The organism is Tsukamurella sputi, assembly GCF_007858445.1.
Taxonomy (GTDB): Bacteria; Actinomycetota; Actinomycetes; order Mycobacteriales; family Mycobacteriaceae; genus Tsukamurella; species Tsukamurella sputi.
This window is the reverse complement of record NZ_VIGV01000003.1, coordinates 627,844-673,667: the sequence shown is the minus strand read 5'-3', so window position 1 is coordinate 673,667 and position 45,824 is coordinate 627,844. Positions and strand designations below refer to the sequence as shown.

Sequence of the window (45,824 nt, the reverse complement as noted above, 5' to 3'; positions counted from 1 at the left end):
CTCGGAAACGATGTTCACGAGCAACCATCAGGTGGGGCCAGATCAAACCGTCGCAACACCACCGGCGAGTCGCAAACGGGGCCAGGTCTAGCCGTCGAGCCGGGGCCTCTTCAAGCTGTCATAGCCACAGGAGGACGAAACCCATGCCTGACCTACTCGAACCCGGCGGCACCACCATCCCCGAAGGGCTCCAACCCGACCCGCGACTCTACCCCGGGCCGTCGGGCCTGTGGTTCCTCTCCATCCGCAACGGCCGCGCGCACCTCACCACGCGGCCCGCCTGGTTCTCCGTCTCCATGCCGATCCTCGGCCCGCACGCCTACGCCTTCGACACCGCCCGCGCCCTGGAGGAACTACGCCATGCCCGAACCTGAAACCACACCCAGCCGCGACACCGTCCGCCGCTCCCTGATGGTGCTCCTCGGCGACCGCTACGCCCGCGCCGGCGAAGTCACGAAGGCCGCCCAGTGCTACGCCATCGCGTTCGACGGCGTCTGGCCCAACGTCGACAACGACGGCCTACTCGACCCGTCCGCGTGGCTCGACGCGCCGAAGCCCCGTGTGCCGTCGGCGCCGCCGCTCCGCGTCTCCGGGAAGCTCACCCTGCAAGGCGACGGCCACGCGACCCAGCACCCGAACGCGATCCTGACCGCACCCAACCCGTTCCTGGACGACCCCGGCTGGGACGGCCGCCCGGTCCGCACCGACCGGCGGAGCATCCCCGTCGAGTTCACGATCCCCCGACGCCACGCCCCGCTCGCGTTCTGGCTACTGCTCGCCACCGACATCGCCACCGCCCCGCCACCCCAGCGACCGCGCGTCGGAACCGGCTGGCGCATCGGGCTGCTCGCCGTGGCCCTCCGCGCCCTCGGCTACCCCACCGCGCGGCCCGACCCGTGGGACATCGGGGCGTGCGGCCGCGCGCAGCAACCCGACCGGCCGACCCTCCAGCTCTACGACGAGAACTGGAACTACGCGATCACCCTCGCGCCCAAGTTCGCGTTCCCCGACACCGTCGCCCGCGACTACCCGCCGCCGGCCGAACCCTGCCAGTGCATCGCCGCGACCGAACCGTGGTGGGACCACCTCCGGGCGCAGTGGAAGGCCGTGTGGGACCAGATCGACCGCGCCCACGCCAACCGGCCCCCGCGTACCGACTTCATGCCGCACTACCCGTGCGAACGCCGGGACGCCCCGCGGCGCTAGCGCTCGACGTGCCGCGGGTGCAGCACGTGCATCCGGTGCCCGCACCCCCGCGGCACTCGAAGCTCCGGCACGGCGGATCGTGCAGGTTGTCCCAGCCCACCAGCACCCGGTAAGGCCCGAACCGCGCCCCGCACGCCTCGCACCGCTCCGGCACCACCTCCACACTCACCATGCCCGGCACGGTACGACGCAGCACCGACAGAACCCCGAAAACGCGCGATACGCTTGAAACCATGACCACCCCTAAGCCCGTCACCGACTTCGGCGCCGTCGAAACGCTCCCCATCGACTCCGTCACCCCGGCACCCGACAACCCGCGCGGCGGCGCCGGTGCCTTCAACGTCGTCCGACAGAACGGCGGCCTCGGCCTGTTCGCGGACCTCCTCGCGGCCGTCACCCTCTCCACGAACGGACGGATGGTCGGCGCCAACCTCGACGCCGTCATCAACGCCGAAGCCACCATCGCGCGGCCCGGGTTCCCCTACTCGTGCTTCATCGAGCAAGTCGGCGCCGGCCGCGAGGAGTGGTTCGGCCCGTTCGAAGACGACATCACCCACGCGTTCCAGTACGGCACCCGCGCCGACGGCGCCACCGCGCTCCTCATGCCACTGCTCCGGTACATGAAGGAGAGCAAGTCGAAGACCGGGATGCGGGCCGCGTACAACCACGAGCGGGCCGTGCAGCTCCAACGCATCTTCCCCGAGTCCGCGAAGGTCTCCGTCCGCGCCACCCACTCCAACGGGAAGGGCGCCCCCCGCGTCTTCCACACGATGCAGCCCGGCGCGATCCGCAACCCGCTCATGATCCACGACCAGCAACTGTTCGGGGCCGTCCGAACCCGCATGGGCGACCTCCTGGAGCAATGGAACACCGAGCAGGAGAAAGGCAACCGCGCGAAGATCCAGCGGCGGATCGCCGCGATGGAGAAGAAGACAGCACGAGCATGATCGGCGACAGCAAACCCGAAGACGACGCCGAACGCGCCCGCCTCCGCGAACAGGAACTCGAGATGGAAGCCCTGTCGCTGTTCATCGCCGGGGCGCCGCCGGAGTCGATCGCGAAGCGGCAAGGATGCACGCGGGCCGTCGCGCTGTCCCGCCTCCAGCGGGGCGTGCAAGTCCGGCAGGGCGAGCGGGACCAGCTCGCGAAGTACAGCCAGACCGTGATCGCCGACCGCCTGGAGATGCTGTACCGGGCATACGTGAAGCCCGCGATGGAGGGCGACCTCGCGGCGGCGAAGTACGTGCTGCAGGTCCACCACGAGGTGGTGGCGCTGACCGGTGCCGCCGAGCCGAACCGCTCCGTCGTCGAGGTGCAGCAGGCCGGAGACCTCGACCAGGAAATTGCGTCGCTCGTCGCGGTAATGGAGCAGAACGCGCGGGAGGACGCCCTCCGCGCGCTGCCCGCAGCGGCTACCGTCGACGACGAAGGCCCGGAGACCGAGTAGCAGTCGGTCTCCGGGCCTTCGCTGTGCGGGGATTCAGTTCTGGGGCAGCATCCCCGCGGCCTGGTGCGCCAGCACCCGCGCCAGCATCGACGCCCGCTGCGCCGGATCACCCTCGCCGTCGCTGACGCGGGTGACCTGCGTCCGCTCCCCGCGGTACTCCACCACCAGCCGCACCGTCACCGCGTCCGGCCCCTTCGGAGGCCGGCCACCGCCACGCGGCCCGCCCTGGGTCACCCCGGCGTCGTCCCGCCGCTGCTTCCACGCCCGGCCCTCGGTGGCCGTCCAGTACGGCCGACCTTTCCGCACCGCGGTCGGGAGCGGAACGTCGACCGGCTCCAGCTCCTCACCCGCGGCGACCTTCCGCCGGGACTTCACCAGCAGCCGCGACACCCAGCCACGCTTCGCGCCGATGAGGGCGGCCATGTCCCCAGTGTCCAGCAGCTCCTCGGTCATCGTCGGGCTCGTTCCCGCGCCCGGTTCGCCTCACCCTCGGTGACGGTCTGGCCGCACGCCGCACAGTTCATCGTGCCATCAGCGCCGTCTCGGATCATCCACGCCTCGTGCTGGTGGTAGATCGTCGCGGTGCTGCCGTGGACCGCGGCGAGCGCGTTCCGCATCCGGTCCGCAGTCTTGACGATCCCCGCGTACGCTTCCGCCGCGATGAACCGAGGGTTGCCGCCCTCGCTCCACTTCTCATCGGTCAGGGTCACGATCTGGCCGTCGACCTCCACGGTCACCGTCACACGCTTCACCTGCTCCGTCATCGGTCGTCTCCTTCCGCGGCGGTGAGCACCAGCTCGGCGACGGCGCGCGCGGGCTCGTACAGCGCCAGCGCGACCGACTCCGGGTCTTGGCCGCGGAACGCATCCCGCACCATCGCGTACTCGTTCAGGGCCTCCGCGAGTTCCACGGTCACGGCGACCGACTCCTCGTAGTCGTACGGGCCTCCGGCCATCATTCGACTCCCTTCGACCAGTACCGGATCGGGGTCGCCACCGCGTACTCGTACCGCACCTCATCGTGCGGCTTCCCCGGTTCCATCACTCGTCTCCGTCCCGCTCGATGAAGTAGTCCATGTACGTCTCGAAATGCGTTGCTCATGTCAGCGGTTCCCGGGGCAGGAGTCGGCGTTGTTCGGGCACCACGGCTTCGACGGCACCGAGCCACCGTCACCGCGGTGCTGCGCCGCCTGCCCCTCCGCCTTCGCGCGCTGCGCCTGCTGCCGCGCATACTCCGCGCCCTTCGCGTTGCTGTTGGCCGACACCTGCCGGTCGTACTCCGCCTTCGCCTGCTCGTACGCCTTCACCGCCTTCTCGTGCTCCGCCTTCTCTGCCGGCGTCGCGCCCGCGGGCAGATCCTTCGGCTTGGTCGGATTCTCCGCCGTCACCGCGGGGATCGACACGGGCACGTCGAAGCTCGGCGAGCCCTTCCCATCGCTCGGGTTCGGGCCAGCGGCCGGCGAGCCGGTGCCGACCGAGACGCCGCTGTTGCTGTCGGCGCCGACGCCCGGGTCCGCGTTCGCGACCGGCGTCCCGAAGATCAGCCCGGCCAACAGCGCGGTCGCGGCGAACGCACCCGCGACGGTACGACGGTTCTCGTGCTTGTTCATGTTCCCTCCTGAGGGATTGGGCCACCTCGATCGGGTGGCGTAGTGCCCGCCCCCACCACGACGTGGGAGCGCCCGCTGAACGGGATACGGGCTACTTGGTGACGACCGTCAGCTCGTCGATGCGGAAGCGGCGGAGCCCGTCCGGGAGCCGCTTCGCGGCGTCCGGGTGGTCGGCGTCAGCCGCGAGGACGTAGACGACCGGGAGCACGTGGTCGGCCCCAACGGGGCCGCGGCCGGTGGGGAGACGCTTCGCGATGCGGTAGACCTTGCGGCCGTTGCCGATGCGGACGAGAGTCCCGTGCTTCAGATTCGCGCTCATCGGTTCGCCGCCTCGTACTGGGCGACCCACGCGGCCGCGGTAGCGCGGTCGGCGTCGCTGTACTCCACGTCGAAGTCCTCCGCCCCACGCGACCCGGCGAGCACCTGGAGCGCGTGCTCGTACTCCTCCAGCGACGGAACGACCAACTGCAGCAGCGCGGCCCGCGAGAACTCGCCGAGCTCGGCAGTCGGCGCGGGGTACGCCATGATCTGCTCGACCGGCACGCTGGTGCAGACCAGCAGCGCCGCGACGTACCGGTAGTGCGCGGCTCCGCGCTTCGACGAGTACCGGGCGGCGTCGCGGAACTCGGCGGCGACGGACTTGCGGGTGGGGATCGGGGTGGTCATCGGAGTCTCCTTCGGGGTAGGTATTCGGTTAACCGCAGGGCACGTTTTCATGCTCAGACGTTGGCAGCCTCCTCGTACTGGGCGAAGTGGATGACGTCGCGGTTGCCCTCGTCGTCGCAGACGTGGGGCTCGATGGTGACGGTGCGGGTGAGGGCGGTCATTTCGTGCTCCTGGGGTAGGTGGCGGTGCGCTGTTACGGGGTACGTTAACCAAAAACTATCGGGGTGTCCAACGTTAACCGAAATGTCACCCCTATCATTGCCAGATGAGTACCACCGCCCACCAGTGGCTGCACCTCCCACCAGCGGAAAAGCAGCTCATCATCCAAGGACTCCGAGAGAACATCCTGAAGTCCGGGCACCCCGCGCCCAACGCACTCGCCACACCCGCAGCGTTCGCCGCCGCCCACAACCGCCGATTCCAGGTCCACGCCCACACCCAGGCGATCGACGAAGCCCTCACCTGGATGCACCACACCCCCGGCGCCCGCCTCATGATCTGGACACCACCCCGCGCCGGTAAATCCTGGCTCGCCGCACGCTACTTCCCCGCCTGGTGGCTCACCCAACACCCCCTCGACGCCGTCGCGCTCATCTCCTACAGCGCCAGCCTCGCCACCCGCCACGGAGCCGCCGCCCGCGACATCATCCGAGAATTCGGCCCCCACTACGGGCTCCGCCTCACCCAAGCCAACCGCGACGCCTGGGCCACCACCGCCGGCGGCAGCCTCGACGCCGTCGGCGTAGGCGGCGCCCTCACCGGTAAGGACATGCACCTCGGCATCATCGACGATCCGTTCAAGGACCGCGCCGAAGCCGACTCACCCGTGATCCGCGACAACGTGTGGGACTGGTACTCATCCGTGTTCGCGACCCGCCGCGTACGCCGCACCCGCATGCTCATCATCAACACCCGCTGGCACCAGGACGACCTCTGCGGCCGAATCCTGAAGGAACAGGGCCGCGTCGAGGACGACGGCCTCTGGCGCGTCCTCCACCTCCCCGCGCTCGCCGTGCCGGAGAACCGCGAACGCGGCTTCTACCCCGACCCGCTCGGCCGCGAACCAGGACAGCCGCTCACCCACCCGGACTACGACGACGACGACATCGACGGGCTCCTCGCCCACTGGGCGCAGGCCCGCTCCGACTCCGTCGCCCGCGACTGGAACGCCATGTACCAGGGCTCGCCGCACGACGCCGAGGGTGCGCTCCTCAACGACGGCGACCTCCGTGACGCCACCGTCGACGTGCACGCCGAGCCGCTACGCATCGCCGTCGCCGTCGACCCGTCCGGCGGCGGCCGAGACGAAGCGGGCATCGTGGCCGGAGTCCTCGGCGTCGACAAGAAGGTCACCATCACCCACGACCGCACCGCGCGGATGCCCGCCAACGCATGGGCCGAGAAGGCGTGCCTGCTCGCCGTTGAGGTCGACGCCGACCGAATCATCGTCGAGAAGAACTACGGCGGCGACATCGCCCTCGACCTCGTGCGCCTCACCTGGGAGAAGCTGCAGAACGACGGACGGGTGCCCGACGGCCGCCTCTGCCCGATGGTGATCCCCGTGGACGCCCGCCGGAACAAGGTGTTGCGCGCCGAGCCCGTGGCGGCGGCGATCAAGGCCGGCCGCGTGAAGCTCCTGCGCGGCGACGGCCTGAAGAAGGTGCGGATCGAGTTCACGCAGTGGGAGCCGGGGTCGACATGGTCTCCGGGCGCTCTCGACGCGGCAGTTCACCTCGTGACCAACCTCGCGCAGACGCCGCCGCGCTCGGTCAAGCGCTCGGGCCGGACCCGCAACGACGTCCGCGGCCAGGCACGACAGATCGTGCGCGGCTGAATCTCGCCGCAGGGCTTTCAAGTGGGCGAGGAGTGAGCTAGGTTTGCGTCACGTTTCCGTTAACGGATACCTACCCCATTCCTTGAAGGGACAGCTCATGACATCCAGGATCAAGATCGCGGCGGTCGTCACCGGCGTCGCCGCGGCACTGCTGGCCGGCGGCGGGTACGCCCAGGCCGAGCCGCAGGGCACGCTCACGGTCGCCGACCGCGCGTACCTCGCGGACCTCGCGGCCGAGCAGACCGGCACGATCGGCGGCACCCCGCGGGCGAAGGTCGAGCTCGGCGTCGCGACGTGCGGCGCGCTCCGCACCAACCCCGTCCAGCGGGTCGTCGACACCGGCATCCGCTCCGGGTTCTCCGACTGGGACACCGGCGTCCTCGTCTCCGCGGCGTCGCGGAACTACTGCCCCGACACCTGGGGTCGCGTCCTGGCCTGGGCGGAGGCCGTCTAATGGCACGCCCCGAAACCCACTCCGACCTGCGCGAAGACCTCCTCCAGGAGCACGTCGCGTCGTTCTACAGCGTCGACATGACCGACCCCGATCAGCTCCGCGCCCTCGCCAAGGCGATCACCGCGGTGCGGCGCGCGAAGGGTGACGCCGAGGCCGACAACCTCGGCGGGGTGAGGCTCTGGCGTCCCGCCCACGAGAGCGTCGTGCAGTCACGGCTCCGCGCCGCCCAGGCCGATTGGGACCGCCGCGAGCTCGGGTGGCGCAACGCCATCGAGGGCATCGCCTACGTGAAGGCCCAATGGGAGCGAACCGCGATCGACAGCTGGGCGAAGGCCGAGGAGCGCGTCGCCGTCGATTGGCCTCCGCTGGAGGAGGAGAAGGTCGATGCGTGACGACCAGCGCGCCGTCGCGCTCCCCTGCCCCGCCTGCGCCGCCCGGCCCGGTGAGAAGTGCACCGAGCCCACCAACACCGGCCGCCGCCGCGTCGAATGGCTCCACTACTCCCGCACCGACCAGCTCGAAGGAGCCCCGGCATGACCCCCACCCAGTTTATGAACGTCTTCGGTCTCCTCGCCGCGATCTGGTGCGCGGGAGTCATCGGCTGGGCCGCCGTCGGTACCAACTCGAACCGGAAGGGCCGCTGACCATGTTCAACGCCACCTTCGACGGCGCCGACCTCCTCGTGTTCCTCGCCCTGTTCGCGTTCATCTACGTCGCCCAGCAGGCCGGGTGGACCCGGTGAACATCGACCGCGACGCCCTGGAGGGCGTACCCGTTACGCCGAGCGGCCCGCTGTCCCTTGACCAGCTCGCCGCGCTCATCGACCTCGCCGAGCACACCGGCGAGCACATCACGCTCGACGCCGACACCCTCGCCTCCGGCCGCAAGCACCTGCCCGAGAACGTCAGTGACCTGTTCTACTGCATGGACCAGGTCAGTCCCGCCACCGTCGGGCACCTCGTGCAGTGCTGGGGCGCGCTGCACGCGATCCTCCACCACCTCCGCGAATCGGCCAGCGAACTCACCGCGGTCGCGTCGATCCGTCTCGTCATCGGGCACCACGGCGGCGCCGGCGGCATCGAACCGAACGGCTGGCAGACCGAACTCATCGCCCTCATCGAGCGCGGCGACACCCTGCAGCGCGCCAGCCTCACCGCCGCTTACCCCGGCCTCGTGCAGGCCGTGTCCGTGCAGGAGGCGGAGGGCATGAACGCCCTGTACGCGCTCCTGGCGCGGGCGCTCCTGGAGAACATGGGCTGACCCGCCCTGGGAACAGCCGAGGCCCCGACCGCCAAATGGTGGTCGGGGCCTCGTTGTCGGGATCGCCCGAGACAGCACCTACCCCTAGGGACTGCGTTCACGAGCATACGCGAAAACGCGCACTACGATGATGCGCAGACATACCCCATTCCTTCGTGAACGGAGCTCCACGGTGACCCTGGCAGTGTTCCTCCTCGCTCTCGGGGCGACCGCGAGCCTCACGCGGCTGGTGACCGACGACCAGCTCACGCTCTCACTGCGGGTGTGGCTGATCGGGAAGCTCGGCCCCGAGCACCCCGTCGCGTACGCGGTCGGCTGTCCCTTCTGCTTCTCGATGTGGGCGGCCGGCGCCGTCTACACGCTCGCCTGGTTCTACGGGCACACCTCCGCGTACTGGATCGTCGCCGGTGCGCTCACCGCCCGCTGGATCGTCGGCCACGTCGCCTCGTTCCTCGACGCCAAGGAGGGCTGACCCATGCGCCGTCGACCCGAGTCCACCACCGTCGCCCCGCCCAAGCAGCCCCGCATGGTCGCGGTCAACGACCGCCGAGGCCGAACCGTCGCGCTCCGCACCGTCGGCGACAACGAGCGCGGTGCACTCACCGCAGCGGCCGACGTCCTCGCCGGGCCTGCCCTCGTCCCGTCCCAGGTCCGGCGCGTCAACGTGCAGCCCTGGCAGAACGAAGTCTGGGACGTCCTCTACGAGCAGGTCGGTGAGCTCCGGTTCCTCATCGACCGCGTCGCCCGCGCCGGGTCGCTCGCCACGTTCTTCATCGCGCACGCCGGCCGCCCCGGCGAGCAGCCCACCCGCGTCGAGGTCGACCCCGAGAAGCGCGACCCGGCCGCCGAGACCCTCGTTGACCTCTCCGACCGCCTGTTCGGCGACGGCCCCGGTACCGCGCAGGCCATCAACCGCGCGCTGAAACACCTCCAGGGCAACGGTGAGTCGATCCTCCGCGTCTCCGACGATGACGCCACCGACGGGTACCAGCTCCACGCGCACGCCGTGCAGGAGCTGACCGGCATGCCCGGGGCATGGAAGATCAACGACGGCCAGCAGACGTACGACCTCGGTCCGTCGGACCTCCTCATCCGGTCGTGGACGCCGCACCCGCAGCGGGAGTACCTGCCGTTCTCGCCGGTCCGATCGGTCATGCCGATCGCGTACGAGCTGATCGCGCTCACGAAGGCCGTCGCCGCGTCCACCGACTCGCAGCTCGCGGGTGCCGGCGTCGTGCTCGTCCCCGAGGACGCGCAGGTGGTCGGCGGCGGCGCGGTCACGATCGACGAGGACGGTTCGGCCGTCATCAGCCCCGGCGCCGGTGGTCTCGCCGAGGAAATCGTCGAGGCCGCGCTCACCGCGATCAAGGACCGGGACAGCGTGGCCGCGGTCGCGCCCGTCGTGGCGACGACCACGAAGGACATGGGGAAGCTGGAGCACATCACGTTCTCCACGCCGCTCGACGAGCGGATGGGCGAGCTGCGTGAGGAGGCGATCAGGCGGCTCGCGCTCGGGATGGATTCCCCGCCCGAGGTTCTGCTCGGGCAGGGCGACACGAACCACTGGTCGGCGTGGCAGGTGTCCGAGGAGGAGATTCGCCTCGTCGTCGCGCCGCTCCTGGCGACGGTGGCGCACGCTCTCACCGTCGGCTGGCTCCAGCCTTCCATCCAGCAGCTGTCGCGCCGCCTCGGTGGCCTGGACCCCGCGGACTTCGTCGTCTGGTTCGACACGACACCGCTGGAGCTCCGGCCGGACCGGTCCGCGGACGCGAAGGAGCTGCACGCGCTCGGTGTGCTCTCCGACGAGGCGCTGCGCCGCGAGTGCGGCTTCACCGAGGACGACAAGCCGGACGACGACGCGCGGGTGGCGGCGCTGGCGAAGGAGCTCCTGGCGCTTCGCCCCGACCTCGTGAACGAGCTGTTCGAGCTCATGGGACTGCCGGACCCTGGCCTGCCGAGCGCGCCGGGCTCCGGCGGGCCGGTCATGCCGCCCGACGGTGCACCGCCGGAGGCGCCCGCGGACCCCGAGCACGAGACGCTGGCGGCGCTCGCCGACGGCGCCGACCCCCGCACCCTGCCGGACACCCAGGGATTGGACCCGCGCCCATGACCGCCACCACCGTCGACCCGGCACTCCTCGCCTGCGAGGTTGCCGTGCTCCGTGCCCTCGAACTCGCGGTGAAGCGCGCCGGCCTCCGGCTCCGCGCGAACGGCCACCCGTGCGCCGGGCCATCGCACACCTGGCACATCTCCGAGGCGCCTGTCCCATCGTCGCGGGTCGAGAAGGCCCTCGCCGGTGCGTGGGCGCACCTGCGCACGACCCTCGCCGACGACGCCGACGTGGAACGGCTGATCCTCGCCTGCGACGAGTACACACGCGCGCTCCTCGCCGATCGTGTCGCCCACGACCGCGATGCGCTGGCCGCGTACCTGCAGGTGGCCCGTGAAGCGGGCTGACCGCCCGCAGCGCGCCGCCGCGGCCCGGTACGTCGCCTACACCCGCAAGGTCCGCGCCGAGGCCGAGCTGGAACTGCTGATCGCCCGCGGCATGGACGCCTGGGCCGACGTCCTCCAGCTCTCGATCGTCAGTCGCATCACCGACGGCGGCCCGCTGGAGCGTGCCGACGCCCTCAACCATGTCGACGAGGCCGCCCGCGCATGGCAGGTGTTCCTCCAGCACGGCCTCCTCCCCCGCATCGCCGCCCTGTTCCGGCAGGCGTTCACGGAGCAGCGCACCCAGCTCCGGGCGCTCACTGCGGCCGGCGCCCCGGACGACGACTTCGACCGGGCGTTCCGCGCCGAGCTCGACGCCCTCAACTCCGGCGACGGTGACCTATTCCGCGGCCCCGACGCCCAGGCGTACGAGGCGGAGGCCGAGGCCCTGTTCGGGGAGGAGTTCAACTCCGAACGCAAGAGCGCCGACCACTCCGCGTACCGGTACGAGCAGGAGCACATCGCCACCGTCCACGACCGGCTCGTGATCTGGCCCGACGGGGCGTGGGAGGAGATGCGCCCCGAAATCGAGGAGGCGCTGGCCGAGGGCGAGAGCATCAACCAGGTCCGCGACCGCATCGCGCACGTCATCGGCACCGACAGCGAGACCCGCCGTATCCGCGCGGACATCGCCGACGTCGACCGCGAACTCATGCGGACGGACCTCACCGGGAACGAGCGCGCGGAGCTGCAGGCCCGGCGCCGAGACCTCTGGCAGCAGCACGACGAGAGCACCGACGACTGGGAGTACAACGCGCGCCGCGTGGCCCGCACGGAGGTGCAGGGCGCGGTCGAGGGCGGCCACGACGCCGCCGCGTACGCCGCCCAGGCGGAGACCGGCGTGGAGCTATGGAAACGGTGGCTCGCCACCCCGGACGACCGCACCCGCATGAGCCACCGTGTCGCCGACGGGCAGATCGTCAAGCTCGACGAGAAGTTCACCGTCGGGAAGGCCCACCTCGACCACCCCGCGGACCCGGACGGGTTGGTCGCCGGAGAGATCATCAACTGCCGCTGCACCTGCCTGTACTTCCCGTGGGGCGAGGTGCAGGAGGAGATCGCCGGGGAGGAGGGCAGCCTCGGGGAGGTGCGCCCGCGCGGCGTGCGCCTCGGCCCCGACGACCCGACCGACGTGCAGACCGCGATCGAGGCGGAGAAGCAGGCCCAACGCGAGTGGGACGCCGAGAACAGCGGGATGACCGCCGCCGGCCGCCGCGGCTTCAACCCGGGCCAGCCGCGGAACGAGAACGGCGAGTGGAGCCTCGACCTCGGCGGGCGCAGCCCCAAGGTGCATCGTCCGCGCCGAGGCGGCACACACCCAGAAGGGCGCCGGCGGCGAACGCGGGTGGAGAACTACGACGCGCTGCGCGGCGACTTCCACGCCCCATCCGGGCCGGACGAAGTCGCGCCGATCAGCGCCGACACCCTCGCGTACATCGAGGACGGGCACGCTCACGGTGTCAACCTCCCCGGACAGAGCGAGTTCCCGAAGGGGTGGCGCGGTGACGTTCTCCGAGACAAGATCGAGCAGGTCATCGACAACCCGCAGTCGATGGGGCCAGATCGGCGATCGAATCGCGCCCACCTGTACGGCATGGTCGACGGAATACGAGTGAAAGTCGTCCTGGAGGACACCGGCAAGGGGTGGACGCCCTGGTCCGTCTGGACGTCGTACCCCGACGGGAAGAGTATTATCTAGCCCATGAAGACCCGCGAAGATCAGCAGAAGGCGGCCGACGTGGTTGCCGCGCTGGTCCCGCTCGTCGAGCACCTGTGGTCGGAGTCCGACGCCGAGGCGATCGACAGCTACCGGCGCGGCGGCGAACTGGGGATCGTTCTGGAGAACATCCTGCTCGACGCCCACGAGAACGACATTCCGCTCCCCGCGGACCAGGTTCGAGCCGCCGGCGAATGCCTCGCGGTGCAGGGCATGGTTCCGCCGCGGACCGACGTGGCCGCGCTGCAGCGGATCGTCGAGTCGCGGCTGACGTCTGCCGCGTAGTTCCAGCGATACCCTGGTAGCCAGACGCGCTGCTGGCTATGGACCGGGCTCCCTCCCCTTGTTGTGAGGTGCCTGGTGACCGCTCCCGCGCTTGACGCTCCCCTGTACGACCTGCCCGCCCTGGTGGCGCCGCAGAGCTGGTCGGGGCTGCTGCTCCCCACGAACACCCCCGCCGGTGACGGCCGCGTGATGGTCCACGACGGCACCGAGGTGGTGCCGGCGCGCCCGCTGCCGCTGCCGCTGCTCGCTCAGCCCGCCCTCGCGCAGGGCCATGAGGGCGCGATCCGCGTTGGCATGATCCGCCGCCTGTGGATGGGCGAGGGCGGGGTCTGGGGCGAGGGCACCTTCAACCCGGACCCGGACGGGCAGGAGTGGGCCGCGCGGGTCGCGCGCGGCGAGGGCTGGGTCTCGATCGACCTGTCCGACGTGATGGTGGAGAAGGTGCCCGTCGACGCCGACGGCCGCGAACTCGAGCCCGAGGAGCTGGAAGCCGCTGCGGACCTCTCCGCGCAGGTGCAGGAGCGGTTGAGCCGCTGGAAGGTGATGGGCGCGACCCTGGTCTCCCATCCGGCGTTCGAGGACTCGTACGTGGAGTCCTGGGCGCTCGCCGCGGCGGCGGGCGAGGCTCGCGCGCGGGTCCGGTTCGACCTCCCCAGCTGGTCGGTGGCCGACGCCCCGCAGGCTCAGGCGGCGCCCACCTGGACGTCGCTGACCGCGGCCGGGCTCACGTTCGACGCCGCCGACTTCGCTGACCCTCGCCTCGACGGGCCGACCGCTCTCACGATCGACGAGGACGGCCGCGTGTACGGGCACCTCGCGACGTGGGGCACCTGCCACATCGGGTACTCGGGCGTGTGCGTGACGGCGCCACCGTCGCGGTCCGGCTACGCCTACTTCGCGCACGGCATGGTGAACACCCGCGACGGCGGGCAGGTGCCGGTCGGGAAGATCACGATGGGTACCGGCCACGCGACCACCGCCGACGGCACCCGCTGGTCCGACGCCGCCTCGCACTACGACAACACGGGCTCGTGCGTGGCTCTGGTCGCGGCCGGAGAGGACGAGTACGGCATCTGGCTGTCCGGCCACATGCTGCCCGGCACGTCGCAGGCGCAGGTCGACACGCTGCGGCACTCGGGTGTGTCCGGCGACTGGCGGGAAATCGCCGGGGATATGGAGCTGGTGGCCGCGCTCGCGGTGAACGTGCCCGGCTTCCCGGTGCCGCGGACGATCGCTGCGTCGGGCGTGCTGCTCGCGGCTGGCGTCGTCACGCCGGGCGCCGCGGCCCGCGCTCGGGAGGCCGCGGAGCTCGACGAGGTGGCCGCGATGCGCCGCAGTATCTCGGCCGCCGCGCTGCAGCCGATGCGGGAGCGCGTCGACCGCGCGGCCGTGGAGTCCATGCGGGCGGTGGTCGCGGCAGCCGCCGGCACGGACCACAACCTGGTGAACTACTGGACCGCCGGGAAGGGCCTCGCGCGGTGGGCGGAGTCGCCGAGCCCGTGGACGACGCTGGTGCGGGAGCTGCGGAGCGAGATTCCCCGCACGTCGATGACCGATGACCAGGTGAAGGGCCTGGCGTCGAACTACTTCCACCGAGTGCACGGGTACTGGCCGGGTGACCGGAAGGGCAAGAACCCGGTCGGCCACGGTGCGCTCGCCGCGCCGGTCACCGCGGCGGGGCCTCCGAACGAGGACGAGCAGAACCAGCCGCAGAACGGGCAGCGGATCGTGCGCACGCAGGAGGGCGCGGACCGGTACGGCGTGCAGATCGGGCAGCCGATCCCGCCGAAGGCGAACCAGAAGCCGACGACGCCCGCGACGTCGATGGACCCCGAGGTGAACTCGGTGTGGGAGAAGATCAAGCGGGAGAACCCCGCCGAGGAGAAGTCGTCGGGCAAGAAGGGCGGCGGCAGCGGCAGCGGCGGTGGCAGCGGGTCGAAGTCGTCGAAGGAGAAGGACACGACGACGAAGGGTGAGGTGCCGAGCGGCAGCAAGAAGCTCGGCAGCTCCACCCCGGCTCGGCAGTCGGGCGACTCCGCGTTCATGGAGGAGGACCAGGCGCCGGAGAAGGGCGCGAAGGGCGGGAAGCTCACGAAGTTCGAGGCCGGCGTCGCCTACTACGACGACGGCACGATGAGTGATGGAAAGTCCTGGTACACCGCGGGTGAGCCCAAGGCGACGACCACGAAGGCGACCACCACGAAGGCGACCACCGCGGAGAAGTCCACCAGCTCGTCGAGCGACCCGATCACGAACCTGGTCCAGGCGATCCTCGCCCTGTTCACGGGGAAGCCCTCCAGCGCACCGTCGTCCAGCAAGTCGAGCACCGCACCGTCGAGCGGCGACGCGCAGCCCACGCCGGAGCAGCGGTTGCAGCGGGTTCAGAAGACCCGGGACATGATGGCGGAGCTCGGGCGGATGCTCGACGAGGAGGAGCGGCAGGCCGGAGGCCGCGACACGAAGGGACGGAACTGAGATGGGCTGCGGTTCATGCGGAAGCGGCGCGAGCCGGGGCACGGTGTACCAGGTGCGGCTCCCCTCGGGTCAGGTTCGCCGGTATCTGACCCAGGCCGAGGCAGAGGCCGCCGCCAACAAGACCGGCGGCACCTGGAAGGAGCTGCGGCGGTAGTGTCGCCGGATTCCCGCTGACGCGGGTTACAGTGGACTCGATACATCCGCTGCTGGCTATGGACCGGGCGCCCCCCTCACGAGGAGGTGGCCCCGTGGCCTTCACGCTCCAGGATCTGATCAACGCGCACACCAACCCCGGAGCCGGGGAAGACGGTAAGGCGCAGCCCCTCAACCAGTTCATCGAGGCGAACGACCAGAACGGCGAGGTCAACCTCGACGCGCTGATTCAGGAGGCCGCCACCGAGTTCGAGGCCCTGTCCACGGGCGACACGCTCGCCAACATGGACGCGCTCCGCGCCCTCACCGCGGTCGTCAGTGGCCTCACCGAGGCACGCGATACCCGCAAGGCCGCGCAGGACGAGCAGATGGCCGAGGTCGCCGACCTCGCGAAGGTCATCCAGTCCGCAACGCAGACCGAGGACGCGGTGGCCGAGGACACCGTCGACGCCGTCACCGAGGACACGGCCGAGCCCGTGGCCGCGGTGACCGACGCTGGTCCGGCCGCCGAGACCGCCGACACCGCCGTGGATGCCGCGCCCGTCGCGGTCGCCGCCGCGCTCGACGTGACCGACGACGGCGACGAGGACGACGCCCCGGCCGACGGTGGCAAGAAGGCGCCGCCCTTCGGGAAGAAGCCCGTCGTCGCCGGTGGCCGCCCCGTCAACCTCGCCGAGCTCCGCCGCGACCGCAAGACGCAGCCGCGGGAGCAGAAGGCCCAGGCGGGGGCGACAATCGTCGCCGCAGCCGAGGTCCGAGGTTTCGCCGCGGGCGCGGAACTGACGCAGGACGAGCTCACCCGGGTCCTGCACTCGAAGGCCCAGAGCTACCGCGGCTTCGGTGCGGGTGTCGTGGCGAAGCACTCGGCCGCGTCGATCCGACCGAACTTCCCGGCGGAGCTCGTGACGAGCGTCGCCAGTGAGGATGAGGCCGTTCTCGACTACGCATGCGACGACCGCCGACTGAAGGGCGGAAGCCTCGTCGCTGCAGGTGGCTGGGCGTCGCCGTCGGAGCGCTCGTACGATCTGGTTCCCGGACTGCAGTCGGCGACCGCCGGACTGCTGACGGTGCCGGAGATTCAGTCGCGGCGCGGTGGTATCGAGTACACCCGCGGCATCGACTTCGAGACCGTGTACGGGCAGGACGGTATCGGCGAGTTCCAGACCGAGGCGCAGGCCGAGGCCGGAACCACCAAGCTGACGTACCGCATCCCGAAGCCGTCGTTCGTTGAGGTCCGCGCCGAGGCGTTCTACACGCAGGTCGCAGCGGGCATCCTCCAGGAGAAGACGTACCCGGAGGTGTCGAAGGACGTCGTGCCGAAGGTGCTCGCCGGGCACGCCCACAACCTGAACGCGCGGTCCATCGCGGACATGGTGGCGCTGTCGAAGGTGGTGCCGCTGCAGACGCACGGCCCGTCGGCGACGACCGCTCTGCTCAACGGCATCGCATTCCAGATCGAGGACTACCGGTACCGCTACCTCGCGGACCCGGGCCTGCGGCTGGAGGTCGTGCTGCCCCAGTGGGCGAAGGAGGTCATCCGCGCGGACCTGGCTCTGCGTGAGACGGCCGACGGTACGCCGCTCCAGGTGTCTGACGCGCAGATCAACGCGTTCTTCACCGCGCGGAACGCGAACGTCCAGTGGGTCATGGACTGGCAGGACATTCGCACGGGTGGCACCACGTTCGGTGGTCACACCAACGGTGTGCCGACCACCCAGGCGTACCCGACCACGGTGAAGGCTCTCGTGTACGCGGCGGGCACCTTCGTCCGCGGTCGCGGCGACGTCATCAGCCTGGATACGATCTACGACTCCCGCGGGCTGGAGAAGAACGACTTCCTGCGCCTGTTCCTGGAGGAGATGTATTTCATGGCGTGGCGCGCGCACCACTCGCGGGTCGTGACGCTCCCGACGTCGGTGAATGGCGCGACCGCACAGCGGATCGTGCTCGACGGCCAGGGCGCACCTGCCACTCCGTAGTCCCGTCCCGCCCCGGCGGTCCGTGTTCACCGTCCAGGTGCACGGCCCGTCGGGGCGGTCCCAGTTCTAGCCCCTTGGAGGCTCGTCATGCCGCTGTTGTTCGTGCAGCCGCCCACTATTCGGCCCGCGAAGTACGGGCTCATCACCGCGGCCGATGCCGTTACGCCCGAGGACTCCGCCCACTTCCAGGAGGGCGTGCAGTGGCAGGCCACGCCACGCGGCGATGAGGTCGTCGAGGAGTCGCTGGTCCTCGATGGGCCGTCGCCGGCCCGCGTGTACGGCGACTGGGCCGAGTACGCGACGGCAGGGCCGCTGGTGCTGGCCGCGCTCGTGAAGGTGAAGGCACCCACCCATTCCGATGAGGAGGTGCGTGCGTACGCGCGGCAGAAGCTGCTCGCTGGCGAGTCCGCAGCGCTGGAAAAGTGGGCGTGGGCCAACGGCTCTCCCGCGCTGACCGCGGGCGCCACGGACCTCGGTTCGGTCGGGTCGATCGCGGACGCAGTCGGCGCGCTGGAGGGCCACGCCTGGGCGAAGTACGCCGGGTCGGGGGTGATTCACGCGCCGCGCGCGCTCGGGGCGCTGGCGTCCGAGGCGCGGCTGGTCGAGAAGACGGGCGGGCAGTGCGTCACGCCGCTGGAGTCCCGCTGGTCGTTCGGCGCGTACCCGGAGGCGCGGAAGCTGTGCATTACCGGGCCGCTGGCGCTGCGCACCTCCGCGATCGAGGTGTTCCCGGTGGATCGGTCCGCAGGCGCGTTCGACCCCCTCACCAACGACCTGGCGTACATCGCTCAGAGGACGTACGTCCTCGCCCACGACTGCACTCCCGCCGTCGTGACAATCACCTAGTAGGAGGCCATCATGGCGACCATCCCCATCCCGACTGATCCGGCCGAGGCGCTGGAGACAGCGCAGCGACTGATCGCCGAGCACGGCGTCGACAACGTCGTCACGCGTTCGGAGCCCGGCGTGGGCCTCGTGTACGTGGTGCCCGGCGAGGCCGAGCAGGAGTCGCAGGCGGAGACCGAGCCGCACAGCGGCGAAGGCTCGGAGGTCTCGGCGCCCGAGGTGAAGCCGGAGCCGAAGAAGGCACCGGCGAAGAAGCCTGCCGCCGCGGGGGCGGCAGCCACCGACTGAATCCCCTCCCCCAGGGATCACCCTCAGTCGGTGGACTCACGGGCGGCCCCCGACCACACGCGGATGCGTGAGGTCGGGGGCCGTTCGGTCTATCCTCGAAAGCGAACACCTTGCCGCTGGCTATGGACCGGGCGCTCCTCGATGTCAGGAGGCCCAGCGCCATGACTACGCCCACTCCGGTCCCCTCGTACGCCTGGCCCACCGCGCGCGGCCTGTGCGCGCGCATCACCTCGCTCGACCCGTGCGGTACTCCGAACGCGCTGAAGTCGTCGCTGACGACCGGCGGATTCATCGACTTCAAGCCCTCGCCGCAGTACGAGGAGGCGGAGAAGATCCGCCAGAAGAACGCGGCCGGCAAGCTCGACGTCGTCGACGACCCGGACTCGACGCTCGCGAACGTGGAAATCAACTTCCAGTTCACGAAGGTTCACCCCGAGGCGTTCGCGCTCGCCGGTGCCGCGTCGCTGGTCCTCGACAACGAGGGCAAGGCGTCGGGCTTCGGCCTCGACACGTTTAAGGTGCCGGGCCTGTGGGCTCTGGAGGTCTGGACCGACGTGCCCGGCGCGGCCTGCGCCGCGAGCGGGAAGCCGTTCGGCTACTACCTCATCCCGATGCTCGGCTCCGCGGAGCTGCAGGACTGGACGATCGAGGAGAAGCTGGCGACGTTCACGCTGAAGGCGAAGTCGAAGCTCGGAAACGCCTGGGGCAAGGGTCCGTACAAGGTGGAGAAGAACGGCACCACGTCGCCGTTCACCGACGGGCCTCTGGTGACTCCTGTGCCGGATCACCGCCACCTGCACGCCATCCGCACGTACGTCGAGCCGCCTGGCATCACGAACGGCGCGGTCGACCTGGCGCTGGTGCCCGAGCACGCGGCGTAGTCGGCCGTGTCGTTGTTGCGGCGCCCCGCTCATCTTGCTGGTGAGCGTGGGCGCCGCGCTCGTATCTGGATCAAGGAGACCTGATGGTGGTTGAGTTCTGGCCGGTAGATGAGCCGACCGATGCAGTGTGGGCGGCGGCGACGCCGGATGCCCGGCAGAAGGCGAAGGCGCGCGCCATCTCCTTACTGTGGGAGCGGACGGCGCAGGTGTTCGGCCTCGTCGAGCAGGTGGTGCGGCCGTGCACCGACCCGCGGGCCGTGTCGTCGTACCGCGGTGGCAGCGGCATCCCGTCGGGGATGGCGTGGACGCCGGGCATGATGCTCGGGAACATCGGCGCGGCTGGGCCGTGCGGGTGCGGTTCCCCGAACTGCTACGTCGGTGCGCACGAGACGCCGCTGCCCGGCCCGGTGAACCGGGTGCTGGAGGTGAAGATCGCCGACCAGGTGCTGCCGCCGGCAGCGTACCGGGTGCGGAACTCCCGGTGGCTGCTGCGTATTGACGGGCAGGCGTGGCCGACGCAGAACCTGAACGCCCCCGAGGGCGCGGACGGGACTTGGGTGGTGCGGTACGTGCGTGGTCTTCCGGTGCCGGCCGCGGGGCAGGCGGCGGCGGGTGCGCTCGCGAGCTACCTGCTGAAGCGCGCGCACGACCGGGCCACGGCGGCGTGCGGCGGCCTCCCGGAGCGGGTCAAGCAGGTCACCCGCCAGGGCGTCTCCGCGGAGCTGGTGGACGAGCAGGGCCTGTTCGAGAACGGCGCCACGGGTATCGAGGTCGTCGACCAGTGGCTCGCGGTGGTCAACCCGGACGGGCGTCGTCAGGCGTCGCGGGTGATCAACCCGCAGCGGCGCGACGCGGTGCAGCTCCGATGACCGGGCCGGGCGGTATCGCGATCACCTCGGAGGCGGTGCTCAGCGTGGCGCAGGGGCTCCTCGATGAGGTGATGGTCGCGCTCAGCACCACGGTGGGCGGGGCGCCGGAACTGGGGTACCTGCACCCGGGCGACATGGTGCCGGACTACCTGTACGTGGCCGACTGTGAATCGGCGAGCGTGCGGGTCACGTCGATCGCGCCGGACCGCGGGAGCTCGCCGCAGCTCGTCTCGGGGTGGACGGTGGTCTGCGAGGTGAAGGTGACGCGCTGCTACGGGAAGGCCGCCGACCCCGCGTTGAACCCGGAGCCGGAGCTGTTGACGGAGCTGACGCGGCTGCAGCAGGAGGACGCCGATGCGGTGCGGCGCGCGCTGTGCGCGCTGCCCGCGCGCCCGCTGTGGCAGGCGGGTCCGTGGGTTCCGCGGGGTGCGCAGGGAGGCGTGTTCTCGGGCCTGACCACGGTCACGTTCACGGGAGTCGACGCGTCGTGTTGCCAATAGGGGTGGTCGCGGTTGTCGTATCGTGGACGTTATGAGCGATGAGCAGGCACCAGATGCCGAGGTAGAGGTCGAGTTCGCGTCGGCGGTGCTGGGCCGCGAGCGCGGCGCCCGTGAGGTGCTGGCCCGCTCTCCGTACCTCGACGCGGTGATCAGTGAGGGCCACGTCCGCGTGGTCCGCGAGGTGGGTGCTCCGCCGGCCGCGCTGGTCGGTGTCCCCGCGCCCCCGGTCGACGAGGACGCGCAGGCTCGGTTGGAGCGGAACCCCGACGCCATCGCAGCGATCCAGCGGGCCGAGCAGGACCTCCGCGACGACAAGGCGGTCGAAGTCGAGGTCTCCGCGCCCGCCGAGCCCGCGCCCCGGCGAGGTCGTGGTGGCTCGCGTTAGCGCTCGCGTCACCGTGAACCGGGCCGTGCTGCACCAGAACCTGGTGCGCGCGGGCACTCGCGCGGGGCACCGGTACGGGCGGCAGGTGCAGAACGCGGCGCGCCGCCTCTGCCCCGTCGACGAGGGCCGCCTGCGGTCGTCGATCGACTACACCGTCACCGCGACCGGCGGGAAGGTGCGGATGACGTGCGGCTCGCCGCTCGACTACGCACGGTACGTGCACGACGGCACCGGCATCTACGGGCCGCACGGCACCCCGATCGTGCCGGTCACGGCGAAGGCCCTGAAGTTCGAGGCCCGCGCCCTCCGTCCGGGGCGCCGCGGCCCCACGCGCACCCCGAAGGGCAAGGGCACGATCGTGTACGCGAAGTCCGTGAAGGGCATGGAGGGCCGCCCGTTCCTCACCGACGCGATGGAAGAGGTCTTCCCCGGCCGCGTTCGCCGCCGCTGACCCAACGCTAGACCTGCCGCTGGCTATGGACCGGGCACCGTGATGAAATCCCCCGCAAGGAGCCGAGAATGGCTGCATCCACCCCCGCCAACAAGCGCACGCAGTCCCGCCGCGCGCCCGCGAAGAAGGCCGCCGCTCCCGCGCTGGCCGCACCGTCGGACCTCCCCGACATCAGCGACATCCCCGAAGACCTCCGGTTTGAGTCGACCGCGTACACCAAGGAGGAGGTCGCCGCGCGCGAGACCGTCGACATCGCGTACACCGTCAAGAACACTGCCGGCGAACCGATCGAGGTGCTGCGGCTCACCGCGCGCCGCCCCAGCGACGGTTTCCTCCACCTCATCGGCCTGGACTTCATGACCGCGGCCGGCGACCCGATCCCGACCGCCCAGGCATGCCTCCAGTTCCTGTTCGGCGCGTTCGATCCCGTCGTGCGGAACGTGCTCCGGCGCCGCGTCTACAACCCGGACGACAGCCTCGAGATGACCGACCTGGTCGACATCGCCCTGACGCTGCTCCAGCGGTGGGGCGTGAAGGTAAACCTCGACGACGAGTAGTGCGCACCTCCGATCCGGGTTGGCTGGCGTTCAACGGCCACCCGATGCGCATGGCGCCGCCTCCGCCTCTCCGTCAGGCGTTGGCGGCGCTGCTCGTTGACGCTCCGCTGGAGGAGTGGCCGCTGCCGCTCGCGCTCGGTGCGCTCGCCGACCGGGAGGACCGGCATACGCTGCTCCTCGCGCTGATGAACGACGAGGCCCGTCTCGACGACTTCCACCAGATCGCGGACGGTGTGGCGCGGCTGTGGTTCGCGTGGCCGCGGTGGTCCGCGCGTGTGATCTGGCGTACCGCGCTGGAGGCGTGGCCGACGGTGGACGGCGAGATGCTGCTGCGTGGCATCGACATCGAGACGATGGACCCGGGGCGCGCGTCGAACGCGCTGTGGGCGCTGTTCCGGTCGTGGTGGGGTGGCACGGACCGGTGGGACGTTTTCGTGCGGCAGGTGCAGGCTGAGCCGCCGCGGCTCACCTCCGGTGGCGGGTCGCAGACGGCGGAGGCGGCGTACGACGCGTTCGAGGCGTTCGCTGCCGCGCTCGGCGGCGTCGAGGAGGCGCGTGGCGCACCGTCGGCTCCGATGCCGGAGCTTCCGGCCGCACCGGTCGAGGATGACGACGAGGGGCCGGTGCTCGTCGTGCGCCCGTAACGTGCGCGCGCCGCGATACCCTGGACCCTGACTAGATTGCTGCTGGCTATGGACCGAGCACTCACCTTGACGGTGGAGGCTCGGCGTGACAGCACCCGGCGGCAGCGACGGCCATGTTGAGGTCGACGCCGAAATCGACCTCGACCGCCTAGAGCGCGAGTTCGGTCCCCGCCTGGAAGCGATCGTCGGCCGCGCGGTGCAGGTCGTTGATCGGCAGTTCACGCAGCTCGAACGGAACGTTGAGCGGTCGTCGGACCGGATCGCGCGGAGCATCGGCGACGGGTACCGGGACGGCGCGAAGCAGGCCGTCGCCGCGATCAAGGTGCTGAACCAGCAGAAGCTCGAACCGAAGATCAACCTGGACGCGGCGAAGTTCCAGCGCGACCTCCGCGAGGCGCACCTCGCCGGACAGGCGTTTCTCCGCGCGAACCCGCTGACGGTTCGGGTCGACGTCGACCGGTCCGCGATCGACCGGCTCGGCGCGCTCAGCATCGAGGCGCATCTCGACGCGGCTCAGGTGCGCCGCTCCGCTCAGGTTGCGCACGCGGCGGCGCAGGCGTGGCTCTCCGCGAACCCGCTGAAGGTGGACCTCGACGTGGACTCGGACGGGTTCGAGGCCCGGATGGCGCGCCTCACCCGGAACCGGCGCGTCCGTGTCGACATCGACGAGCGCGGCGGCGGTGGCGGCGGGCGGCGCGGTGGCGGCGGTGGTAGCCGAGGCGGTCGTGGCCGTGACGAAGGCGGAGTCGATGTAGACCTCACCTGGCTAACTGGCCTCCCCGTCCTCACCACGGCCGCGTCGATGGCCTTCTCCGGCCTCGGCATGAAGATCATCGGGATTGCGGGCGCGGCCGGACTGGCGGGCGGCGCGATCGGTGTGCTCTCGGGGGGCCTGCTGGCGATGGGGCCGGCCGCGGGCGCTGCGCTGACCTCCGTGGTCGTCGGCATGAAGGGACTCGCCGACGGCGCAAAGGAATTCAACAAGCAGTTCAAGGATCAGGACGACGCGCTCGCCGAGGCCATCGGCAAGATGATGGGGCCGATGCTCACGGCGTGGCACGACGTGAGCTCGCAGATCAAGCTCGGGTTCGCGAAGGACCTGCAGCCCACATTCCAGCGCATGGGCGCCCTTATCACAGCGATCGGCCCTCAGCTGCAACAGGTTTCGGGCGCGTTCGCCGGTGTGATCAACAACCTCACGGCGAGCATGTCGGCGATGACGCCGCAGCTCCAGGCGATCACCGCGAGCGCAGCGGACCTCATCAAGGGGATCGCGCCGGGCATCGGGCAGATGCTGAAGGGCTTTGTCGACCTCGGATCGGCTGCGGCCCCGTTCATGCAGTCGATCGGTGCCGGCGTCGGCTCGATCTTCGGGCAGCTCGGCCAGGCGCTGACGTCGTTCTCGCAGTCGGGCGCGCAGTTCACCGCGCTCATGTCGTCGTTCGAGCCGATGATGGTTGGGCTCGGCGCGGTGATCGCGCAGCTCGTGACGTCGTTCCTGGAGATGGGTGCGGTCATCGGGCCGACGCTCGGCCCGCTGTTCCAGTCCCTCGCGCAGGGTCTCGCGAACCTCACCCCCGGGCTCGCCCAGTTGGGGGCCGCGTTCTCGACGGAGCTCGCCGTGGTCCTCCCCGTGGTCGGGCAGGCCATCGGCGTGCTCGCGTCAGCGCTGACGCCGCTCATGCCCGCACTCTCGTCGATCATCAACACGATCGCCACGGCCGTGACCGCATTCGGGCCGCTGCTTTCCGGTATCGCGCAGGCAATCTCGTCGGTGGTCGTGGGAATCATGACCGCGCTGCAGCCGCTCATGCCGACCATCTCGCAGATCGCCCAAGTGCTCGCGCCCGTATTTGCTCAGATCGGCGACACGCTGGGGGCGGCGTTCGCTGCTCTCGCACCGTCGGTCGCGGTCATCGGCCAGGCGTTCGCCGGGCTCGCGCCGATCATCGGCCAGGTGGCGACCGTGTTCGCCAACGTCCTCGGTCAGGTCATCACCGCGATCGGCCCCGTGATCTCGCAGGTCGTGTCGGCGCTCGCCCCCGCCGTCGCGTCCCTCGCGCCGATCTTCTCCACGCTGGCGCCGATCATCGCGCAAGTCGCGACCCTGCTGGCCGGCGTGCTCGGCCAGGCGATCACCGCACTCGCGCCGGTCGTGACAACGGTGCTCACCACCGTCGGTGCGATGCTGAAGGAGCTGGCCCCCACCATCTCCCAGATTCTCACGCTGCTCGGTGACGCGTTCGGTCAGATCATCTCCGCGCTCGGGCCGGTGCTGCTCGACACGATCAAGGCGCTCATGCCGGCGTTCACCGCGATCGCGCAGGCGATCAGCCAGGTGCTCCAGGCGATCACACCGCTCATCCCGGTAGGTGTCCAGCTGGTGCAGAGCGTGATTCAGGCGCTGGCGCCGATCCTCCCGCAGATCGCGACGGCGTTCGCGAGCCTCGTGACGGCGATCGCGCCGCTGATCCCGTCCCTCGTGCAGCTCGCGATGCAGGTACTGCCGGTGCTCGCGTCGTTCATCTCGGATGTCCTGGTGCCCGTTCTGGGTTGGCTGCTGCAGCGGTTCGGCGACCTCATCTCGTTCATCGTCGGCACCGTCCTCCCCGCGATCGTCGACTTCGTGCGGGGCGCCATCGACAAGTTCAACGACTTCATCGACGGCGTCAAGGAGGTCTGGCACTGGACCGAGGACCAGTTCAACAAGGTCGTCGACTTCGTCAAGGGGCTGCCCGACAAGATTCGCACCGCAGCGTCGGGCATGTGGGATGGCATCCGGGACTCGTTCAAGGGCGTCATCAACACGATCATCGACTGGTGGAACGGGCTGGAGTTCAAGATTCCCCCGGTCACGGTAGCGGGCGTGCAGGTCACGCCGGGCTTCACGCTCGGCGTGCCGGACATCCCGAAGCTGCGGGACGGAGGCCCGGTCCAGCGGGCTGCAGCGGGCCTCCTCGAAGGGCCGGGCACGACGACGTCGGACTCGATCCTCGCGGGCCTCTCCCGCAAGGAGTACGTCGTGAACGCAGCGAGCACCGCGGCGAATCTCCCCGTAGTCGAGGCCATCAACGCTGCGCGTGGCCCCGTGAATTGGTCGCGGCTCCTCGGTATCCCGGGGCTCGCGGGCGGTGGCATGGCGTACGGGCTCCCCGTGGGTACGTCGATCAGCGCCGGGGCGAAGGGCTTCCCCGACTGGGTGTACGAGCTGGGGAAGCGCTTCAACGTGACGCCCTCGACGTATGCCGGCCACCAGGAGAAGGACGGCCAGAACAAGGGCATCGACTGGTCCGGCTCCGTCCCCGACATGCAGGCGTTCGCTGAGTATCTGGCGACCGTCCCCGGCATGGAGCAGGTGATCTGGAGCAACCCGCAGACCGGCGAGAAGATCGGTATCGCGGACGGGAAACGCGTGGGTCCGGGCACGGACCAGCCGGGATACTACCGCGACGACTGGGCGGGCCACACCAACCACGTGCACACCCGGCAGAGCGTGGCGATCGGGACCGCAGGTGGCGGGTACGCGGGTGTGGCTGGGACTGCAGGCGCGGTCGTAGGCGGCCAGGGGGCCGACGGGAAGGCGCAGTCGAAGTACACCACCGCAGACGCGGCGCGCAAGGACGGCGTCGTCCCCGTGTGGGTGGAGAACATGCCCTCGGGTGGGCTGGGTGGCGGCTCGGGCAAGAGCTACACGGGTGGCTCGTCGGGCACAAGCTCGGGCAGCTACTCCGGCACCGGCACCAAGGCAGCATCGGCCGGCGCTACAGCTCCGGCAGGGCGCGCCGCGACGGCCGAGGAGCTGAAGCTGCTGGAGACCCGCGCGGCCGACGCGAAGCGTGTCGCTGACGCCGCGCAGAAGGAGGTCGCCGACGCGAAGGCGAAGGGCCGCACCCCAGCGAAGGATGTGACGGACCACGCCCGCATCTCGGCGGAGGTGGCGGCGGAGGCCGCGAAGGCTCTCGCCGACGTGAAGGCCCGCGGCGTCGGTGGGAAGCGCGCGGAGTTCGCGTACGAGGACGCCGACCGGGTCCGGGCAACGAAGCCGATCAGCACGAACGTGGCGACGCGCCGTGCGGGCACGAACGACGCACCGGAGAAGGGCCTCCGCGGCGGGACGCTCATCTACTTCACGAACGGGTTGGCGTTCTACTCCGACGGTACGGCGACCGACGGTATCCACTGGTGGGAAATCCCGTCGATCGTCAAGCCGACGGTGATCCCGACGCCGGCCGCTCCGGGGGCGACGGCGACCACTGGCGGCAAGAGCGTGGCGGGTGCCGCGTCCGCTGGTGGCGCTGCGACGATCCCGCTGGTTCAGAACGCGGATGGCACGTGGGGCAGCTCGAACCCGGAGTGGAACAAGCTGATCAAGCGGGAGTCCGGCGGTGACGCGAAGATCACGCAGAAGATCAGCGACGTCAACAGTGCCAAGGGCGATCCGGCGACCGGCCTGTTCCAGATCACCGGCCAGACGTGGAAGGCGAACGGCGGCTCGGCGTTCGCGCCCACGGCCGGTCAGGCGACGCCGCAGCAGCAGGCGCAGGTCGCGGCAGCGATCTTCAACAAGTCCGGTGTCCAGCCGTGGGGTGGCCGCGAGAACGAGGCCGCGCTGCGGGCGGGGCTCACCACGGGCGCGAACTCGACCACGACGCAGTCGGCGACGCTGCCCGGCAGCACCGCGCCGTCCCCGTCGTCGTACACGGGCGTCACCCCGGCGAATCCCGCCGCGTCCCCCGTCACGTCGGGCACGCCCGGCTCCGCGCCGTCGCTGTCGACCGAGCAGGGCCAGCAGCAGACGAACCCGCTCATGCAGGCCGCCGGGTTCGGGCAGCCGACGAACAAGTCGTGGTTCGAGGCCGTCGGCTCGGACCTGCCCTCGCAGGGCCTCGGCTGGGCGGGCGACGCGCTGAAGGAGGTCGGCGGCGAGTTCTTCGACCTGTTCGGTCTCGGTGGCCTGCTCGGGAAGGGCGTCGACTTCGGTGTGAACGCGGGCAAGGCGGGCCTGGAGTCGGCGAAGAAGGCCGCGAGCACGGGAGTGCAGGCCGCGGGCGCGGCGGGCGCCGCCTCGGGGAACCCCGCGGCCGTGGCCGGTGCCGGCGTGGCGCAGGCGGGCTGGTCGATGTTCTCCGGCCCGATCACGTTCCAGAACACGAAGCCGAACGACGTGTCTCGCACGATGGGCCGCGTCATGGGGATGTCGCCGAGCACCGTTACGAATCGGGAGGTCTGACCTGTGGCAACGCGTTGCCTGGTGAACAAGAACCGGCAGTATCAGTTGGTCAAGAAGTCGCCCGTGACCGGCGAGGAGACGGCCGTTGTCGACGTGCTCGGCGCGCCCGAGGTGGACCTGGTGGGCGTGCCGCCGGCCATGCAGGTGCCGGTGCTCGCGAACGAGGCGAAGCGCGGCATCTCGCTGCTGGAGGGCCTGGATGGGCTCTACCACCTGCCGCGTGAGGCGTCGATCGACAAGGGCGCGTACTCGGAGGGCGCGCGGGTCTCGAAGTTCCCGCGCACCGACCCGCGCGAGGGGCAGCTCACGTTCGCCACGAAGGGCCGCGACATCCCGGAATGGCAGCAGTACGAAGACATCCTGTGGTGGCTGCTGAACCTCGACGGCCCGTGTTGGCTGCGGGTGTTCGACCACGACGGCACCTTCCGTGAGCTGCAGGTGCAGCTCCGACAGTCCCCGACCGACAAGTACAAGAACGACATCGGTATGCGCGGCCTCGCGATCCACCTCGTGGACTACGTTGCGGCCGACCCGTTCTGGTACTCGGACACCCTGACGGCGACGATCAGCCGCAAGGACATGGTGCTCAACACAGCGACCGGATGGTACGAGGGTCACCTCGCGGTGGAGAACCCGACGGACTGGCGGTGCTTCCTGGAGTACGCGCAGCGCCCGATGACCGCCGGGGCGCCGGAGCAGTGGGCGATCACCGACGCGGTGCGCGCCCCGGAGGACCCTGACGACCTCTCGAATCTGGTGTTCGGGCGCGAGATTCCGATTCCCGAGCTGTCGAAGGGCAGCGAGTTCCTGATCCGCACGCATCCGTCGCCGGAGGGCCTGTGGATCGAGACGCTGGACGATCGGCAGCTCCCCTCTGAGATGCCCGGTATCCAGCCTGAGAACGCGCTCCCCCGGCACCTGACGGAGCCGCTGATGCTGCCGATTCGGATGCGGGGCGGGACGCCGGATTCCTCGGTGACGTGCTTCATGCCGCAGCGGTGGCAGCGGTACGTGGGTGGCCGGAAGGTGGTGTTCTGATGCCTCCGTTGCTGATGGACGCGCCGCCGCTCGACGCGAGCGACGTGCGGAACCGTATCCAGCGCATGTGCATTGCGCGGGCCGCGGAGGCTCGGGCACCCCGGAAGGTGATCCTGTGGGACAAGAACTGGGAGCGGTTCTGGATCGTATTCGGGGAGTCGAAGGGCTCGTTCAAGCACAAGCTGAATGACTCCGCCGAAGGGCACATCGAGTTCATCGCGACGCCATTCCTGGAGGATTGGCTGTTCAATAATCCCGGCGAGTCGGAGGACTTGCACATCACGGTGCAGACCGGCAGCCTGCGGTGGTCGGGGAAGTGCACGGCGATCGACTGGGACGACCGAGACAACGGATTCCGTTACCTCACCGCGTCGTTCATCTCGGAGTACGAGCACGTCAAGAAGACGCGAATCTACAAGAATCCGTTCCTGCCCGCCGAGGTGCAGTGGCCAAAGATATTCGGAATCGCGGGACCGGCCCGAACTTGCATTCTGACCACGCTATTCCTGAATATCATGCGGCGGTTCGCGCTGCCCTGGACCATCTCGGACAACTTATTCGATCCGGCCGCATGGGTGCAGAACATCAACCCCGCACACTGGCCGATGATCGTCAAGCCGATCGGGCCATTCACGGACACGTCGATGTGGTGCGTGATGGCGTCGGCGTTCGGGTCTGCGCACGACATGTTCGCCGCGACGCTGCGCGACGCCGGCCTGAGGATGACGGTGGAGCGGTGGCTGCCGGGCGACCCGCAGCCCGCCCCCGAGTGGTACACGCTAGAGAAGCCGACTCTGGTGATCGGCGTCGACGACGTGAGCGGGTACCGCGGCCTGACGGGCACCGTGCTCGACGGCCTGGCGTACCTGGTCTTGCAGGTCGCGGACGACTTCATCAACGAAGTGGTCACCGAGGTCGACGGCGTCTCCCGGCCGGCCGAGTACATGCAGCCCGGATACAAGGGCACGCTGAAGAACTTCCCGTGGGTCACGTTCCGGTCGCTCGACCGCACCTTCGGTATCTCGTCGGTGCAGCAGCGCACCACCACGATCCACAAGGCGACGGCGTCGAGCATCATCACCGGCGGGAAGAGTCCGCAGTGGGTGAACAGCGGAATCAAGTTGCTACTCAACGCATCCCTGGGATACCTGGGTCAGTTGATCGGCAACCCGAACATCTTCGTCGACCTCGTGTACCCGCAGCTCGAAGACGTCTTCTTGGCCTACGATCGGATGCCGAACCCGTTCCGGGTGGAGCGGATGGGGAAGCACGGGCCGCCGCTCGGTGAGGACTGGTCGGCGTCGGGCGGCACGGGCTTCTCACTGTCGGCGCTGCAGGCGATCCGCACCGGGTTCTGGAAGTCCCGCGCGTACACGACCACGAAGGTGACGGCGCGGAACGCGGACCCGTACATCATCGGGGCGCACTGCACCGTCGGTGACCGTGTCGCCGTCGAGGTCGGGAACACGGGCTGGTTCTACTGTGACCAGATTTACGAGGTGCTGGACGAGTGGGACCGCAACACCGACCCGCTCATGCCGCTGACGATCGGCGACGGGCAGTTGGAGGACGAGCCGGGCGCGATCCTATCGCGGCAGATCGCGAACGTGAAGGCGATTGTGCAGGCGACGGTTGGTGCGGGTTCGTGATTGCGCGTGTCATTCTTTAACGGAGACCACCCCCATTGTGAGGAGCTGAGCTGGATGGGCCGACGGAAGCCGACGAAGCCGTACCGGAAGGGTGCGGTGACCAACGCGAACGGGGTGACGCTCGCCCTGGACCACCAGCATCCGTTCGCATACATGCTGCGCGCGGTGATCCCCGGCGTGCGGCCGGACGGGTCGCCGCTCGACCCGGTGACCATCCCGGTGGAGATGGCCCAGGCGATCTGCATCCAGCTGTTCGAGAACTTCAAGTGCGGCGGGCCGGGCTCGGCGGGCTCGCCGCTGATCCGCATGGGCGTCCCGGAGAACGGCATCGACGTGTGGGACAACGCGCCGCAGATCCTGTCGGTGAAGGTCCCGACGTCGCAGGTGCCGAACATCGACATCGCCGCCGGCGACGACGAGCTGCTGGACGTCGACCTCGATCAGGTGCCGGACGTGTCCGAGATGGACGAGGACTTGCTGGCGGCGACGGAGCGCGCGATCACTCGGCGGCGGAACGAGATTCTGCTGGCGGAGAACCTGGACGGCGCGGGCGCACCGGAGGGCGACGAGGCGCTGCCGGAGCACATCCGAGTTCGTGACGCGCAGCTCCGCGGCGTCGAGCGCGAGGAGAAGCGGCGCCTGCAGCGGCAGCGGTTCGAGAACGCGCACGCGCAGGCGATGCAATCCCTCGGCCGCCTCACCGGCGACTCGCAGACCGCCCCGGAGGCCACGGAGCCGTGACCTCACCTGACTTCCAGACTCCCGCGGGGGCGCTCTCCCCCGCGGCAATGAACTGGCTGCAGGACATGCTCGCCAAGCCGATCGGCAAGGAGGGCAAGCAGATTCTGCAGGCCCTCGCGTCCATCGGCGACTCGATGCTGTCGCGGTTCTTCAAGGGCTACACCGACATTGCCGACGTATTCGCGCACGCCTTCGACGAGCTCGGCGCGGAGCTTGGCGGCATCCCCGGCATGTCCGGTGTTCAGGCGTGGGTCGACGACATCGAGGGACTGCTGACCAACGCGCTCGACCTGATCGACAACGTGTTCACCGGCGTCACGGACATCGTCGACGGCCTCGCGTTCGCGGTCACCGGCCGCGGCGTGGAGGGGAACATCGCCGAGGGCATGCACATGGTGGTGCAGGGCCTGACGGTGTTCCTAGAGCTCGTGAACGCGGCGATGGACATGCTAAAGGAGCTCATCGACGGAGTGCTCGGCGTGGCCGGCGGCACGATGCACCAGCTCGTGCAGGTGCTGTCGTGGATGATCGGCGTGGCGAACCAGTTCCTGCTGTTCTTCAATTCGATCTACGACGTCTTCGCTGCGCTGCTCGGATTCGCGCCGGGCGGCGACCGTCCGCTGTCCGCGCTGACGAACGCGTTGCCGAACCTGCTGACGGCGTTCTCGCCATTGAACGCGGCGAAGCTCGTGGGCCAGCTTCCCCAGACCATCATCGACGGGCTGAAGGGGTTCCTCGACGCGGTGCTCGACCTCGGCAACTTGAAGCTGACTCCGAACATGATCTTCGGCGGCGACTCGGACAACCTCATCGTGGCCGCCGGATTCGACACGCCGTCGAGCATGATCGAGACGGATCAGTGGAAGCACGACGCGACGATCGGCCACACTACGACTCCGATCGGGTCGGCCCGGGCGACCGCGAACGGCACTCGGCTGGTCCAACTCTCGAAGCCGGTTCGGGTCCAGAAGGATCAGAAGATCAACGCCGTCGCGTGGTTGAAGTGGGCGTCGATCGCTCTCGCCTCCGCTGGTGTCGCGTTCACGCTGGAGGCGCAGTTCTACTCGGGTACGACCGCCGGCCCGTCGCAGGTGATCGCGACAGTGGCGAACCCCGCCGCGTCGTCGCCGGCTACGAACAACGGGTTCCAGCAACTCGCCGGACAGGTCACCGTCCCGGCTGGTGTGGACTCAATGCGGCTGAGGATCGCGGTCGAGAGCCGCGTCACCTCGGGCACTGGATGGTGGGATGACGTGGAGGGGCGCCGCACAGGCACCATGCCGCAGGAGTACATCACGGGCCTGGTGTCGGACCTTGCAAACATGCTCGGCAACTTCCTCGGAATCGGGAATGCACTGAACGGGTTCCTTCGCGGGATCGGTGCTCCGACGGCGGGTGGGGCGGCAGACCCGATCCTCCCGTGGGTGAATCAGGCGTTGGGCACGTTCACGAATCAGACGAACACGACGGCGCGGACCGCGGATACAGCGAACGGCGTCGGATCGAACGCGCTCACGAACACGGTCGCGATCCAGGCGCGGCTACAGGACGTACAGACTGTGCAGGACGCGGGGTGGACCGCGCGCCCACTGTGGGCGACGATGGACTACACCGCTGATGCAACATTCCCGCTATACCTGATGCAACGGCAGACCAGTCACACGCACACCGTGACTGGAACTCTCAGTGGCACAACGAATAGTCAGGGTGGGTTCCAGAACTTCAGCGGCAACACGGGGAACACGACTGTCGCGGGCGAGTCGCATAACCACTCGTTCAGCGGAGGTATCAACGACCAGCACTCCCACACTGTGAGCGGCACGCTTTCCGGTGGGACCGCTGCATCGTCGGCTTCCGAGTTCGGCGCGTACACCTTCACCAGCACGCAGGCGTACGTCGGGTTCATCCGCTGCGGCAGCGTGCAGGAGAAGCGCCTATTCAGCTTCCGTGCCTACTACACTGCCGCGCCTGCGGACTTCCGCATCGACGTTTACCGGTTGGACAAGGCCTCCGGCACAATGACACTGCTGCACACCTCGTCGAATCTGGCCGGCGCGCTCACCACGAGCGCGCAGTGGGTGCAGTACACCATCCCGACAGAGACCGCGGGGATCAACGTGCAGCCAGGCGACATCCTCGGCATCCAATTCCGCATCACCAGCGGCACCGTCGCGCTCCAGGGCCTCGACAGTCTCCTCACGAACAACCCGCCCGGGTTCCTCCCCCGCCGGGTCGGGATGCTCCGCACCGGCACGATCAGCGCGCCCGCAACGATGGCCGAGAGCGTGTGGAGCGCGGGCGCTGGGTTCGTCCCGTACGTCGAGGCCGGCATCGACACCGGGCAGGCGTCGGCGCCGCTCTCGATCACGGACAACTTCGACGGGTCACTGTCGACCCAGTGGTTGATGTCCGGCGCCAACGAGATCGGGATCGCGTCGAACAACATCGGGATCATGCAGTCGGGGACGAACCTCGCCGACGGCTGGTCGTGGGGCAAGTTCAACACGCAGTTGCGCACCGACCAGGCGGAGGTCGGGATCACCGCGACGTCGACCAGCGCGGAGGAGCAGGTCGTGTGGTTCAAGGGCAACGGCCCGAGCCAGCACGTCGGGCTCGCGATCTCGTCGAGCTACGCGACCCTTTACACGATGAGCGGCGGGTCGCGAACGAACCGCACGCAGATCGCGATCGGCACGACGGACGCCGACTACAAGGTCCGGTATACCGCGAGCACGAAGGTGTTCGCGGTGTACCGGAACGGCGCGCAGATCGGCTCGTGGACCGACTCGGGGAACGTCGCCCCGACGGGGCTCGGGAACCGGTTCGGCGGCGTTGGCCTGCACGCGACCCGCGGCGCCTGGTTCGGCATCGGCTCGACGAAGGCCAACCCGATCGACAACTGGCTGCTGGCGGACGTGTGATGGACGAACCGGAGATTGGCGTGCCCGGCCAGCCGGAGCATTACTACCTCGCCGGCACGGTCGAGGCGCTGCCCGCGACCGCGTCGAGCATGTACGCGGTGTACGAGGTCGGCGACCGGATGTGTGTGTACCGCGACGGCCAGTGGTGGTGCAGCCCTACCGATGTCGTGCGGGAGGTGCTGCCGCTATGACATGGTCCCCGGTTCCGCTCCCCTCGCCTCCTGATGGGCGCCTCGGCTGGTCGCCCGACGGTGTCACCGACCCCGTGGTCCCGGATGATCAGCGCGGGTGGACGCCGGAGCTGTGGGCGCAGGCCGCCGAGATGACAGGCCACGGCGAGCTCGCCGCCAGGGCTTACCTGAACGCGTACATCACGGCGCAGCTCGCGGGCGCGGGAACGCTGGCCGCGCAGGCGTACGCGAACGCCTACGTCACCGCCCAGCTCTCGGGCGCAGGAGTCTTGGAGGCGAAGGCATACGCGAAGTTGTACGTCGCGGCGGCCGGGATGGTGGGCGCCGGTGTGCTGACGGCATCCGTCGGGGTGCCAGCCCGCGGCCCGCAATCGCAGAGCGGCGCGGGCACGTACGCGGCGCCGTGGTGGGCGCGGTACTGCGACGTGATCCTGCTCGGCGGCGGAGCATCCGGCCAGACCGGCTCCGGGGCCGTGGGGACCACCGGCAAGGGCGGAAACCCCGGCCTGTGGGCCGTCACGACGATCGACCTCGGCCAGTATCACGGCCCCTGGTCGATCACCCTGGCGGTCGGCACTGGTGGCCCTCAGGCGGCGAACTCGGACCTCGCTGCCCCGAACCCTGGTTCCGCGTCGACGGCGGCATGGACGGGCGGCGGGTCACTGAACGCAGCGGGCGGGTCGGGCACCGTCGCGTCGGGCCAGAACGGCGGCGCTCCCGGCGACCAGACGTACCAGGGCGTCACGTACCCGGGCGGCCCCAGCGGCACAGGCAACGCTGGCGCGGGCGGCACTCCAGGCGGCGGCGGTGCGGGCGGTAACGGCGGCATCTTCGGATCGCGTACCCGCGGCGGCCCAGGCGGCCCCGGCTTTGCGGCAGCAGTATTTCGGCAAGGGTAAGGACAGAACAACATGGTCAACGTCATCGCAACGAAGCAGGCTCAGGCCGACAGCTTCAAGGCGCGCGGAAGCTACCTCGGGGTCGCGACGGGCAACCCCGGCACCACGACGACGCCCGCGAACGAGCTGTCAGGCGCCGGCCCGGAGGGCACGTACTCGCGCTCGCAGGCGACGACGGCGAGCGGCACGGACGGCACCGTCACCTACGGCAACGTGCAGGTGCACGCGCCCGCGACGGGCACCGCGTACAACGCGACGCACGTGATCCTCTGTTCGGGCGCGTCGGGAAACAACATGATCGACTGGGCGCCACTCTCCCCGGCCCAGCCGGTGGGGCCGCTGGGCGGCGTGCTGACCATCACCGGGGTCAAGTTCACGCAGACCTGATCGGGCACGCGATACGCTGGGTTTGATCTGCTGCTGGCTATGGACCGGGCGCCACCGTCGAATCCGATGGGGTGACCCCGATGGCTGCAACGCACGCCGCGATCTACATGGTCGGTACCAACGAGCCGTTCCCGGCTGATGCGCGTCGGCCGCTCGGGATGATGAGTGGCGTTGCCGATGAGCTCGACCGGCTCGCGCCGGGCCGGTTCGAGCACTGGACGCCCCGCTACCTCGCCCAGTACGCGAACCCGAACTCGTACGGGGAGTCGCGGGTCGACGGCGTGATCCGCGCGCAGGCGACGATCGCGATGGTGCGGAGCCGCGGGCTGATCCCGTTTGTCGTGGGCTTCTCGCAGGGAGCTGCGGTGGCGAACCTCGCTACGGACGAGTCGCCGTACGTGCCGTGCGGGTATCTGCTCGCGGACCCGCTGCGCCCGGCCGGCGCGAACCGTACCGGCCAGGTGGGCGATCGCGGGTGGCAGGCGCAGCCCGATCAGCACGAGTTCCGCGGGTTCGGCGTCGGCGGTGAGCACCGCGTCGGCCAGGCGCGCTGGTACAGCATCCCGGGCGACGTGATCACGGACTGCACGCCCGGCTCGCTGGTACGGGACTTCGCGGACATCTCGGAGTGGTTCTCAATCGCTGGCCCCGAGGGCGTGCGGACCTGGGCCGCCGAGACGCTGGACAAGGTCAAGAGCGGGGCGTGGCAGAACCTCCCGTTCTGGACTCGCCTGTTCGGGCGCCGCGACCTCGTCGCGACGCTGCCGCAGCTTCCGCAGATCGCGGCCACCAGCATCGCGGAGGCCACCGGCTACCCGTCGATTCACACCGCGTACGGGGCGCGGAACTTCCCCGGCACGACCTACACCTACGTCCAGCAGATGGCGCGGGACATGTTCCACGACAGCGCATATGGGAGTGGTGTCCTGTGACGACTCGGTTCTGGCCGCTGGAGCGCGGCTGCACGGTGACGAGCCCGTTCGGGCCGCGAGATGGTGGGTTCCATGCCGGGATCGACTTCGGCTGGAACGGGGGCTCGGCGAACCGGCCGGTATACGCAGTGCAGTCCGGGACCGTGCTCTACTGCGGCGCGGCCAGCGGGTACGGCGGCGGCGAGCCCGGCGCCGGCTGGATCGTGATCGACTCCGACGACTCGCAGGGCAGCGGCGTGTTCGAGATGGGCCACGTCATCGCCGAGCCGTGGATCCGGCCCGGCGTGGCCGTCACCGCGGGCCAGAAGATCGCGCGCGTGAACCCCAACTCGGCGACGAACGGCGGTGTCGCGCCGCACCTGCACGTGAGCTACATGCCCCGCGAGTACAACCCGGGCGCCAAGCAGGACTGGCGCGGACTCCTTGACGGCGCCATCTACCCCGGCGGCACGCCCGCCCCGAACCCAGGAGGTGGCACCGTGACGGGCCCCGTATTCGGCATCGACGTCTCCAACCACCAGCGCGAGTTCAACTTCGCGGGCGCCGCCGCGGAGGGCTACCGGTTCGCGACGCACAAGGTCACTGAGGGTGACGGGTACCGCGATCCGTTCTGGCCGCGCGCGCGGGCGGAGATGGCGAAGCACTTCCCGGGCCGGTTCGGCGGGTACGTGTTCTGCCGCACCAACGTCGACCCTCAGCGCGAGGCCGACTTCATGATGGCGGCGCTCGGCGACCCGAGCATCCCCATCCAGATCGACTACGAGGACACCACGAACGGCGGCTCCGGCGCTGACCTCGCGGCCCGCGTGCAGGCGTACCGGGATCGCGGCGCGCGGCTCCTGCCGGTGTACCTGCCGCGGTGGTTCTGGGCGGGGCAGATGCGGAGCCCCGACCTGTCGTTCATCCGCGACGTCGGGCTGTGGAACAGCAACTACGTGAACGGCACCGGATACGGCTCGGCGCTGTACGACCCGAACTCGGCGGGCTGGCAGGGCTTCGGCGGCGTCGACGTCCGCATCCTGCAGTTCACCGAGCAGGCGCAGGTCACCGACCAGCGCATCGACGCCAACGCGGTCAAGGACACGGCCGCGCTGGACCGCATCTTCGGCACCAACCAGGAGGACGACATGGCATTCACCGACGAGGACCGCGCGATGCTGCGCTACGTCTACGAGCAGCTGGGGCCGAAGCTCCCGAGCTGGGACAACCGCGCTTCGATGGGAAAGACCCCCGACGGCAAGGAGCTGACCGTGCGCGACGGCCTCGCCGAGATGAAGCGCACCATCGAGGGAGGTGGCTCGAAGTGATCGCCCCCGACGACATCGCGAACCGGTTCGACTTCCACCCGGCGACGACGCAGGAGAAGCGCGACGCGCACACCAGCATCCGCCAGATCGTGCGCCGCGCCGCGGACGCGATCAACGAGCAGGTGCCCGACGGCCGCGAGAAGGCCACCGCGATCACCAAGCTGGAGGAGGCCATGATGTGGGCCAACGCCGGCCTGGCCCGCGCGAACGAGGAGGGCTGACGTGGGCGAGCACAACCTCCCCGGCCAGGACCCGGACGCCCCGGCCGACCCCGCGTGGCTGGTGCGGCTCCGCGCGATCCTCACCCCGGCACGCCGCGCGATGCTCTACCGGCTCCTCGCCGCTCTCGGTGCGGTGCTGGTGTTCCGCGGCGTCGTGACCCGCGACGAGGTCGACCTGTGGCTCGACGTGGTCGCGGGCGTGCTCGTGGCCGGCGGCGGCGTCCTCGCGGTCAAGCACACGGAGCGATGAAGCTGCCCCGGTGGCTCCGGCGCGGGTCATGGGAGCCGCTGCTCCCGCCCGCCGCACGGTACTTCGTCGTCGGCCTGGTTCCCTGGGAGCCGCTTCTCCGCGCGTACGACTACATCACTCCCGGTGCGGAGAACGCCGCGAGCCTGAACATCGTCGAGCAGCTGATGCCGCTGCACCTCTGGGGCGTCCTGTGCTTGATCCCCGCGTCGCTCTCGCTGTTGGGGCTCTCGATGCGCTGGCCGGCCCCGGCGATCCTCGGCCTGTTCCTCACGGGCTGCGTCGAGGCCACGCTCTCGGCCGGCCAGTGGAAGGCCGTGGCGGGCGTGCCGTGGTTCGACGGTATCCGCGGCCCCGGCATCACGACGATCTTCGCGGTGGCTCAGCTCGGCATGGCGTTCGGGTACTTCTTGCAGGTGCTCAACGAGCGCGATGCGCGGGAGGCTGCCCGTGAACAGCAGTGATGTGCCGGAGGGCACCCCGTGGTGGATAGGCGTGATCTTCCTGTTCCTCGTCGGTGGTGGTGGTGGCGGTGCGCTGCTGCTCCGGTCTGGCATGGCGCAGGTGCCGGGTATTTGGGGCGCGCTGGCTCGACGTCGACAGGAGAAGGCGGAGCAGCGACGCAAGGCGGAGGAGGAGTCCCCGTCGGAGCGGGTGACCAACGCCGAGATCAAGCGCCTGGAGAAGCGGTACAACGAGCTCGCGCGAGACTATGAGGAGGACAAGCGGAAGGCCGACGAGCGTGCTGAGGCTCAGGAGCGGCGCGCGGAAGCTCAGGAGCGGCGTCTCGACGATCTGGAGCGGCGGATCACGGTCGCGAACAACCGGTTCTTTGTGCTGCTCGGGTACACGCGGCTGGTGATCGACGTGGTGCGTCGGCTGGACGCGAACCATCCGCTGCCGGAGGTTCCGCCTGATCTGCAGGAGTGGTTGGGCCACGGCTGACGCCAATAACGTCCTGCCCCTCCGTTAAATGCGGGCCTGGGGTACCGTTCAACGTATGGCACAACGCGCATTCGGGTACACCGTCGACTACGAGACCCTGCCCGAGGAGGTCGAAGCGCTCCACACCATGCGGAAGCAGCTGGTGGCCGGCCTGACGTTCGCGGACATCGCCGACAACCTGAACTCCAGCGGCGTCCGGCCGACCCGCGGCGGCACCTGGCGCGACGGCACGGTGAACCGGCTGCTGAAGTCGCCGCGGTTCATCGGGATGCGAGCGCGGCAAGCGGACGGCGAGCTGGTGCCCGGCCCGCACCCTGCGATCTTCACTCGGGAGGAGTGGGACGAGATGCAGGCGGCGATGGCGACGCCGGAGCGGCAGCGGTACGCACCGACGAACCCGAGTCGGCACAAGGCGCTGCTCACCGGTGGGCTCCTCCGCTGCGGTCTCTGCGGGTCGTCGATGCAGGTCACCTACCAGGGTGAAGGGCGGCAGCCGACGTACCGGTGCCCGCCGAAGGATGGCGGCTGCGGCAAGGTGAAGGTGTCTCAGCCGATGGTCGACGCGGACATCGAGGAGCTGATCATGTTGCGCCTCGCGTCGCCGGAGCTGATGACCCCGGTGTTCTCTCGTGCGCGCCGCGAGACCGCGGCGAAGGCGGAACGGAAGATGGGCGAGTTGGAGGACCGGCTCGCCGAGCTCGGGCGTGAGTACGCGGCCGGGACGGTGGACATCGCCACGGTGAAGTCGGCGACGAAGGACGTGCGGGCGCGGATCGCTGAGCTGAAGAAGGCGGCCGGCCGCGACGACATCCTGGGGTCGCTGCCGGAGCCGCGCCTGTCCTCGGTGGCGGATTGGTGGACGAAGGCGAACATCGACCAGCGGCGCGCGGCCACGAGGGTGTTCATCGACCGGATCGACGTGGCGCCGACCAGGCAGGGGCGACGGACCACGTCGATGGACCGGCTCACGATTCACTGGCGCGAGGACTAGGCCGGCGGCAAGTTCGTGCTGGCCTCATGCCACCGGTAGCCATCCCACCAGCGGGGCGGCGTTCCGGGGCCCTCGGGGTAGTACCAGCCCGGCGCGGCCTGGGGTTGAGGGGCGGCGGCAGGCGCTGGCGGGGGTACAGCCGGGCCCGCGTACCCCTGCGGCTGCTGCTGAACCTGGACGGTCGGCTGGACCGCCCCGCCGACCTGGTCGGTGCCGTGGAGGCTCATCTGGTGCCCGCACAGCCTGCACTTCTTACGGGTCGCCATCGCGACCTCGGACAGTCCAACAGTAAACATCGCTGCAGTCGCACGGCCGGACTTCCGGCCCATGTTCGCGAACGCACTGTTCGTGCAATTCTTGCAATCTCGGCAGGCTGACGGTGCCATCAGGGCAGCCCTCTCTTCTCGGGGTAGGTACCGGTAGCTTAGGCCGCGATTTCGCCGGACGGCAGGTTCACGGCAAACAGGTCAAGCCGGCCGATCGCCTCCGTCTTCCGCCGGTCATGCACACGGACATAGATCTGCGTGGTCGCGAGGCTCGCGTGACGGAGTAGTTCCTGCACCGTGCGGAGGTCCGCGCCGGAGTCCAGCAGCTCGGTCGCGAACGTGTGCCGGAGATGGTGAGCGGTGCCGGGCACGCCCTTCCGGCGCATCACGTCACCGATCCGCTCACCGACTGACTTCCCGGCGACGTGACCGGACGGCCGCGTCGAACTCGGGAACCAGTAGCCGCGGGTCGGCATCGTCGCGGCCACCTCCACGAGCATCGGGTGCAACGGGACGTCGGCGACGACGTCACCCTTCCCGCGGACGCGGAGGGTCCAGGCGACTCGGTCGATGTCCTGGCCGCGGACGCGCGCTATCTCGTGCACGCGGAGCCCGGCGAGGGTGGCGAGGAGGATCATCGCGCGGGTCGTCGGCCACATCCGACCTTCCAACAGTAAGGGCAGGTGTCCGGGCGCGACGGGGTGCGGGACTGCGCGGGGTCGCTTCGGCTTCCGCATGGCTGCCATCGGGTGGTCGATGCGGTGGCCGTTGCGGACAAGCCAGTCGAACCATGTCCGCAGGTGGGAGTGGTAGACGCCGCGGCTGCTGGTGGACCAAGCGCCGCCGGCGAGCCATTCGGTGATGTGCTCGGTGGTAGCGGCGACGGGGTCGACGCTCGCGTCTCGGGCGAACCGGAGCACGGTGGCGCATCGCTCGACGACGGTGCGCTTGGAGAGTCCTTCGCTGAACTGGTGGATACGCCAGGTCTCGACGAGGTTGTGGGGTAGGGGCATGAGCGGCCGAGCTTCTGTTCGGTGGCCCACAGGTAGTGAGCCGTTCGGGAACAATGTGACGTTTGGGAAAGATGTTGTCTCTGGTACGTCCGTATCGTTACTCAACCGAGACAGCCCCGCACATCACGCAGCAGCGGGCAGTCGGCGCTCGGGCACTCGTCCACGGCGACGTACAGTGAGGTCGACGACGCTCCCTGAACCCCCGCCCTTATAAAGCGAAGGTCGTCGGTTCAATCCCGACGGGGGGCTCCACGGAAGGGGCGGCGATGTCGATGACGATGCAGGTCATCGGAATCCTGGCGCTGATCTTCGGCCTCGTCGCCGTCCTCTTCGGCCTGGTGTACCTGTGGGAGTACAAGCTCAAGGGCACAGCCGTCGAGAAAAAGGTCGACGGCATCTTCGACCGGCTCAGCGACCGGTTCTTCAACCGGTGACGTGAAAAATCTCCGCGTGTGAGCGGTTTCGCGGGCATACGGCCGACGTGTCGCGGCGCGTCCGCGGCGATCTTTCACATGGGCGTCAGCCGTGCGCGTCGTGGAACACAGGGGCGGCGCGCGGGCCGTCGACTCCGCCGGATCTGGCACAGTAGCCAAAGGAGGTCCGTGCCACGACGACCCGAGGTGAACCGACAAGGAGACGCCCGACGATGAAACCCGCGTTCCGCGATCGCCTCGCACACGCGGTCCAGGCCATGACCGGCCGGAACGCCGCGACCGTCGACACCGCGGGTATGCCGGTCCTCACACCGCTGCAGCCCGTCGACCTCCGCGACAACGAGACGGTCGGCGAGGTCCTCGAGGTGGCCATGAAGGTCGGCGAGGTGCTGCTGGACTCGGGCACCGGCGCCGTCGACACCGAGGCGCAGGTGCGGTACGTCGCCGCGACCTACGGCATCGACGACGTGACGGTCACCGTCACCTACAACGCGATCACCGTCTCCGTGCAGCGCGGGCGCGGCCTGCCCCCGTCGACCTACACGCGGACGGTGAGCCACCGGTCCCTCGACTACACCCGGCTCTCGCAGGTCGACACCCTCGTGCGGCGCATCGGCCGCGGGCGGATCCGGCCGGACCAGGCCCTGGCCGCGCTCGAATCGATCATGACCGCGGGGCACCCCTATCCGCGCGCGGTCGCGACCTTCGGCTGGGCGCTGATGGCCGGCTCCCTGACCCTGCTCCTCGGCGGCGCGCTCTCACTGGCGGCGGTCGCCTTCGCCACCACGGCGGTGATCTACGTGGTCAACGTCCGGCTGAGCAACTGGGGCCTGCCGTACTTCTTCCAGCAGGTCGTGGGCGGTTTCCTCGCGACCCTCCCGGCGGCGTTGATCTACCGGCTGTCCATCGATTTCGGCTGGGACGTGCAGCCCTACCGGGTGATCGTCGCGGGCATCATCGTGCTCATGGCCGGGCTCTCGCTCGTCGGCAGCGTGCAGGACGCGATCACGGGCGCGCCCGTCACCGGCGCCGCCCGCTTCTTCGAGGTCGGGGTGTTCACCGCCGGCGTCGTCGCGGGCGTCGGCATGGCCCTGCGCGTGACCAGCGAGCTCGGCGCGACGCTGCCGCCCCTGCAACAGCAGGCCTTCGACTACGCGCCGCTGCCGATCCTCGTCGTGACGGGCGGCGTGGCGTCGGCCGCCTTCGCACTGGCCGGCTACGCGCAGATCCGGGCCCTGACCGCGTCCTTCCTCGCGGGGTGCTTCGGCGCGCTCGTCGCCGGGTCGACGCTGAACCTCGGGCTCGGGCCCATCGTCTCCTCGACGGTGGCCGCCACCGTCGTCGGGCTGGCCGGCGGTCTCCTCGCCCGACGGGCCGTGGTCCCGCCCCTGATCGTGGCCGTCGCGGGCATCACCCCGCTGGTCCCCGGCCTGGCCGTCTACCGCGGTCTGTCGGAGCTGATGGAGGGGCAGACGACCTCCGCGCTGACCAACATGGCCACCGCGCTGACCGTCGGCTGCGCGCTCGCGGCGGGCGTCACGCTGGGCGAATGGGTGGCCCGCACCATCCGGCGGCCGCAGCTCCCGCCCAACCTGCGCCCGCACATCACCGGCATCACGTTCCGCCGGGTCCGCGACTGAAACGTTTCGCAGGTAAACTGTCCTTGCTCGACATTCCCGAACGAAGGTGCGTTCATGCCCCCGAAGACCACGCAGGACATCAGCGAAGACGAACTCGAGCCGGTGGCGGACGAGACCGCACGCCAGGCCCAGCGGGTCGTCGCGGCGTACGCCGAGGACGCGGACGAGTGCCGCATGCTGCTGTCGATGCTCGGCATCGGTCCCAAGGAGGCGTAGGACTCCATGACCGCTGCGGCGTTCGGAACATCTGATTTCATCGTCGTGGCGAACCGGCTGCCGGTCGACGTCGAGAAGGCGCCCGACGGGTCGCTGACCTGGAAGGAATCGCCGGGCGGTCTGGTGACCGCGCTCAAACCGATCCTCAGCGCCCGCAACGGCGCGTGGGTGGGCTGGCCGGGCGCACCCGACGTGGGCGACGGCCCCATCGACGGCCAGGACATGCTGCTGGTGCCCGTGAAGCTCAGCGCCCAGGAGGTCCAGGAGCACTACGAGGGCTTCTCGAACGGCAGCCTGTGGCCGCTGTACCACGACGTCATCGTCAAGCCCGAGTACCACCGCGAGTGGTGGAACACCTACGTCGAGGTGAACCGTCGCTTCGCGGAGGAGACCGCCAAGGTGGCCGCCGAGGGCGCGACCGTCTGGGTGCAGGACTACCAGCTGCAGCTGGTGCCGAAGATGCTGCGGATGCTGCGGCCCGACGTGAAGATCGGCTTCTTCCTGCACATCCCCTTCCCGCCCGTCGAGCTGTTCATGCAGATGCCGTGGCGGCGCGAGATCATCGAGGGCATCCTCGGCGCCGACCTCGTGGGCTTCCACCTGCCCGGCGGCGCACAGAACTTCCTGTACCTCGCCAGCAAGCTGGCCGGCTACCCGACCAGCAAGAACTCGATCGGCGTGCGCTCGAAGTTCGGCGTGGTCACCGTCGGCTTCCGGTCGGTGCGAGTGGGTGCCTTCCCGATCTCGATCGAGTCCGCCGAGCTCGCGGCCACCGCGAAACTGCCCGAGACGCGGCAGCGGGCACGCGCTCTGCGCAAGGAACTCGGCAATCCGGAGAAGATCCTGCTCGGCGTCGATCGGCTCGACTACACCAAGGGCATCGACGTGCGGCTGCGCGCGATCGGCGAGCTGTACCAGGAGGGCCGCCTCGATCCGGAGCGACACATCTTCGTGCAGTTGGCCACCCCGTCGCGCGAACGGGTGGAGTCGTACAAGACGATGCGCAACGACATCGAGCTGCAGGTGGGACGGATCAACGGGAACTTCGGCCGCGTCGGCCATCCCGCCATCCACTACATCCACCGGCCGGTTCCCCGCCGCGAGCTGCTGGCCTTCTTCGCCGCCGCCGACGTCATGCTGGTGACGCCGCTGCGCGATGGCATGAACCTCGTCGCCAAGGAGTACATCGCCTGCCGCAACGACTCGTCGGGCGCGCTGGTGCTCAGCGAGTTCACCGGCGCCGCAGCGGAACTCCGCCAGGCCTACCAGTGCAACCCGCACGACCTCGAGGGCGTCAAGAACGCCATCGACGAAGCCGTGCACCAGGAGCCCGAGGACGGCAAGCGCCGCATCCGCGCCATGCGCCGCCAGGTGCTGCAGTACGACGTGGACCGCTGGGCGCGCTCGTTCCTGCAGACGCTGGCGGGCACCGTCGACGAGACGCGGGCATGACCCTGCCCGACGATCTCACCGGGGCGCTGGCCCGGTTCGCCCGGCTCGGCAGCGTGCTCGTTGCCACCGACTACGACGGTGTGGTCGCCCCGATCGTCTCCGACC

General features: G+C 69.8%; 52 protein-coding genes (1 of these 52 running past the window's edge). 45 read left to right on the top strand and 7 right to left on the bottom strand.

Translation table 11 applies throughout. The features are described from left to right. The first annotated feature begins 143 nt into the window (after positions 1-143). The 4 genes from FK268_RS12715 (at position 144) to FK268_RS12700 (ending at position 2,653) form a co-directional block, all read left to right on the top strand. Positions 144-374, top strand: a complete 231-nt coding sequence (locus FK268_RS12715) for a hypothetical protein (RefSeq protein ID WP_146434493.1) — start codon at positions 144-146, stop codon at positions 372-374. Beyond that, on the top strand, positions 361-1,206 hold the full coding sequence (locus FK268_RS12710) for a hypothetical protein (RefSeq protein WP_146434491.1): 846 nt from the start codon (positions 361-363) through the stop codon (positions 1,204-1,206). The genes FK268_RS12715 and FK268_RS12710 overlap by 14 nt, the downstream gene beginning before the upstream one ends. A 233-nt stretch (positions 1,207-1,439) precedes the next feature. Further along, positions 1,440-2,153, top strand: coding sequence for a GREB1-related protein (locus tag FK268_RS12705; RefSeq protein WP_146434489.1), 714 nt, complete (start codon positions 1,440-1,442; stop codon positions 2,151-2,153). Continuing rightward, positions 2,150-2,653, top strand: a complete 504-nt coding sequence (locus FK268_RS12700; protein ID WP_146434487.1) for a hypothetical protein — start codon at positions 2,150-2,152, stop codon at positions 2,651-2,653. Before FK268_RS12705 ends, FK268_RS12700 begins: the two co-directional genes overlap by 4 nt. A gap of 33 nt (positions 2,654-2,686) precedes the next feature. On the opposite strand, the gene FK268_RS12695 is transcribed toward FK268_RS12700, so the two are convergent. The 6 genes from FK268_RS12695 to FK268_RS12670 form a co-directional block, all read right to left on the bottom strand. Further along, entirely contained in the window at positions 2,687-3,106 is a 420-nt protein-coding gene (locus FK268_RS12695) for a hypothetical protein (RefSeq protein ID WP_146434485.1), read from the bottom strand. Beyond that, positions 3,103-3,417, bottom strand: a complete 315-nt coding sequence (locus FK268_RS12690) for a hypothetical protein (protein WP_146434483.1) — start codon at positions 3,415-3,417, stop codon at positions 3,103-3,105. Before FK268_RS12690 ends, FK268_RS12695 begins: the two co-directional genes overlap by 4 nt. Next, positions 3,414-3,611, bottom strand: coding sequence for a hypothetical protein (locus tag FK268_RS12685; protein WP_146434482.1), 198 nt, complete (start codon positions 3,609-3,611; stop codon positions 3,414-3,416). Before FK268_RS12685 ends, FK268_RS12690 begins: the two co-directional genes overlap by 4 nt. Positions 3,612-3,755: 144 nt before the next feature. Continuing rightward, positions 3,756-4,262, bottom strand: a complete 507-nt coding sequence (locus FK268_RS12680; protein ID WP_146434480.1) for a hypothetical protein — start codon at positions 4,260-4,262, stop codon at positions 3,756-3,758. Positions 4,263-4,353: 91 nt separating this feature from the next. Then, a complete protein-coding gene (locus FK268_RS12675) occupies positions 4,354-4,581 on the bottom strand; it encodes a hypothetical protein (protein WP_146434478.1) in 228 nt (75 codons plus the stop codon). Further along, positions 4,578-4,928, bottom strand: coding sequence for a hypothetical protein (locus tag FK268_RS12670; RefSeq protein ID WP_146434475.1), 351 nt, complete (start codon positions 4,926-4,928; stop codon positions 4,578-4,580). The genes FK268_RS12675 and FK268_RS12670 overlap by 4 nt, the downstream gene beginning before the upstream one ends. Before the next feature lie 265 nt (positions 4,929-5,193). Between FK268_RS12670 and FK268_RS12665 the strand changes: the two genes are divergently transcribed. The 36 genes from FK268_RS12665 (at position 5,194) to FK268_RS12505 (ending at position 40,698) form a co-directional block, all read left to right on the top strand. Continuing rightward, a complete protein-coding gene (locus tag FK268_RS12665) occupies positions 5,194-6,762 on the top strand; it encodes a terminase large subunit domain-containing protein (RefSeq protein ID WP_146434473.1) in 1,569 nt (522 codons plus the stop codon). Between the two features lie 97 nt (positions 6,763-6,859). Beyond that, positions 6,860-7,216 (top strand): DUF732 domain-containing protein, encoded by a 357-nt coding sequence (locus FK268_RS12660; RefSeq protein ID WP_146434471.1) that lies wholly within the window; start codon positions 6,860-6,862, stop codon positions 7,214-7,216. Continuing rightward, positions 7,216-7,608: a DUF7432 family protein gene (locus FK268_RS12655; RefSeq protein WP_146434468.1), complete on the top strand. Its 393-nt coding sequence runs from the start codon at positions 7,216-7,218 to the stop codon at positions 7,606-7,608. Before FK268_RS12660 ends, FK268_RS12655 begins: the two co-directional genes overlap by 1 nt. Next, positions 7,601-7,753 carry a zinc finger domain-containing protein gene (locus FK268_RS24220; protein WP_158636103.1) on the top strand — a complete coding sequence of 51 codons (153 nt, stop codon included), beginning with the start codon at positions 7,601-7,603 and terminating at the stop codon, positions 7,751-7,753. Before FK268_RS12655 ends, FK268_RS24220 begins: the two co-directional genes overlap by 8 nt. A gap of 192 nt (positions 7,754-7,945) precedes the next feature. Beyond that, positions 7,946-8,476 (top strand): hypothetical protein, encoded by a 531-nt coding sequence (locus tag FK268_RS12650; protein WP_158636102.1) that lies wholly within the window; start codon positions 7,946-7,948, stop codon positions 8,474-8,476. A 172-nt stretch (positions 8,477-8,648) separates the two neighbouring features. After that, the gene (locus tag FK268_RS12645) at positions 8,649-8,948 is read left to right on the top strand and encodes a hypothetical protein (RefSeq protein ID WP_146434464.1); all 300 of its coding nucleotides are present in this window, start codon (positions 8,649-8,651) and stop codon (positions 8,946-8,948) included. Positions 8,949-8,951: 3 nt separating this feature from the next. Continuing rightward, on the top strand, positions 8,952-10,586 hold the full coding sequence (locus FK268_RS12640; protein ID WP_146434462.1) for a hypothetical protein: 1,635 nt from the start codon (positions 8,952-8,954) through the stop codon (positions 10,584-10,586). Beyond that, positions 10,583-10,933: a hypothetical protein gene (locus tag FK268_RS12635; protein WP_146434460.1), complete on the top strand. Its 351-nt coding sequence runs from the start codon at positions 10,583-10,585 to the stop codon at positions 10,931-10,933. Before FK268_RS12640 ends, FK268_RS12635 begins: the two co-directional genes overlap by 4 nt. After that, positions 10,920-12,668, top strand: coding sequence for a phage minor head protein (locus FK268_RS12630; RefSeq protein ID WP_158636101.1), 1,749 nt, complete (start codon positions 10,920-10,922; stop codon positions 12,666-12,668). Before FK268_RS12635 ends, FK268_RS12630 begins: the two co-directional genes overlap by 14 nt. A gap of 3 nt (positions 12,669-12,671) precedes the next feature. Then, positions 12,672-12,971 (top strand): hypothetical protein, encoded by a 300-nt coding sequence (locus FK268_RS12625; RefSeq protein WP_146434456.1) that lies wholly within the window; start codon positions 12,672-12,674, stop codon positions 12,969-12,971. 75 nt (positions 12,972-13,046) lie between these two features. Beyond that, a complete protein-coding gene (locus tag FK268_RS12620) occupies positions 13,047-15,446 on the top strand; it encodes a hypothetical protein (protein WP_146434454.1) in 2,400 nt (799 codons plus the stop codon). Positions 15,447-15,694: 248 nt separating this feature from the next. After that, on the top strand, positions 15,695-17,578 hold the full coding sequence (locus FK268_RS12615; RefSeq protein WP_158636100.1) for a major capsid protein: 1,884 nt from the start codon (positions 15,695-15,697) through the stop codon (positions 17,576-17,578). An 87-nt stretch (positions 17,579-17,665) separates the two neighbouring features. Next, positions 17,666-18,424: a hypothetical protein gene (locus tag FK268_RS12610; protein ID WP_146434450.1), complete on the top strand. Its 759-nt coding sequence runs from the start codon at positions 17,666-17,668 to the stop codon at positions 18,422-18,424. A 12-nt stretch (positions 18,425-18,436) separates the two neighbouring features. Then, positions 18,437-18,712: a hypothetical protein gene (locus FK268_RS12605; RefSeq protein ID WP_146434448.1), complete on the top strand. Its 276-nt coding sequence runs from the start codon at positions 18,437-18,439 to the stop codon at positions 18,710-18,712. A 161-nt stretch (positions 18,713-18,873) separates the two neighbouring features. Then, positions 18,874-19,593: a hypothetical protein gene (locus FK268_RS12600; RefSeq protein WP_146434446.1), complete on the top strand. Its 720-nt coding sequence runs from the start codon at positions 18,874-18,876 to the stop codon at positions 19,591-19,593. Between the two features lie 83 nt (positions 19,594-19,676). Next, entirely contained in the window at positions 19,677-20,462 is a 786-nt protein-coding gene (locus FK268_RS12595; protein ID WP_146434444.1) for a hypothetical protein, read from the top strand. Continuing rightward, a complete protein-coding gene (locus tag FK268_RS12590) occupies positions 20,459-20,962 on the top strand; it encodes a hypothetical protein (RefSeq protein WP_146434442.1) in 504 nt (167 codons plus the stop codon). Before FK268_RS12595 ends, FK268_RS12590 begins: the two co-directional genes overlap by 4 nt. A gap of 31 nt (positions 20,963-20,993) precedes the next feature. Next, positions 20,994-21,347: a hypothetical protein gene (locus FK268_RS24215; RefSeq protein ID WP_158636099.1), complete on the top strand. Its 354-nt coding sequence runs from the start codon at positions 20,994-20,996 to the stop codon at positions 21,345-21,347. After that, positions 21,334-21,798, top strand: a complete 465-nt coding sequence (locus tag FK268_RS12585; RefSeq protein WP_158636098.1) for an HK97 gp10 family phage protein — start codon at positions 21,334-21,336, stop codon at positions 21,796-21,798. Before FK268_RS24215 ends, FK268_RS12585 begins: the two co-directional genes overlap by 14 nt. Positions 21,799-21,866: 68 nt before the next feature. After that, positions 21,867-22,355 (top strand): hypothetical protein, encoded by a 489-nt coding sequence (locus tag FK268_RS12580; RefSeq protein ID WP_146434438.1) that lies wholly within the window; start codon positions 21,867-21,869, stop codon positions 22,353-22,355. Beyond that, positions 22,355-22,999 (top strand): hypothetical protein, encoded by a 645-nt coding sequence (locus FK268_RS12575; protein WP_146434436.1) that lies wholly within the window; start codon positions 22,355-22,357, stop codon positions 22,997-22,999. Before FK268_RS12580 ends, FK268_RS12575 begins: the two co-directional genes overlap by 1 nt. 85 nt (positions 23,000-23,084) lie before the next feature. After that, the gene (locus FK268_RS25210; RefSeq protein ID WP_205124479.1) at positions 23,085-28,229 is read left to right on the top strand and encodes a transglycosylase family protein; all 5,145 of its coding nucleotides are present in this window, start codon (positions 23,085-23,087) and stop codon (positions 28,227-28,229) included. 3 nt (positions 28,230-28,232) lie between these two features. After that, positions 28,233-29,267: a hypothetical protein gene (locus FK268_RS12565; RefSeq protein WP_146434434.1), complete on the top strand. Its 1,035-nt coding sequence runs from the start codon at positions 28,233-28,235 to the stop codon at positions 29,265-29,267. Beyond that, positions 29,267-30,916: a Gp37-like protein gene (locus FK268_RS12560; protein WP_146434432.1), complete on the top strand. Its 1,650-nt coding sequence runs from the start codon at positions 29,267-29,269 to the stop codon at positions 30,914-30,916. The genes FK268_RS12565 and FK268_RS12560 overlap by 1 nt, the downstream gene beginning before the upstream one ends. A gap of 54 nt (positions 30,917-30,970) precedes the next feature. Beyond that, on the top strand, positions 30,971-31,657 hold the full coding sequence (locus tag FK268_RS12555) for a hypothetical protein (protein ID WP_146434429.1): 687 nt from the start codon (positions 30,971-30,973) through the stop codon (positions 31,655-31,657). Beyond that, on the top strand, positions 31,654-34,578 hold the full coding sequence (locus FK268_RS12550; protein ID WP_146434427.1) for a DUF7257 domain-containing protein: 2,925 nt from the start codon (positions 31,654-31,656) through the stop codon (positions 34,576-34,578). The genes FK268_RS12555 and FK268_RS12550 overlap by 4 nt, the downstream gene beginning before the upstream one ends. Positions 34,579-34,598: 20 nt before the next feature. After that, a complete protein-coding gene (locus tag FK268_RS24210; RefSeq protein ID WP_158636097.1) occupies positions 34,599-34,769 on the top strand; it encodes a hypothetical protein in 171 nt (56 codons plus the stop codon). Next, complete coding sequence (locus FK268_RS12545; RefSeq protein WP_146434426.1) at positions 34,766-35,668, top strand: glycine-rich domain-containing protein; 903 nt, start codon at positions 34,766-34,768, stop codon at positions 35,666-35,668. The genes FK268_RS24210 and FK268_RS12545 overlap by 4 nt, the downstream gene beginning before the upstream one ends. Before the next feature lie 12 nt (positions 35,669-35,680). Continuing rightward, a complete protein-coding gene (locus tag FK268_RS12540) occupies positions 35,681-36,055 on the top strand; it encodes a phage tail fiber protein (protein ID WP_146434423.1) in 375 nt (124 codons plus the stop codon). An 80-nt stretch (positions 36,056-36,135) separates the two neighbouring features. Next, a complete protein-coding gene (locus FK268_RS12535; protein ID WP_146434421.1) occupies positions 36,136-36,987 on the top strand; it encodes a hypothetical protein in 852 nt (283 codons plus the stop codon). Then, positions 36,984-38,294: a GH25 family lysozyme gene (locus FK268_RS12530; protein WP_205124478.1), complete on the top strand. Its 1,311-nt coding sequence runs from the start codon at positions 36,984-36,986 to the stop codon at positions 38,292-38,294. Before FK268_RS12535 ends, FK268_RS12530 begins: the two co-directional genes overlap by 4 nt. Then, the gene (locus FK268_RS12525) at positions 38,291-38,515 is read left to right on the top strand and encodes an Acb2/Tad1 domain-containing protein (RefSeq protein WP_146434420.1); all 225 of its coding nucleotides are present in this window, start codon (positions 38,291-38,293) and stop codon (positions 38,513-38,515) included. Before FK268_RS12530 ends, FK268_RS12525 begins: the two co-directional genes overlap by 4 nt. A 1-nt stretch (position 38,516) precedes the next feature. Further along, on the top strand, positions 38,517-38,765 hold the full coding sequence (locus tag FK268_RS12520; RefSeq protein WP_146434418.1) for a phage holin: 249 nt from the start codon (positions 38,517-38,519) through the stop codon (positions 38,763-38,765). Continuing rightward, a complete protein-coding gene (locus FK268_RS12515; protein ID WP_146434416.1) occupies positions 38,762-39,226 on the top strand; it encodes a hypothetical protein in 465 nt (154 codons plus the stop codon). Before FK268_RS12520 ends, FK268_RS12515 begins: the two co-directional genes overlap by 4 nt. Then, a complete protein-coding gene (locus FK268_RS12510) occupies positions 39,213-39,707 on the top strand; it encodes a hypothetical protein (RefSeq protein ID WP_146434414.1) in 495 nt (164 codons plus the stop codon). The genes FK268_RS12515 and FK268_RS12510 overlap by 14 nt, the downstream gene beginning before the upstream one ends. A gap of 55 nt (positions 39,708-39,762) precedes the next feature. After that, positions 39,763-40,698: a recombinase family protein gene (locus FK268_RS12505; RefSeq protein ID WP_158636096.1), complete on the top strand. Its 936-nt coding sequence runs from the start codon at positions 39,763-39,765 to the stop codon at positions 40,696-40,698. 424 nt (positions 40,699-41,122) lie between these two features. Here the strand turns inward: FK268_RS12505 and FK268_RS25205 are convergent, their stop codons facing one another. After that, positions 41,123-41,977: a tyrosine-type recombinase/integrase gene (locus FK268_RS25205; RefSeq protein ID WP_146434410.1), complete on the bottom strand. Its 855-nt coding sequence runs from the start codon at positions 41,975-41,977 to the stop codon at positions 41,123-41,125. 266 nt (positions 41,978-42,243) lie between these two features. Between FK268_RS25205 and FK268_RS24670 the strand changes: the two genes are divergently transcribed. The 5 genes from FK268_RS24670 to otsB all read left to right on the top strand — a co-directional run. Further along, positions 42,244-42,411, top strand: a complete 168-nt coding sequence (locus tag FK268_RS24670) for a hypothetical protein (RefSeq protein ID WP_166443473.1) — start codon at positions 42,244-42,246, stop codon at positions 42,409-42,411. A 212-nt stretch (positions 42,412-42,623) separates the two neighbouring features. Continuing rightward, positions 42,624-44,051 (top strand): threonine/serine exporter family protein, encoded by a 1,428-nt coding sequence (locus FK268_RS12495; protein ID WP_146434408.1) that lies wholly within the window; start codon positions 42,624-42,626, stop codon positions 44,049-44,051. Between the two features lie 54 nt (positions 44,052-44,105). Continuing rightward, complete coding sequence (locus FK268_RS24665) at positions 44,106-44,267, top strand: hypothetical protein (RefSeq protein WP_166443472.1); 162 nt, start codon at positions 44,106-44,108, stop codon at positions 44,265-44,267. A 6-nt stretch (positions 44,268-44,273) separates the two neighbouring features. Continuing rightward, positions 44,274-45,719 carry an alpha,alpha-trehalose-phosphate synthase (UDP-forming) gene (locus FK268_RS12490; protein ID WP_146434406.1) on the top strand — a complete coding sequence of 482 codons (1,446 nt, stop codon included), beginning with the start codon at positions 44,274-44,276 and terminating at the stop codon, positions 45,717-45,719. Then, positions 45,716-45,824, top strand: the beginning of a protein-coding gene (gene otsB, locus FK268_RS12485) for a trehalose-phosphatase (RefSeq protein ID WP_146434405.1). Its footprint extends 656 nt past the window's final position; 109 of the gene's 765 nt are visible here — the first part of the coding sequence; it begins with the start codon at positions 45,716-45,718; its stop codon lies beyond the right edge, outside the window. The genes FK268_RS12490 and otsB overlap by 4 nt, the downstream gene beginning before the upstream one ends.

What these genes read in the sequence shown, in the direction of transcription:
- FK268_RS12715 (WP_146434493.1), top strand. Translation starts at nt 144, where the DNA reads ATGCCTGACCTACTCGAACCCGGCGGCACCACCATCCCCGAAGGGCTC.
- FK268_RS12710 (WP_146434491.1), top strand. Translation starts at nt 361, where the DNA reads ATGCCCGAACCTGAAACCACACCCAGCCGCGACACCGTCCGCCGCTCC.
- FK268_RS12705 (WP_146434489.1), top strand. Translation starts at nt 1,440, where the DNA reads ATGACCACCCCTAAGCCCGTCACCGACTTCGGCGCCGTCGAAACGCTC.
- FK268_RS12700 (WP_146434487.1), top strand. Translation starts at nt 2,150, where the DNA reads ATGATCGGCGACAGCAAACCCGAAGACGACGCCGAACGCGCCCGCCTC.
- FK268_RS12695 (WP_146434485.1), bottom strand. Translation starts at nt 3,106, where the DNA reads ATGACCGAGGAGCTGCTGGACACTGGGGACATGGCCGCCCTCATCGGC.
- FK268_RS12690 (WP_146434483.1), bottom strand. Translation starts at nt 3,417, where the DNA reads ATGACGGAGCAGGTGAAGCGTGTGACGGTGACCGTGGAGGTCGACGGC.
- FK268_RS12685 (WP_146434482.1), bottom strand. Translation starts at nt 3,611, where the DNA reads ATGATGGCCGGAGGCCCGTACGACTACGAGGAGTCGGTCGCCGTGACC.
- FK268_RS12680 (WP_146434480.1), bottom strand. Translation starts at nt 4,262, where the DNA reads ATGAACAAGCACGAGAACCGTCGTACCGTCGCGGGTGCGTTCGCCGCG.
- FK268_RS12675 (WP_146434478.1), bottom strand. Translation starts at nt 4,581, where the DNA reads ATGAGCGCGAATCTGAAGCACGGGACTCTCGTCCGCATCGGCAACGGC.
- FK268_RS12670 (WP_146434475.1), bottom strand. Translation starts at nt 4,928, where the DNA reads ATGACCACCCCGATCCCCACCCGCAAGTCCGTCGCCGCCGAGTTCCGC.
- FK268_RS12665 (WP_146434473.1), top strand. Translation starts at nt 5,194, where the DNA reads ATGAGTACCACCGCCCACCAGTGGCTGCACCTCCCACCAGCGGAAAAG.
- FK268_RS12660 (WP_146434471.1), top strand. Translation starts at nt 6,860, where the DNA reads ATGACATCCAGGATCAAGATCGCGGCGGTCGTCACCGGCGTCGCCGCG.
- FK268_RS12655 (WP_146434468.1), top strand. Translation starts at nt 7,216, where the DNA reads ATGGCACGCCCCGAAACCCACTCCGACCTGCGCGAAGACCTCCTCCAG.
- FK268_RS24220 (WP_158636103.1), top strand. Translation starts at nt 7,601, where the DNA reads ATGCGTGACGACCAGCGCGCCGTCGCGCTCCCCTGCCCCGCCTGCGCC.
- FK268_RS12640 (WP_146434462.1), top strand. Translation starts at nt 8,952, where the DNA reads ATGCGCCGTCGACCCGAGTCCACCACCGTCGCCCCGCCCAAGCAGCCC.
- FK268_RS12635 (WP_146434460.1), top strand. Translation starts at nt 10,583, where the DNA reads ATGACCGCCACCACCGTCGACCCGGCACTCCTCGCCTGCGAGGTTGCC.
- FK268_RS12625 (WP_146434456.1), top strand. Translation starts at nt 12,672, where the DNA reads ATGAAGACCCGCGAAGATCAGCAGAAGGCGGCCGACGTGGTTGCCGCG.
- FK268_RS12610 (WP_146434450.1), top strand. Translation starts at nt 17,666, where the DNA reads ATGCCGCTGTTGTTCGTGCAGCCGCCCACTATTCGGCCCGCGAAGTAC.
- FK268_RS12605 (WP_146434448.1), top strand. Translation starts at nt 18,437, where the DNA reads ATGGCGACCATCCCCATCCCGACTGATCCGGCCGAGGCGCTGGAGACA.
- FK268_RS12600 (WP_146434446.1), top strand. Translation starts at nt 18,874, where the DNA reads ATGACTACGCCCACTCCGGTCCCCTCGTACGCCTGGCCCACCGCGCGC.
- FK268_RS12595 (WP_146434444.1), top strand. Translation starts at nt 19,677, where the DNA reads ATGGTGGTTGAGTTCTGGCCGGTAGATGAGCCGACCGATGCAGTGTGG.
- FK268_RS12590 (WP_146434442.1), top strand. Translation starts at nt 20,459, where the DNA reads ATGACCGGGCCGGGCGGTATCGCGATCACCTCGGAGGCGGTGCTCAGC.
- FK268_RS24215 (WP_158636099.1), top strand. Translation starts at nt 20,994, where the DNA reads ATGAGCGATGAGCAGGCACCAGATGCCGAGGTAGAGGTCGAGTTCGCG.
- FK268_RS12580 (WP_146434438.1), top strand. Translation starts at nt 21,867, where the DNA reads ATGGCTGCATCCACCCCCGCCAACAAGCGCACGCAGTCCCGCCGCGCG.
- FK268_RS12560 (WP_146434432.1), top strand. Translation starts at nt 29,267, where the DNA reads ATGCCTCCGTTGCTGATGGACGCGCCGCCGCTCGACGCGAGCGACGTG.
- FK268_RS12555 (WP_146434429.1), top strand. Translation starts at nt 30,971, where the DNA reads ATGGGCCGACGGAAGCCGACGAAGCCGTACCGGAAGGGTGCGGTGACC.
- FK268_RS12545 (WP_146434426.1), top strand. Translation starts at nt 34,766, where the DNA reads ATGACATGGTCCCCGGTTCCGCTCCCCTCGCCTCCTGATGGGCGCCTC.
- FK268_RS12540 (WP_146434423.1), top strand. Translation starts at nt 35,681, where the DNA reads ATGGTCAACGTCATCGCAACGAAGCAGGCTCAGGCCGACAGCTTCAAG.
- FK268_RS12535 (WP_146434421.1), top strand. Translation starts at nt 36,136, where the DNA reads ATGGCTGCAACGCACGCCGCGATCTACATGGTCGGTACCAACGAGCCG.
- FK268_RS12515 (WP_146434416.1), top strand. Translation starts at nt 38,762, where the DNA reads ATGAAGCTGCCCCGGTGGCTCCGGCGCGGGTCATGGGAGCCGCTGCTC.
- FK268_RS12505 (WP_158636096.1), top strand. Translation starts at nt 39,763, where the DNA reads ATGGCACAACGCGCATTCGGGTACACCGTCGACTACGAGACCCTGCCC.
- FK268_RS25205 (WP_146434410.1), bottom strand. Translation starts at nt 41,977, where the DNA reads ATGCCCCTACCCCACAACCTCGTCGAGACCTGGCGTATCCACCAGTTC.
- FK268_RS24670 (WP_166443473.1), top strand. Translation starts at nt 42,244, where the DNA reads ATGTCGATGACGATGCAGGTCATCGGAATCCTGGCGCTGATCTTCGGC.
- FK268_RS12495 (WP_146434408.1), top strand. Translation starts at nt 42,624, where the DNA reads ATGAAACCCGCGTTCCGCGATCGCCTCGCACACGCGGTCCAGGCCATG.
- FK268_RS24665 (WP_166443472.1), top strand. Translation starts at nt 44,106, where the DNA reads ATGCCCCCGAAGACCACGCAGGACATCAGCGAAGACGAACTCGAGCCG.
- FK268_RS12490 (WP_146434406.1), top strand. Translation starts at nt 44,274, where the DNA reads ATGACCGCTGCGGCGTTCGGAACATCTGATTTCATCGTCGTGGCGAAC.